Below are 57,671 nucleotides of genomic sequence, written 5' to 3'. Positions count from 1 at the left end.
AGCTGAAAATGGATATCAAGTAACTTATCAATTAGTTTATCAACCTTGTCCAATTTGGAGCATAAACGATGAGTGGATAATAAATTTGAATCCAGAATCACCTTATTATAAAGAAGGAAATTTTCAGAAGTTACTAGACTATCACAACAATGAAGTAGTAGGAAGAACTTTGGATGAAGATAAAGAATGTATTTTAATATTAAGTAAGGAGACATTCGAACATGGGGTAGAAGAAGTAAGGAAAGTTAAAAAAGATATAGAAAACACAGGTTTTAAAGTTAAGCTTCTATATTTTTAATGGAGGTGAAAAGATGCCTAACGGTGAGATTTATTTAGAAGATAACATAACCAAGATCCCTGCAGTAGAGATTTTAAATAAACTTGGATATATCAGTATTGCATCTAATGAAGCTTTAACAATGAGAGGCAATAAAATTGATGTTATATTAAAGGATATCTTAAAAGAACAAATAAAATCAATAAATTCTTATGAGTATAAGGGTAAAAAATTTCAATTTAGTGATAGGAATATAGAACAAGCGATTAAAGATATTAATGAGAGTCTTACAGACGGACTAATAACAACAAACGAGAAGATCTATGATAAGCTAATGCTTGGAAATAGCTATGAAGAAGTATTGTTAGAGGATGATGGACATACAACAAGAAGATCTTTCGATATAAGTTATATTAACTGGACTGAGTGGGACAAAAACGTATTTCATATTGTTGAAGAGTTTGAAGTAGAAAGAGCTAATGGGAAATTAGCAAGACCAGATTTAGTGTTATTTGTTAATGGTATTCCTTTCGCAATTATTGAATGTAAAAGTCCAACAGTTACAGTCGATGAAGCAGTAAGTCAAATGATTAGAAATCAAGGAAAAGAATGGATTCCAGATCTATTTAAGTTTGCTCAGATAGTTATTGCTACTAATAAAAATGAAGTAAAGTATGCTTCTTGTGGAACACCTTCAAAGTTTTGGAGTGTTTGGAAAGAAGAAGATGAAGAATGGCTTCAAAGAAACTTAAATAAAGCAGTAAACAATAGAATGCCTACTGAACAAGATAAGATATTGATTTCACTACTTGAACCAAAAAGATTACTAGATTTAACTAAGAATTTTATAGTATTTGATAAAAATATCAAGAAGATAGCTAGATACCAACAATTCTTTGCAGTAAAAGAGATAATTAAGAAAATAAAGACTTATAATGAGGAAGGTAACAGAAAAGGTGGAGTTATCTGGCATACACAAGGTTCTGGTAAATCAATTACTATGGTTATGTTATCAAAACATATTTTTTCAGACCAAGATATTATAGATCCAAAAGTTATAGTAATTACTGATAGAAAAAGCCTCGATAAACAGATTACCAATACATTTGAACATACCAAATTAAAGCCTAACCGAGCCAAAACAGGTAATGAACTTGTATCATTAGTAAAAAATAATAGTGCAGATGTAATAACTTCTTTAATTCATAAGTTCAAAACTGCTACTAAAAAAGATATTCAAGTTATGTCAAAAAATATCTTTATTTTAGTAGATGAATCTCATAGAAGTAATTATGGATTGCTTCATAATGAGATGAAAGACGTTTTCCCTAATGCTTGTTATTTAGGCTTTACAGGAACTCCACTTATGAAAAAGGATAAAGTTACAACAGTTCAGAAGTTTGGAGATTATATTCATAAATACACTATTGTAGATGGTGTAGAAGATGGAGCGATTGTTCCACTGTTATACGAAGGAAGAATGGTAGAACAAAGTGTTAATCAAAAGGCAATTGATAATAAACTTGAAATGATCACAAGAGATCTAACAGATAAGCAAAAAGAAGAAGTTAAAAAGAAATGGAGTAGATTTGAAAAAATAGCAAGTAGTAATCAAAGAATAGACTTAGTTGCTTTTGACATTAATGACCATTATACGAAGCACTATAAAGGAACTTCTTTTAAGGGAATGTTAGCTACTAACAGTAGAGCTGAAGCTATTAAATATCATAAAGCATTTAAGGAGTTAGGAGATTTAAAAACAGCAGTTGTAATATCTCCTCCTGATATGAGAGAAGATCATGAAGTTTTAGACCAAGAATCTAAAAATATTATCAAGAAATTCTGGAATGAAATGATGGAGATTTATAAGAACGAAGATAAATATGAAGAAGATATAAAAGACAGTTTTATAGATGGTGATTTAGATATTATCATTGTCGCAAGCAAATTATTAACTGGATTTGATGCACCAAGAGCTACTGTGTTGTATGTAGATAAAGAAATGAAGGATCATACATTACTTCAAGCAATTGCAAGAGTTAATAGGCTATATGAGGGTAAGGATTATGGTATTATTATTGACTATAGAGGATTACTCAAAAGACTAGACGAAGCAATGGACATTTATAGTGGAGCTGGACTAGATGATTTTGACCCTAATGACATAAAAGGGGCAGTCCACGATGTCATTAGCACCATTGGCTTTTTACGTCATCACTACACTCAGTTAGTTAATATTTTCTTACCTATAAGGAACAAAGAAGAAGTAGAACAATATGAAATATTATTAGCAGATGAAGAATTAAGAGAAGATTTCTACTATGAATTAGGACAGTATGGAAAGTTCCTAAATATAGCAATTGAATCAGAAAATATATATAAAGCTTTAGGTAAAGAAGAAATAGAGAAGTATAAGAAAGAATTAAAGTTCTACCAGAAACTTAGAAAAAGTGTAAAGCTAAGATATAGTGATGATGTTGATAATAAAGAATATGAAGCTAAAATGCAGAAGCTCATGGACAACTATATTTCAGCAGAAGAAGTTATACAAATAACTAAACCCGTTGACATACTAGACGATGAGGGAATGGAAGAAGAACTAAATTGGCTTGAAACTCCTAGAGCTAAGGCAGATGCAATAAGAAGTAGATTAACGAAGTCTATAAGTGAAAAATTTGATGAAAATCCAGCTTTTTATAAAAAGTTCTCAGAAAGAGTTAACGAAACAATACAAGCATATAAAGATAAGAGAATTAGTGAAGCTGAATATTTACAAAGAATGTGGGATATCAGACAAGACTATAAGAAAGGTTATTCAGGAGATGAATATCCAAAGAACATTCAGAAAAATAGGAGTGCTCAGGCTTTTTATGGAATTAGTAAAGATATAATTGGAAGAACAAATGATTTAGCTGATAAAGATGGACTGATGGGAGACTTAGCCTTAAAAATTGATGAAATTATTAAGGAATATAGAAAAGTAGATTGGCATGACAATATTGAAGTTCATAAGCAAATAGAGCAAGAAGTAGATGATTTGCTGTTTGATTTTGCTTATCAAGTAGGTCTTGAGTTATCAATTGAGCAGATAGACGAAATAATAGAGACAGTCAAAACCATAGCTCTTAGAAGGTATTAATCATGGGAAAATACCAAGTAATGTATGGAGATATAGTTATAGAATTTATTTTAGAAAGAAAAAGAGTGAAAAATGTAAATCTTAATATAAAGCCTAATATGGAGATATGGGTTAGTGCTAATAAAGATGTTCCAATTGATTTCATCAAAGACTTTGTTAAGAGAAAAGCCCAGTGGATTTTAAAGAATATCAATTATTTTAAAAATGTTCAACCAGATTATATATTAGAAAAAAAATATATCAGTGGAGAATCTATCAAATATTTAGGTAAGCAATATAGGCTCAAAGTAAAGGAATCTGAAGAGAAAGAGGAAGTTAAATATTATCAAGGTTATATTTATCTATATGTAAAAGATAAAACAAACCGTAAGATCAAGAAGGAGCTTATTAATAGATGGTTAAGAGAAAAAGCAGAGAAAAAGTTTAAAGAATCATTAGATAGGATGTATCCTCAATTAGGAAAGTATGGTTTAGACAAACCCAAGATAGAAATACGGGTTATGAAAGCTAGATGGGGGTCCTGCCTAGAAGATAAAAAAGTTATACTTTTGAACTTCGATTTAATAAAAGCACCTAAATTGTGTATAGATTATGTAGTTCTTCATGAGTTAATTCACTTTAAGTTTAGAAATCACGATCAAAAGTTTTATGATTTTATGACAGCTCTGATGCCAGATTGGCAAGAAAGAAAGAAAATATTAGATGAAGAGATAGTTAGAGATTTATAACAATATATGGTATAATGAACGTATGTTCTAACTATATATAGGAAACTCTCTATAATCATTATTAAGTTAGCACTTTAAGTAGTGTTAATATAAAGTGGGGATAAAGAAAATAGCCCTTAAAGAACGGCAATTCTTTAAGGACTATAAATCAAGTATCTTTTTAAATACGACTATTATTATTTTACCAAACTGATAAAAATATGCAAGAACAAGTTCTTGATAGCTTTATCTTCACCCAACTAAAGCAGAAAGGGTGATAGATTATGAGTGATAGCACGTAGAGTGGAAATTCTTCATAAAAACTAAGAGACTAATAAAAGTTGAAAGGAGAATTTGCATGAATAAAAAACAAACAAGTAGCAAAGTAGCATCATTAGCATCTCAGACTTTGAGAAATCCTAATACTTCTCAAACAGCTAAAAAACTGGCCGGATCAGCACTCTCACAACACGATACAAGCAAGCAAACAGGAGCATCAATGGAAGATTTTGCTTCTAAGGTATTACAAAGTCCAAAGTATAATGCTGATACAAAGTCTTTAGCTGGTGCAGTTCTATCACAATCTAATAAAAAAAGATAGTTTACACATAGGGGATTTGGGATAAAACCTCAAATCTCCTAATTATATTGTTTGAAATTATAAAATGTGAGGTGGATAGATGCAAGATAACACTAAATTTAATTATATAATGAAAGAAGTAAAGCCTATTATTGATTTTATTCTACCATTCGTTAGAAGGTCACTGATTAACAGGATTATTTTAACCCTTATTGGATCAGGAATTACCTTTATAGGGGCTTCGCTTTTCCCAGAATGGTATTTACCTATAGTCATAGCTTTTCTTAATAATAAACTAAATTTAAATATTGATAGTTCAATCTATGCATTAAATGTTATTGGTTTATCAATAGGTATAATTCTAACTTGTATAGGTTTAATACTCTTAATAGTAAAAATTTGTGATGATAAATCCGTAAGAAATGCAAGTAGAGAAAAGACTAAAAATTTATTAAAGATAAAACACTCATCTATAGAGGCTGTTGTAGATTTTAATAGTATGGATAGTGATCTAAAAAATTATAATGTTAGTGAGCTAGAGTTAAATCAAGCTAATGATATGATACATAAAAATATAGAAAGTGCTTTAATAAAGCAATTAGAACTAACGAGAGATATCAAATCTTTTGTAAATAGTAGCAATTTCGAGGTAGTATATATGGGATTAGCACATATACCATTAGTATTTCTTCTTGGTTATCAATTGTCAGACAAGTTTATTTCTAAATTTTATGAGTGGGATCAGAATCAAAAAATATGGATAGGTTTAAATAATAATTCCAATTATCCTAAGTTAAAGTTATCTCCTAATGAGGAAATAGGCAGTAGTAGAGAAGTGGGAGATATAATAATTAAAATAGGAGTTACTTATCCTATCGATGACATTGATCTGGAAGGATTAAATATTAATTCAATCAAATCCTTCTACTTAAAATTAGATAAACCTACAAGAAATATAGTAAATAGTTCAGAACAGTTAAAAGAATATAAACAAGTTTTTAGAAACCTTTTAGATAAGATTAACCAAAACTATCCAAATGCTAAAACAATACACATATTCTATTCTGGGCAACCCTCTTTGACATTCACTCTCGGAGCTACTATTAGTGAAAGGATGGATTGTGACATTATAGTATATAATCATACAAGAAATTCTGAAATTAAATATTCATGGGGTTTAAGGATGATAAAGAACTCTACTAACAAAGAAGAGATATATGTTAATACAGAGGGGGTAATTGAACATGTATAACTTAGGTGATGAATTCTTAGAGTTTCATAATGAAAAAGTAAAGCTCTCACACTCTGAAAAACAAAAGCTAAGAAATTTTAAGAAGCTAAACTTAGATAGATTAGAAGCAGGACTTAACGAAATAAATGAAGAAAAAAATAAGTCTTATAAGATAGTCAAGTCATATGAGCAGGGTAGTGTAGCTATGAATACTGTAACTCAAAACGATAACAACGAGTATGACATAGATATAGCTGTAATCTTTGAAAAAGATAATATTCCTAGTATCCCATTAGATGCACGAAAGCTTGTAGCTGATGCACTAAAAAGAAAATGCACTAATTTTGCAGAAGAACCAACAGCTAGAACAAATGCAGTTACTGTCTGGTATAAAGATGGCTATCACGTTGATTTTGCTGTTTATAGACAGTATGAAGATTATTGGGAAAATACAATTAGGGAGCACGGAGGAGTTAGCTGGATTGAAAGAGATCCAACAGCTATTACTGAATGGTTTAACAATGCTGTGAAAGATAAAAGCCCTAAAGTTGAGTTCGGAGCTACTGTAGAAGCTGGACAAATGAAAAGGATAGTAAGACTTTTAAAGATGTTTTGTAAATCGAGATTATCATGGTCTTTGCCAGGTGGGCTTATAATATCTGTATTAGTAGAAGAGTGCTATAAATCAGATTACCATAGGGATGATGTAGCCTTTTATGACACTATTAAAGCTATTTATAATAGACTTCAGTGGAGTTTAGATGTATATAATCCAATACATACAAATCTACTACTTAATGATAAAGATGAACATACCAATAAAATTAAGAGATTAAAAGAAAAGCTTGAAGATAAGTTAGAGTGTCTAGATGTGCTATTTGAATATGATTGCACGGAAAAGAAAGCTAAGAAAGCATGGAAGAAATTCTTTAAACATGATTATTGGACTTATGAAGAAGCTATAGAAAAAAGTAGCAATAATGCTAGAAGAGACTTCGCATATGGAACATATTATCTAGATGTTGATGTAGCTGTATATTTTCAAAAAAATGGGCGAGTTCCTATTTGGGGATTAGATTATAAACGTAATTATATAATGAAGAAAAAATGGGTAAGATTTGTTGCTGAACATAACATACCCTATCCTTATTCAATTAAATGGGAAGTCTATAATACAGGCGATGAAGCAGAAGAAAAGAATGATATGTATCATGTTACGGAGGGGACTAATTTAACACAGTGGGAATCAACAGCATATAGAGGCAGTCATGAGTTAATATGTTCAGTCTTAAAGGATGGAATAGTTGTAGCACGTAAAGTATGTGAAATAAGTATAGCTTAGATATTATGAACTAAAGGCACTCATTTTATTTTGAGTGTCTTTAATCTCAGAATTAAAACTACTTAATTTTAGTAATAGGCAAAATAATTATTGTTTATTACTTAAAATTTAAGATTATTATCGAGGAGGTCATATGAGCATTAATGATATCTTAAATCCATCTACAATAATTGGAGCTTTATTAATAAGTGTAATAGGTGGTTTCATAGTTTATTTCTTTACTAAAACTGATAGTAAGTCAAAGAAGAATAGCATAAAAACAAAAGATAATTATGGATATATCTTTCAGGACTCTAAAATAGAGGGGGATTTTAATGGCAAGCTCAAAGATAAAAACTAGAGATAACTATGGTTTGGTAGTTCAGAATTCTAATTTAACTGTAAACAATTATACTTATGATCTACTAAATTCAGTCTCGCAAAAGCTTGCAACAGGCAAAGTAGATGAAGCCATAGCACTATTAAATGATATGAAAAAGTCGGTAGCAGGTCATCATCCCTTATACCCTTATTACTCTACTGAAATTGAAAATAAAAACGGAAGTCTAGTGTTCGTAAGTAAACCTAATTCAAAAGAGGCTATTGAAAAATTTCCTCCAACATATAAAGGCAAAATGACCATTCCAGCTAAGTATAAGGAGTTTGCTTCGATGAATGAGCTTCTTGACTACTCATATAGAAATCAAGAAGATATAGAGATTAATGTAAAAGAAATTAGAAAAGTCTTAGGGCACTTTGATGACCCATATCAGGATGAAATATTTAGTCCTGATAGTCTTAAAAATTTAAGGTTTAAAATTAAACATCAAGAATTCCCACCTGCTATGCCATTTAAAATAGTCTTCTCAAATAGTGATTACTCATTAGATTATATATTACTTAGATTTAATAGAATTACCGATGATGAGAAATTTATATTAAACAATTCTGAACAAGATACAAATCTATTCATTGAGATTATAATTGATTCTCAAAATAGAAAATGTGATTTTAACATTAAAATAAAAGATAAATTTATTAAAGGTGTGAAAGCAAATCTAGCATTTATTGATTTTATGATTAATTGTAAAGAAAGAAATGAGATAAAAGTTATATCATTAGAAGATAGGGAAGAGCTTATAAGTGGATTTTTAGATAATATGAATTTTGTATCTAACTTTGAAGACACAGCTAAAGAAAAAGAATTTCTTGAAGAATTAAGGATAGTTGAAGATTATTATGGAAAGGAAATTAATCTACCTGATGAAATTTATGAGGAAGATATTGAGAATGTAGAAATATTAGCTAAAGGAATTAAAGATAAAAAAGTTATAGGTAGATTTACTGGTTTTAATATGGAATTTGAATTAACTGACCAATTAAAAGAGAGTATTATAAAAAATAAAGACAAAATATTTCCTATAATATACGAAATGAAAGATGTCAGGATAAAAATATTTGGACAACCATTCAAAATAGGTAGGGTAGTGAGAAGGTTTGAAAATATTAAGATAGCAGATAGCGATAAGTTGTTAAAGAAAATAGAAGTGCTAGACTTAGGAGATAAAATTAAGATTAAGCATATACCCGCTGATAAACAGGAGGATGAATTCATTGATGAGTTCTATTTTGAGTATGTAAATAAACAAGATGAAAGGTGAGAATATGGAAAGATGGTTTGTATTATTAGGAATTGTAGGTATTTCTGCAATTGGATTTATAAAGCTAGTATTTGATTATAAGAAAATAATTAATAAGATTAATTTTACCAATGAATTTATAAATAAATATAGGGAATTTGGTAATGGATTATTCCAGAAAAGAATGGATGAAGAAGTATACCAATGGCTTAGGCTTAAATCTTCTAAGATGCAAAGTTTTATGGGTTCTTTTGGAATTGCAAGTGCATATAAACCTCCATTTTCTAATCTACTTTATAAGAATTATCAAATTTTAGTTAATGGTTTGTCTGAGATTAGAAGAGAATATACAATGGCTCAGTCTATGCTAAGCTTTGATTTAGCATATAGTAATTTATATGAACAAGTAAGATTAATAGATGATTGTATAATATCTTATCTGGGAGCACTTGAAGATGCTGAACAAGATAAGATTGCTAATCTAAAAAACCCTACAATATGGTTAAGAGAAGGCATAAGATTTATTGTAGTTTTCCCTTTGTCTTTTAGCTATTGGTCAGGGCTTATTAAATATCATACATATAATAGACTATCTAATAACTTCTTTGTCAAGATAGTTACTACTTTAGTTGCTTTTATTGGGTTTATTGGTTCTATAGTAACAATAATTTTAGGATATGAACCTTTAGTCGAAGCTTTTAATAAAATAACAGGAATGTAACAGTTCCGAAAGGAGGAAGAAATGAAAGATAAAGAACTTCTTGAAGTTATTGATTGGATGGATCAAAAAAGATGGGAGTCATCAGTCAATTATAATATTATTGAAAATGAAATATTTAGTGAATTAACTGATGACCAAAGAATATTAGTTCACTGGATTAGCTATATAACAGATAGACAAATGCCATTTGAAAAAATATGGATTCATGGAGGATATGTCTTTTCAGGAATTGCTAATGAATATATTAATAATGATCTTCCTTATGTAGATTTAAAAAACTACATTAATATATGGAAAGAAGAAGGCAAGCATAAAGTAAAATTCGTATATAAAGATAGAGAGTTTGCTTCCAGATTTATATCTACTGATTTAAAATCCATTCTGCTTACATTTAGGATTTTATTAGACCATAGTAACAACATTGTAAAGTATGTTAATGATCTTTTTAGTAAGTATTATTATTTAGCTGATAAATATGAGAAGCAAGAAGCTAACAATCTAAATCTTGTAGCATTTATACTGCATCTATTAAGTTATGAATTTGTGAAACTTGGAAGCAAGACAAATATTGAAGATTATTTTAGTGAAGTGGAGAGCTATTATAACAAGTATAAAGATATTATCACTAATGAAGCCAAATTTGAAAGGTATTATAAAACTTTTATCAAAAGAAGACTTGAAGGTAAGAAGAGGGTTTGGTGCTGTGTAAGGGATTATACTAAAAGCAAAGAATTTAATAATTATTTTGCTAATAGTTTGAAAGAAATACATAATAATCAACCACTATTAGATATTTTCCAAGATGAAAAACAATATTACTATTTAGAATTACCAGGAGATGTTTGGAATTTAAGAGCTGAGTTTGTAGAGAATTTAATTAAGAACAATCTTAATATAAATAGTAAGAACATACCTAAAGAACTTAGAAAAAATCTTAAATATCCATATTATCCTGAGCTTTTCGATCTTACTTTTGACTTTGTTCCTAGGATGTGTTCAAGTGCTACAAATGCGATAAATAGAACTATGTGTAATATCTGTTTCTTTGGAGATAATGGAATGCTAGATTATTGCCATTCTAATACAGAGCTAAATTGCCCTATATTAATGATAAGTTGTGGTTATTCTGTTAAATGTAATCCTATTAATTGTCCTGTAAAAGAAAAAGTAGGGATTGGATTATGTAAGGGGATATAATATTCCCGTGGAAATAGTTAAATTTCTACATATTAATATCATAAAGTCTTAAAATGCGATATTAGTCGAATTTTGTTGGAGAATTTTTACAAAAGGATAGAAGTAAGTAGACACCTGTGTTAGGTGTCTTTTTCGCTTTTATAATAACTTGTTTTTTAATATAAAGTATAATAATATTTAGATTATAAAATGGCAGAAAATTAAATAAAAAGGAGAATTTTAGTGGGTATTGTTAATAGTATTATTGATTATTTTATGAGCTTTAGAAGAAATAAGGAACAAAGAAAACTAACACTTCTTAATGAATATAAGCAATTAATTTCCTTTTGTGAAGAGGCATTAGTTGATTATAATAATTTATTTAATAGAAATATATACATAGATTATCATTTAAAAGATAAGTGGAAAACAGACTACATGAATTTATATAAAGAAACTGATAGAGTTGGTAGGTATAAGAAGGTTAAGATATCTGAAGAAGAAAAACAGAAAATACCTAGTTTTAGAGACTTATATTCAAATTTTGAACAGAAGTGTAGAGATTATAATAATAAGTTTGTTGCTAATGAAAAGATAATTTTTAAAGATTTATTTGATACTGTGGAGGGTAGGGCTTTAGACGATCAGCAAAGAGATTGTGCTATTAAAGATGAGGTAAATAATCTTGTAATTGCAGGAGCAGGGTCAGGTAAGACAACAACAATTGTTGGTAAGGTAAAATATCTACTTAAAAGATATAAATATAATCCAGAAGAGTTATTAGTTTTATCATTTACTAATGCTTCTGCCAGTGAAATGAGAGAAAGAATATTAAAGGAAACAGGCAAAGACATAGATGTAATGACATTTCATAAATTGGGTTTAGAAATAATTTCAGCAGTTGAAGGTAAGAAACCATCATTAACCGACATTGAGATGGAAGATTTTATAAAAGAAAAGTTTAATACTTTAACTAAAGATTCTAGATATAACAATTTACTTAACAAATATTTTCTATCTTACATGAAGCCTTATAAAAACAAATTTGAATTTAAAACAGAAGGAGACTATATTGACTATCTTCGAGATGCTAACATTAGGACATTTAAAAATGAAATTGTAAAGAGTTTTGAAGAGATGGAAATCGCTAATTTTTTCTTCATAAATAATATTGATTATAAATATGAAGAAAAATATAAGTATAAGACTGCCAACAGAAAGCATAGTCAATACAAACCTGATTTCTATTTACCAGACTATGATATTTATATAGAGCATTTTGGAATAGATAGAAAGGGTAATGTTCCTAAATTCTTTCAAGGTAAGGATGGGAAATCAGCTAAACAAATTTATAATGAAGGTATTGAGTGGAAGCGAGAGCTACATGAAGAGAACAACACTATATTAATAGAGACATATTCTTGGGAAAAGGAAGAAGGTTTTTTAACAGATAATTTATCTAAGAAACTTGAAAAAGTAGGTGTAAAACTTAATCCAATGAGTAGAAATGAATTATGGAAGCTTATTGAAAATGATCAAGCTTATGAATTAACAAGTTTCGTAAAGTTAATGACTACGTTTATAAATCTATTAAAGACAAATAACTATTCAATTGAAAGTATTAAGCAAAAAAACAATAATTACTATACTGGCTATAAAAGAATGAGAAATGAAGCTTTTGTAAATCTAATTGCTCCATTATATGAAGATTATCAAAAAATGTTAGAAGTCAATCAGGAGATTGATTTTAGTGATATGATCAATAAAGCATGTGCTTATGTAAAAGAAGGAAGATTTAATAAAAAATATAGTTATATAATTGTAGACGAATATCAAGATATTTCACTACCTCGATTTAATCTTATAAAAGCTATAAAGGATCAAAACAAGAGTAAGTTATTTTGTGTAGGAGATGATTTTCAATCAATATATAGGTTCGCTGGTTCAAATATAAGTTTATTTACAAAGTTTGAAAAGTATTTTGGATATACTGAAAAGAGTTTTATAGAGACTACTTATAGATTTAACAAGAATCTAATAGACTTGAGTAGTAATTTTATATTAAAGAATAAAGCACAAGTAAAGAAGCAACTAAGACCTTATAATGATAATAATGAAAAATCTTTTGAATTAGTTTATGTAGATGATCGTTCGGAGTTACCTAGGACATTGAAAGAAAAGTTAAGGCAATTACCAAATGATACGAGTGTAGCCTTACTTGGACGGTATAAAAATGATCTTAAAATATATCTTGATAATGACTTGACATTTAAATATGATAGGCACAGAAAAAAGGGGATTGTAGCATTTGGAGAACGAAAAGATATAGATATTGAATTTCTTACTGTTCATAAAAGTAAAGGATTGCAAGCTGATTATGTATTTATATTAAATAACTCAAACAGTAAGCATGGATTTCCTTCACAGCTTGAAGATGATCCTGTATTAGAACTCTTAGTAACAGATAATGAAATTTTTGAATTCGCTGAAGAAAGAAGACTCTTTTATGTAGCCTTAACAAGGGCGAAAAAATATCTGTATTTAATGGTTAATAAAAAAACCAAGTCATGTTTTATAAGAGAGATTGAAACAGACTATAAAATTAAAGAAGATGATGATGAAGAAATTATTCCATGTCCTATATGTAGGAAAGGAAAATTATTATATAAACAAGGGATAGTGTATAAGGGAAAGAAGCTTCCAGATTTCTACGGATGTTCTAATTATCCTTATTGTGGCCATAAGCAAAATATATATAAATAATTTATATTGGGAGGAAAACTATGAAAATGAAGTTTGAAAAATTTAAAACTGAAGAGTTATTGTTGAAATTAGGACTATATGAAGAAATAGATATCAATACAGATTATATTCTTGTTGATTATGATTACGACGATCAATTTTATAATGGCATTTCAAGAACTGGAATAACTTATTCAGCGGATTTTAGAAGGTTAATCAATTTTATCAGCGAAAAAGATGTTATATATGGATACTGTCCATATTGTAAAAAAAATCTATCTTTTAATGTTATATCAAATAACATAAGTCAAGAATTAAAAAAACTATCTTTTTATGAATATGAAAATACGTGTAATGACCCTGAAACAATGGAATTTATTTTTTCGGGTGCTGATAATAAGTTTCATGATAGACTTGAGCTGTTGAAAAAAGAATGTTCTTATTTTTTTAAGCAAGCTGTCTGTTCTTATGAACCATCTCATCAATTAGTTTTTGTTTATCATCTTAATATCTTAAAAAATATTGAAGGAAAATATACATTGAAATTATCAAAAATAGGACAGAATCCATCAATTATAGAAATTGAAGAAATTAATTTAAATAAATACAAGAAGCTTTTAGAGAAAATGGATTCATATATAGATTATAAGATTGGTTGTGGGCTAATTTCTCACGGGTTAGGAGTTGGACCTTATGCATATATGAGAAGAGTTTTTGAAAAGTTAATTTTATATAAATTCAATAAGCATAAAGATGAGATAGAATTGGATAATTCAGATTTTAAAGAGCTACATATGGAAGATAAGCTAAAAGTATTAAAGAAATATCTTCCAGAATTCCTATTTGATACAAAAAACATATATAAAATATTAAGTGCAGGTATACATATTTTAAGTGAAAAAGATTGTAAAGAGATGCTCCCAGTTGTAAAAAATACAATAGAAATAATACTTGATGAAGAAATTGAAACTATAGAAAAAGAAAAAATAAAGAAAAAGACAAAAGAAACAATTGCATCTTATACAAACAAGGTAAAGAATTTGACCGATAAAATGGCTTAATTGAAGGTGATCTAATGATAATTTTAGAATATAAGATAAGAGAATTGTTTGATATATTACATAAAACAGCTAATTCATTGTTGAAGAACTTAAAAGAAGAGGAAATTGATTATGAGGAAGTTGAATATAAAATAGAAATTATTAAAAGAGATTTTGCTCAGCTAGAAAAACTGCTAGGTCACATTAAAACAGATAGGTTTGAAGCATTTCATAGACATCTAGGGTTTATTATAAAAGATCCGTATAAATTTGGAGAACATAATGCATTGGACATTATTAATAATGATCTACCTGAAATACAAAAGATGTTTTATGAGGGATTAAGAAACTCTCCATATCTAGATAAAGCTTTACGAGAAGAATGTGAAAATTTAATATTAAATTGTGAGTTTGATTCTGCTGTAAGAAAAGCCTTTATTATTTTTAAAGAAAGAGCAATTAGTAAATTTAATTTATCAAGTAATCTAGATGGTGAAGACCTAATTAACAAACTATTTTCTCCTGATAAGGGGTTAATACAAGTTTCTACGGAAATAGATAAGAGAAAAGCCTTTCGGAATTATTGCTCAGGACTTTATGGCTATTTTAGAAACAGCTATGCTCATAACTTAGTAGATAATCCCGAATATACTGTAGATACAGTTATTTCAACGATTAATATGCTACTTAAACTTATTGATTCATATTAAATTTTTGAGGTGATTTATTTGAATGAAATCATTATAAAAAAAGAAAATAATCAAATTAGCAAAATGAGAAAAAGTAAAAATGAAGTAGCACAATATCTAACAGATAATTATAAAGAAAATAAAACTTATGTAATAAATCAGCTTAAGAAAATACCTTCTATTATAAATACTTTAACAGAGCTGAATGACGAGGAACTTTATAAAATATCCATTCCACAAGAATATATGAAACAATTAAAAAATGGATCTAGCCATTTAAAACAATCAAAAAATGGCAACTTTTATCCAACAATAACAGATACAGTGACAGGAAAATTTAAAAAGCATGTAGAGTTAGAAAAACTAGATAAGAACTTTATTGGTTCAACTGAAAAGCTAATTACACAGCAGTATCTTGCAGATATTATTATGGAGTTAGAAACTATTAATGAGAAATTAAGTAGAGTATTGATAGGGCAACAGAATGACAGAATAGGTCTAGCTCTGAGTGCTAAACAGCAATTTATTGAAGTAATGAATATAATTGATGACGAACAACTTAAGAGAATAGGTTTAATGAATACCATAAAAACAGCAAATGATGCAAGAGGACAACTTATAGAAAACTTCAAAGAAGATTTAAATTTTATAAGAGAGATACCAAATTCTGATGAAAATCTAAAATTATTAACTAAACATATAGGAACTAAAGATTATAAAGGTGAAATAAAGAGTAGAATATTAGGTCTACATAAAGCATTTGAATCAATAAATATGATTTCTGGAATTATTGCCTTTGCTTATCAAGAATTAAATCAATCTCAAAATATTGAGATTAGCTTTACCCCATATAAAGAATTACTCTCTAATATAACAAGAGAAAAGGAGCTACTGGAAAAGCTTTATGATTATGACAGTAGATCAGAAGTTGCTAATGTGTGGATTGAAAAGCCAAAACAAGTATTAAACAATATTACTACTAGCCATACAGCGATTAAAACAATTAGTGATACTGATATTTCTATAGAATTCTATAAAAAAGATTTAATTGAAGAGGTGCTAGAGAATGGGGAATAGTAGAGTATGCAAAAAGTGTGGAAGAGATCTGAGAAAAAGTAAAGGTAATTATTGTGGAAGTTGTAAATCTGAAATGTTTGAAAATGTTAAGAAAAAAGGAAAAATAATTATAGGTCCTTTAGTTAGCCTAGTGGCTGTTATAGCAACAAGAGGAAAAAGAAAGAAGCTTTAACAATGTTTAAAATACAAAGCTGAGGTGAATTATTATGTCAGAAACCAGAGCAGAATATAAAACTTCCAATGAAAACTTGAGTAAAGAAGTATTATGGCTATCGAAACGATTGAAAGATCTAGCTATTGATTTCAATAAATTATCGGAAGAAGAACAATCAGCAGTTATAGCAAGAGCTTCAGAATTAGATCCAGTAAGTGTTGTAAGTTTTTGTAATATCTTTAGTTCTGAGCTTAATATTGATTAATTAATTGAAGTAAGAGAGTGGTGAAATTATTCCACTCTTACTTATTTATAGGGGGACAAATCATTGGGAAGATATATAGAGATTTTGATTAAATTTAATGAAATTCTAGTTGATCAGATAAATATAAGTATTCCATTATTTCTAAAATACTATATTGTATTAAAGCTTGAAATTATTTTTATTCTTTTTTTAATAGATTTGTTATTGGTAGGATTAAATAAACTTAATTATAACAGATATTATAAAGTGAAATTTAAATTAATTAAAAAACCATCAAGATTAATCAAAAGATATAGAGTTTATATTTGGATTAGAAATGTCATTAATTCCGCAAGACCTTGGTATATTAGGAGATATGATTATAAAGAAGGTAAGGAATTAATTGATTATATTTATCAAGATGGATTTCTAAAATATATTAAGAGACTAATTATTAGTTTTTTTAATCCTAAATATATATCTAGCTTAATCGCATTTTTAGCAACCATATTGTTTTATTATGACATTCAGTTTAGCACCTTAATTATAAGATATTTTCAGTTAGTAAGTAAGGAGAATTTGATTACACTTTTAACACTTTTACCAGCAATTATTATTATACTTATTATAACTATTGGATGGAGATATACAAGCTTGAGAGGAAGATATATTAGGGGAACAAATAGACTTAACCAGAGAATTATTGAAGAAACATTAGATATACACAGAAGAATTTCTAAACCATTATTAGAAGTAATTGATAAAGCATCAAAGAATATTGAATATGCATTGAATTGCAAAAACTTACTAATTAGAAGTAGGCTAAGAAAGATATCTCCATATATAGATCGTATCGAAGATGACACTGTTGTATGGTCTAAGTATCCATTTTATAATAATGAATTTAGAACAGAAGATTATATGTTTGATAACATTGAAGAAGTGGATGAGCTGGTTGGTGTTATTAATGAAGCAAAGAAAAAATATATTTATGAAGAAGTATTTTGGATTAGATATTTTGATAAAGACATGTTTGGTCTAATAAATCTTAAAAGAAGTTCAGAAAAACTAGAAGAAATACTTCGTTTTAATTTTTTTACTCCATATACTTTACAAAAGATTCTAAAAGAAGATAAAAAAGAAGTAATATACAAAGAAATTCAAGAACAGATTCCAGATGAGCAAAAGAAAGGTTATTATGAGAGACAGATATTAAAAGACATAGAGGAATTTAAAAAAAGAATTGATGATATTTTAATAGGTTCTATAGAAAAGTTAGTTGATTTGAGTCTTTATCATAAATCAATATATAGCTTACTTCATTTTAATTCAAATAGATTAGGAAGAACTTTAAGTTACTGGACTGACAGAGAGTGAAAATTAATACATATCACAATTTTCAGTTGATGCAAATATGAATAAAATGGTAAAATGATGTTGTTATCTAAAAAAATTAATAAAGGGGTGCTGAAATGAAAAGAATAATTTCTTTTGTTTTAGTTATATCAATGGTTTTAGCAATGGGAATAGCTGTGTTTGCAGAAGAGGTAGCTAAATTTGAAATTAAAATTAATGGACAAGAATTAGCAATACCAGTTGAGATGGGAGTAGCACATATAGATGAAGCTGGCAGAACTCAAGTTCCAGCAAGGGCTATTATAGAAGGTCTTGGTTATGTTGTAGATTGGAAGGGCGAAACACAAACCGTTATAATACTAGACCAAAATAAAAAGGAAGTAGCAACGATACAAATTGGAAGCAAGATAGTAAAATTAGCTGACAGTAAAACAATAGAAATGGATACTAAAGCAATGGTAGGTAAGGATGGAAGAACTTATATTCCATTAAGATTTGTTAGCCAAGCACTAGGTTTTGATATACCTAAAGAGGGTGGATATAACTTTGAAAATGGCATTCATAAGATAAATATAGTAGAGTTAAAAGAAACAGTAACAGAAGATGGTGTTATTGTAATTGATATTAGTGATGTCGAAGTTCCCACTTATACAAGCGAAAGTGGTAAGGTTACTATCATGGAGGTAGGTTCAAACCAAAACTCTATGTTGGGAACTAGAGAAGAAGGTAGCACTTATGCTCAAGACCTTGAAAAGTTTAACAAAGCTTTAAAAGGCACTACTTGGAAGTTATCTAGCGGTGGTTCTCTTCAATGGGAAAACCAACCAGGAAATGATCCTAATGCTCCACTAAAAATTGATAGAACAGAGAAAGATGAGCCAAGAGTTAAAATTAGAATATGGGATGCAAATATGATAGCGGTAGAACAATACCTAATTGGGCCCGTAGGAATGACAATGAATGTTAGTATGGAGGCTCTAAAATATTACAGTGCTGGTTCTCCTAGTGAAGGAGAGGCTATTTGGTGGTATATAAACCAACATATAGAACAATCAAAAGAATTTGAATACGGTAAAGTGTATAAGTTTGGGTCAACTGAAGTTGTCTTTTACGACCCTGGAGTAGCAGGGTTCGATATTATTTTCACTAATAGCGAAATAAGAAATATTGAAACATTAAATGAAAATCAATTAGTGGAAAATGGAGACGTTACAGTAGTTGACATTAGCAATGTAGAAGTTCCTACTTATACTAATGCTAGTGGTAGGGTTTCTGAATTAGAGGTAGGCTCAAATGAAGGCTCTATTTTAGAAGCTAGAGAAGAAGGTAGCACTCATGCTGATGACATTTCAAAGATCAATGAAGCTTTAAAGGGCACATCATGGAAACTATCAGATGCAGGAAACCTACAATTTTCAAATCAACCAGGAAATGATCCTAATGCACAATTAATTGTTGACAGAAAAGATGGTAATCCTCGTGTTAAAATTAGGAATTGGATAGTAAATCCTGGGGATGAACAGCTAACTCGTGTTCTAATGGTAGTTAATACATTTGTCGAATCTGCAAAATATTATGCAAAAAAACCTTCTGATGGAGAGGCTATATTTTGGTATGTTAATAAAGCAGTAGAAGAAGGCAAAGATGTTCCAGTAGGTAAGGTAATGCAGTTCGGAGACACCAAAATAATTTTTGAAGACCCGAATATATTTGGGATAAATGTAATTTTCTTAAACTAAATAATAAAAAAAAGAAGCTAGTTTAACTGAGTAAAACAATAATTACATAATATATTGAGATATGAAAGCCCCTTATTGCTTGACAATAAGGGGCGATTTGATAACAATAGATAAAACATATCAACAATAATAAATAACTTCCTACTCCATATAGAAAAATAGGGATTACTCTTTAGAAATGAAATCATTGAAATTTCTATCGTATCTAACCTATTAGGTATTAGAGTTTGATCAAACGAGGTCAGACTCTTTCTTGTTTCATAAAATTCAATTCTGGACCATGCTTCATAAGATGGAATTATATTGATAAGACTGGTGCGATACTTTATCTTATATGGATGATAAAATAAGAGTTTATAAATAAATCAAGTTAATTAGATTGTGTATTTGACTATGCATATTGAAAAGTAATAGAAATAGTGTCATAATAGAAGCAAATCTAACGAGGAGCTGATAATATGATTACCAAAATAAGTAAGATTAAAAATAAAGTTAATAGTGATATACAGAAAATATTGACACTATTAGAGCCTTATGAGGTAACAGAAGATACTCTGTCAAATATGAAAAATCATTATGAACGTCTTTACATAGATGAGGAATTGGGATATATATTGAGGAGTTATGTTATCTATAAGGGCAACGGTATTGTTGAGTTTGATGATGATATTAAAGAACATGTTACTGAAGAAGTCCAACTTATAGAACAGATGATGAAATTTGATTTTATTAAGCTTTTGGAATTGGTGGAGGGTGAAGAAATTTGGGAGCTTGATATATCTAATAATTGTCATTTTACATATTTTGAAGTTGATGATTTTAATGGGTATAGTGAATGGTTTATTTATGGGAAAGTTGATGGACATAATATTTTATGTAGGCTAGACAATGAATCAAGGGAAGAAGAGATATATAATCAACTAGAAGAGCTATATAATCAGCCTATGGACTAAAAACTATAACTAATAGAAAAAGAAAAATGAAATAGTATTTAGTAATAATTAGAGTTTGATCAACCGTGGTCAGACTTTTTTTATTGATTAAATTCCAATTCTATATCATACTGATACTACTCTATACAATTTAGCAGATAATCCTGAATATACTGTAGACACTGTTATTTCTACGATTAATATGTTACTTAAACTTCTTTATGAAACAAAACATTTATAAAATTAATACGATATTATTAGAAGAAAAAATAGAAGAGACTTTCAAAAAAGTCTCTTCTATTTATATCTTAAATAACATCCACTTGCAAGTATCAATCTCATATTTCAGAATAAAGTGTTTCATTTGATTATTAATAATACTTTGACAAGTAAAAACTATCATTTTATTACCAGCTAGTTTTTCTAAGTCCTGTTTTATAATTTTATCAATTTTTATTACAGTATTAGAACCTTCTTCATTGATCAATCTAAAACGAAGGGGATGGGGGATGCCTTGTTTATCAAACCAACAAAGAAGATCGATATCCTTTCTTACCACTTTCATAAAACCACCTATAAAATACTACTCATTAAAGGATAATCATCTTCGCCAACCCCACCCATAAGTGGCTTAATGCCACTATTTAAAAAACAACTTCTAATAATTGATCTACTGTCATACTTCATTCTTATTTTATCTACTACTGTATCAATAGCTCTTTGTTTTTCATTATTGCTATCAAATATACTTAGCTGAACCATATCATTATCACAAAACTCTGAAACTCGAACTCCTAGATGTCTTATCTTTTCACCTTTCCAAGACTCATTAAATAAATCTTTAGCATGTTCATAAATTTGCTGAGTGCAATCAGTAGGAGTGTCAAATTTATGCTGATGTGAATAATAACCAAAATCACTTGTCTTAATTCCTACCGAAACTAATCTAGAACAATAACCAGAATCTCTTAATCTCATTCCCACAGTCTCACAAAGACTTAGTAAAATCATATGAGCTTCCTTATAATTATCAATATCAAATGGAGCAGTTGTTGAATTACCAATCCCTTTTATTTCTATTCTATTACTTTTCCTAACTTCAGAATTATCAACTCCATTAGCATAATTCCAAATTAACACTCCGTGAGATTTTAACTTATATTTTAATAAATTTAAATCAAAATTAGCTAAATCACCTATTGTTTCTATTCCTAGTTTATGTAATTTAGGGGCAGTAGCTCGACCTACCATAAATAAATCTTCTACTGGAAGACACCACATTTTAGAAGGCATCTCTTCAGGAAAAATAGTAGTAACAGCATCAGGCTTCTTTAAATCACTTCCCATTTTAGCTAAAAGTTTATTACTTGACACTCCAATGCTTACAGTGAAACCCAGTTCATTCTTAATTCTTTCCTTTATAATATGTGCTGTTTCTATCGGATCTCCAAATAAACCTTCCATATTTGTATAGTCTAAAAAACATTCATCAACACTATATCTTTGGATTTTAGGAGAATAATCTTGTAAAACTTCAACCATAGCATTACTACATTTTATATATAAGTCATAAGAAGGAGGCACTACATAAAGATTAGGACATTTCTTAAATGCTTCGAATAAAGTTTCTCCTGTTTTGATTCCATACTTTTTAGCTGGAATTGATTTAGTTAATATTATACCGTTTCTCTTTTTAGGATCACCACCGACAGCAGATGGAATAGTTCTTAAATCTAATTCATCACCTTGTTGTAACCTATAAACAGCTTCCCAAGATAAATAAGCACTATTCACATCTATATGGAAAATTACTTTTGACATACTAAATTCCTCCAATAAAATAATGTATTATTATTATATCGAACACACGTTCCTATGTAAATATAATATGTTAAAATATCTGTTATAATGCATGTTAAAAACTATATTTAATTAATTCAATATGGTTCTCAACAGAACATTATTAGATATACCAATAAAAAAAGAAGAGAATAAAATCTCTTCTTAATTACCAATGCTTAATGGGAATTTCTCAACTTGTTTTCGAAGGTGATTAACAGTGGTATGTGTATATATTTTTGTAGAATTTAAATCTTCATGCCCCAATAGTTCCTTTATAGAAATTATATCAACCCCTTGCTGATGAAGTAGAGAAGCATAGCTATGTCTTACTTTATGAATTGTGTAGCCTTTTTTGCCTAATCCTGACTTATCAAGATACCTTCTAAATAAAGTTTGAAAATTACTTACACTCATTCTACTACCTAAGTCACTTACTAGAATAGCTTTATTACTTAGTGGCAATCTCTCTTGTAGATACTCCCATAAATCACTAGCTAATGGTTCGATCAAAGGAACTACTCTTTGCTTATTTCCTTTTCCTTTTTTTATAGTAATGGTTTTTTTACCAAAATCAATATCATCAAAATCCATACTTAAAACTTCTGATCTTCTAGCACCAGTAAAAACTAATAGTTCAATCATTACCTTATCTCTTAATCTATGTTCAGGAAAACGAGCATACTTTTCAGGAGTTTCTAATAGTCTTTTAAGCTCGTGTTCTTTAAGGTAAATAGGTAGATGTTTCTCTTCTTTAGGAGCATGAATAGGTAACATAGGATTTTTCTCTATGTATTCGGTCTCAAGTAGATATTTAAAGAAAGAAGAAATGGAATGTATTTTTCGTCTAACAGTATTGGTTTTATAACCTTTATGGAGTTTTAAGTAAGATACATACCTTCTTAATACTTGTGTAGTCATTGCACAGAGCCTAGGTTCAATACCACCTATAGATAAAAAATTAGTAAAAACATTGAAATCAGTTTCATAACTACCTAAAGTTAATTTTGATGCATTTTTTTCTGATGCCATATAATCTAAAAATTCTCTAAAACAATAATGAATATCCATATAAAATCCCTCCTGAGTATATAGCCATCCATTAACCCTTAATGTTCAGATGTTGACATTTTAGATCTTATAAAAATTAAACTTATTGGTGTTCTCATAAGAACATTTAAGAAAAAGATCCTATAGAGTTCTCAGGAGAACAGTATTAAAGATAATAAGAGTAAAATATAAAATGAAATTGAAGCAGTCTATTTTAAGTTCTACTTCGGTTATGTGCATACTGTTTTGACTTATTGTCGGGTATGAAAAAACCTAAAAGTGATAACCTAAAATAGAGGGTTTCAAGATGGCTAGTTTTCAATGGTTTCAAGACTCGAAGGGATACAGAACTCAGTATATACAGAACTCGGCTTATAGATTTAGTCGCATATATTATTAAAATAATTTGAAACACTAGTCTTTATGATTGGTGTTTTTGTTTTTTTGGTGGGTGTTTTATACAATGCTAGACTTGGAAAAATAACGTGATACACTTTGTATACAATGTACGGAATAATCAGAAAATTATTTGAATTTACTAGTTAGGGTATGCTAATATATATATGTACAATTATAAGATAGTAATGACTGAGGACTATGTTAATCATTAACTCGTTTAAGGGTATAATATTACAAGTACATATGAAAGGAAGGTATATGGAATGACAGAGATATTAAAAGGAAGCCTAGTAGCGAAATCAATCAAAGAAAAAATAAAGGAAGAAGTAGCATATTTAAAACAGAAGGAGCTCGTACCAACATTGGCAATTATACGAATGGGAAATAGACCTGATGATATTGCTTATGAAAACAGTATTATTAAAAATTGCAGTTCTGTTGGTATTGAAAGTAGAGTTTTTGAGGTAGAGGTAGATACACCTATGGAGCAATTCGTTGAATTGATTAAAAATGTAAATAATGATAACAGTATCCATGGTATGCTTATATTTCGCCCATTACCCAATCATATAGATAATGAAGTTATTAAAAACTTAATAGATCCGCGCAAAGATGTGGATTGTATGAATCCAATCAATCTTGAAAAGGTCTTTGAAGGAAATATGGATGGCTTTGTACCCTGTACACCTAAAGCAGTAATAGAGATATTAAAATACTATAAAGTTACTCTTGAAGGAGCAAATGTTGCTGTCGTAAACAGAAGTATGGTAGTAGGAAGACCTTTAAGTATGATGTTATTAGGTACTAAATCAACTGTCACAGTTTGTCATTCAAGAACAAGAGACTTGCCTGGTGTTACATCAAAGGCTGATATTGTCGTAGCGGCTGTAGGTAGAGCGAGAATGTTTGGAAAAGAATATTTTAGTAATGATAGCATTGTTATAGACGTGGGTATCAATGATTCTGGTGATGGGGGTATATGCGGAGATGTTGATTACGATAATGTGGCTGAAAAAGTAAAAGCTATTACGCCTGTACCAGGTGGAGTAGGCAGTGTTACTACTTCAATACTTTTAAATCATGTAATTATAGCATGTAAAAAAATAAATAGTATTTAAAAAGAGAGCCTAGTTTTGAACTGACCATAAAAATTAGGCAAAATATATTAAGCAAGTTCTCTGGAGTGCACTCCAAATGTTAGATATTAATCTGATATTTTAGGTGCACTTCATTTTTTTAGAGGTTTCTTTGAATTTTTACAGAAAACAGAAAAAACTACTTACCTACAAGAAAACAATTTTTGTACAATTTTGTAGTTTTTTGTTGTAAAAAAATTGCCATGGGAAAAAAAGTATAAGAAGGAATTTTTATAAAAATGTTGAATAAGTATGAATATATATGTTACAAAAAATTAACAAAGGAGGGTAGAAATAAATTAAATAGGAAAGGAGAATAGTATTTAATGAATAAAAAGAGAGTGTTAAGCATTTTCTTAATTGTTGTGCTTATATCAGTATTATCTATTACTGTATTTGTGCAGTCTCCAGAAGGAGAGAGAACCAATTATGGCGTATTATCATTATTACCTCCTATTCTCGCAATTTTATTGGCATTTTTAACGAAACAGGTATTGTTATCATTGTTTTTAGGAATATTTGTAGGGGCATTAATATTATACGGCGGAAATCCTTTTCATGCATTTTTAAGAACACTAGACAGATTTATGCTAGGGTCAATTGCTGACTCATGGAATGGGGCTATACTGATGTTTACACTAACTATAGGAGGTATGGTTGGTGTTGTAGGGAAAATGGGTGGCACTAAGGCAATAGCTGAAGCCTTAGCAAAGAAGGCAAAGACACCAGTGGGAGCACAAGTAGCTACTTGGGTATTAGGAGTATTAGTATTTTTTGATGATTATGCAAACACTTTGATAGTTGGTCCAACTATGAGACCTTTAACAGACAAATTGAAAGTATCTCGAGAAAAATTAGCGTATATAGTAGACTCCACTGCAGCGCCAGTAGTTGGTATGGCATTAGTATCAACTTGGGTAGGATATGAAATTGGACTTATTAAAACTGCATATGAAAGCATTGGACTAAATGAGAATATCTACGGTGTATTCTTAAGATCCATACCGTATACTTTTTATAATATTTTTGCATTAGTATTAGTTCTAATGCTAACTCTGAAGATGAAGGATTTTGGTCCTATGTACCATGCAGAAAAACGTGCTAGGCTTACAGGAAAGGTAATAGGTGATGATGCAAAGCCTATGGCTAGCGATGAAATATCGAAGATGGAACTTAGAGAAGGAATTAAACTGAAATCATCAAATGCAATAGTTCCAATATTAACACTGGTTATAGTATCTTTTGCAGGCCTCTGGTACAATGGTTACCTTGCAGCAATAGCAGACGGATTAGATATAAAATTTTACACATGGGAAGGCATAAGAGAAAGCTTTGGATATGCTGATGCCAGCGTTGTTTTAATATGGGGGGCAGTTACTGCTAGTATAGTTGCGATTATTATGGCAATATCTCAAAAAATATTAACTCTTGGTGAAGCATTTGATTCATGGATAGAAGGTGCAAAATCTCTAGTGATTACCTGTATAATACTAGTGCTAGCATGGTCTTTAGGCAGTATAACAGAAGCAGTTGGCACAGCTGATTTTTTAGTAGGTGTAGTGTCAGATAGCATCCCAGGCGGGGTACTGCCGATAATTGTTTTTCTAATATCTTGTCTTGTAGCATTTGCAACTGGGACTTCATGGGGAACAATGGCAATAGTAGTTCCTTTAGCTGTTCCTCTTGCTAATAGTTTTGTCGTAAATAGTGGAGCAGATGCATCACTAATTATTGCGACACTAAGTTCAGTTTTATCTGGTTCAATTTTTGGAGATCATTGTTCTCCGATATCAGATACAACTATTATGTCGTCAATGGCTTCTGCTTCAGACCATATTGATCATGTTAAAACTCAAGCTCCTTATGCACTTACTGGTGCAGGATTAGCAATATTAGGCTACTTTATAGTTGGAATACTAGAACTAAGCCCATTGATTGCATTACTAGTAGGAGTTGTATTGATTTACTTTATAGTTCATTTCTTTGGTAAGAGTGTTAAGGAAAGTGATTTGTTAGCAGAACAAGAATCTACAAATCAATAAAATCATAGTAAGAAGGCCATCGACTAGATGGCCTTTTTTTAGACATATTAAATTACACTAATATACAAAACAAGACATTTTTCATTGAAGGGAAATATTATATGCTTGGAGAATTATAAGAAGAAGAGTTATGGTAAACTAGGGGGGATAATATTGCAAATCAATTTTGATTCAATAAACCAAAATCTTATAGTATATTTCAAAGGTGAATTAGACCATCATACTGCAGAAGAAATAAGAAAGGAGATTGATAAAATTTATTTTGAAAAGAGATATAAGAACATTATTCTAAATTTAAACAATCTTAATTTTATGGATAGTTCAGGAATTGGATTGTTGATGGGAAGATTCAAATTAGTATCACAAAATAATGGTAAACTATGTATTACGAATGTAAGTCCAAGAGTAGAGAAAATCCTTAAGATGTCTGGTATATTAAAGATTGTTGACATATATAGCGATGTTAAAAGTGCATCGGATAATATTTGAGGAGAGTGATGAGTATAATGATGGAAAATAGTATGAAACTGGAAATTCCTAGCAAGTCACAGAATGAAGCATTTGCGAGAGTTGTAGTTGCTGCTTTTGCTTCACAACTTGACCCAACAATAGAAGAACTGGCAGATATTAAAACAGCTGTATCTGAGGCTGTAACGAACGCTATAATCCACGGTTATGAGAATAAACCAGGCATAGTTATTATTGAGTGTAAAATAGAGGGAAGTAAAATTGAGATAAATATTTCTGATAGAGGGAATGGAATATCTGATATATCTAAAGCTATGGAACCTTTTTATACATCTAGACCTGAGCTTGAAAGATCAGGTATGGGTTTTACAGTTATGGAGACTTTCATGGATGAGCTTGATGTGAATTCAGAGGTTGGTAAAGGTACGAGGGTGAGAATGGTAAAAGATTTTAAAAGCGTACATATTGAGGAGTAGATGATATGAATACAAGCTCAGCCAATAAGCCATCCTATGAATTATTAAGCCATTCTGAAACAATGGAATTGATAAGAAAAGCTCAAGAAGGAGATGAGAATGCGCAATCAATACTTGTTAGTCATAATTTAGGACTAGTTAAGAGTGTTCTAAAGCGATTTGCTAATCGAGGATATGAGACTGAAGATCTGTTCCAGCTAGGATGTATTGGATTGCTAAAAGCAATTCAAAAATTCGATTCATCATATGATGTCAAATTTTCAACTTACGCAGTTCCTATGATAATTGGTGAAATTAAGAGGTTTTTAAGAGACGACGGTATTATCAAGGTTAGCAGATCACTTAAACAGACTGCAATTAAAGCAAATATGGCTAAAGAAAGATTGTCTAAAAATTTAGGCAGAGAACCTAGTATCCAAGAAATATCAGACGAGATAAAAGTTGATAAAGAGGACATTGTAATGGCATTAGATTCGAATCAGCAGCCTGACTATTTATATGATGTAATACATCAAAACGATGGGTCACCTATACATTTAATTGACAGAGTTATGTCTAGTGAGAGTGAAGATACTGAAGTATTGGATAAAATAACTTTAAAGCAAATTCTAAGTCAGTTAAAACCTAGAGACAAGCAGATTATAGTTATGAGATACTTTAAAGATAAAACCCAAACCGAAATAGCTAATATGCTTGGGATTTCTCAGGTACAAGTTTCTAGGATAGAAAAAAGAGTATTGCAAAGCATGAAAAAAATGCTAACAAAGGTGTGAAAATTCATACCTTTATTTTTTTGAATTAAAAATCATTAATGACACATAATAAAACTATGAAAGCAAATGGAGTTGATTATATTATGAGAAAATATTTCAAAGTATCTTTGATTACATTTATAATTGTTGCTATATCCATAGTTTTATATTTTTTTTATTCAAACAACAATTCTACAAAAGGAGAGCCAAAAAGAGCAAGATTTGTTGATGCTGACTATAATCAAAGTATTGAGGTGATTTATTATAGAAAAGGTTAAACTGTTTCTGCAAATAGAACCTAAAATTACAGCTACTCCAGGGCAAGTATTAAAAATAGAAGATGTTGGGACTGTATTTTGTATAGATGAGAACGTACAGAATAGTGTACTTAAATTAGAGGTGAAAAAAGTAAGGTTTGATCAAAAAAATGAGGTCATACCTGTTTTGATGATTATAAGTATAATACAAAACTCTATGACAAATGTAGATGTGGTAATCATGGGTAATCCTGAAATACTTGTAGACATAAAACATGAATCGAATTCAAATCAAATATATAAATATCTCAAGGTTGCAATTGTCTGTTTAATACTATTTTTAGGCGCAGGATTAGCAATCATTAATTTTCATGCAGATGTAAACATGGATGAGTCTTTAAAGATAATTTATTACATGGTAACTGGCAAAGAAAACGATAAGCCATTAATCTTGCAAATTCCTTATTCAATAGGCATTGGACTTGGAATGGCAGTTTTTTTCAATCATGTATTAAAAAAGAAGTGGAAGAAAGAACCTAGTCCTTTAGAGGTTGAAATGTACATGTATGATAAAAGTATAGATGAGTATACATTAGATAATACGAAACATAACTAATATAATAAATTGGTGGTGGTGAGTTGATTTTAAACTTTGTATTAGCTACAGTAGCTCTTTCAGGTGGAGTAATAGTAGGTTCAGCAGCAGCAGCCTTTGTTACGCTATTAGACATTGTACCTAGGCTTGCTCAGCTTACAGATTCGGCAAAGCAAATAACACTATATGAAAAAGTTATAGTTATTTCGATGTCATTTGCATCATTTATGACTCTTTTACATAAAACCATTAAAATAAATCATTTAATTTTAGTTCCTATAGGTTTAATACTAGGAGTATTTATAGGAATGCTGGCTTCAGCTCTAGCAGAAGTACTGAATGTTATGCCTGTGCTAGTAAGAAGGTTTAATATGTATGGATATATATATCCGGTTTTACTATCAATTGCTTTAGGAAAAGTGGTTGGTTCACTAATTAGCTGGAGCATTATTGCAAAGCATTAATTACGAAAGGTGAATGACATATATGAATAGATCAGTAATATTTAAGAAATTGATAGACATATATAAAGCACAAAATAATGAAATAAAAAACAGATTAAAGGATAATTATTTTCATTTTGATGATGATATAACAAATGTTGAGAAAAATCAAAAACTTGGGAATCATAGATGAGGATGGTGAAATAAATGAATAACATTAATCAAAAAGACTATTATGAATATGTCAAAAAAAAGATGCCTAAGCCAAGCTACTTAAAAAACTGCATATGGGCTTTCATAGTTGGCGGGTTAATCTGTGATGTTGGCCAATTAATAACTAATTTTTTTATCAAGAATGGGCTAGATAAGAAAGGAGTTGCCTCTGCTACAGCAATAACACTTGTATTTTTAGGAGCTTTTTTAACTGGATTAGGAGTATATGATAAATTAGGTAAAAAAGCAGGTGCGGGTTCAATAGTACCAATTACAGGTTTTGCGAACTCAATAGTTTCACCTGCAATGGAATTTAAAAGGGAAGGCTTTGTATTAGGTGTTGCAGCTAAAATGTTTATAATTGCTGGACCTGTGTTAGTTTATGGATTTGGAAGCTCAATAATAGTAGGAATAATATACCTGCTATTAGGGAAGTAAGGAGGTATTAACTTGGCACAAAAGAGATTAGGAAAACAAACTATAAAATTAGAAAATCCTCCAACTATTATAGCAACAGCTACTGTAGTGGGTCCAAAGGAGGGGCAAGGTCCGTTAAAGGATTATTTTGATGTTGTTTTAGAAGATGACTTATGGGGTGAAGAAAGCTGGGAAAAGTCTGAATCTAAGTTTCAACAGGAAGCAGTGAAGCTTGCACTTTCTAATGCAAAATTAGTAGAAAGTCAAGTAGACTATTTATTTGCTGGAGATTTACTTAACCAAATTATATCTTCATCATATGCAGCGAGACAGCTACAAATACCTTTTTTTGGTTTGTATGGTGCTTGTTCTACAATGACAGAATCCTTAAGTTTAGGAGCAATGTCAGTAGATGGAGGATTTGCTGACAATGTTGTATGTGTGACATCAAGTCATTTTAGTACTGCTGAAAGACAGTACAGGTTTCCATTAGAGCATGGGAATCAAAGACCACCAACTGCACAATGGACTGTAACTGGTTCTGGTGCAGCTGTATTATCTTCACTTGGCGCTGGGCCGTTTATTACTCATATTACTACTGGAAAAGTAGTTGATCCTGGTATTAAAAATGCAAATAATATGGGACCAGCAATGGCTCCAGCAGCAGCTGATACAATTGTTCAGCATTTTAAAGATACAGGCTTCAAGCCAGAAGATTATGATTTAATAATTACTGGTGACTTAGCAACTGTAGGAAAAGACATAGCAGAAGAGATGATAGGAAAAGAAGGATATGATGTCACAAATGTTTATTCAGATTGTGGAATTGAAATATTTGATGCTGAAGAACAGGACACTCATGCTGGTGGAAGTGGGTGTGGATGCTCAGCTGTAGTATTTGGAGGATATATATACAAACAGCTAAAGACTGGAAAATTTAATAGGGTTTTATTAATTTCTACTGGAGCCCTATTGTCACCAACAAGCATTCAGCAAGGAGAATCTATACCAGGAATAGCTCATGCTGTAACTATAAGTAATATCAGGTAAAAGGAGGATTTAAATGGAATATATAAGAGCATTCATAGTGGGAGGTATTATTTGTGTCATAGGTCAGCTTCTCATGGATGGAACTAAATTAACTCCAGCTCACATATTAGTCTTATTTGTGACATCAGGAGTTATACTCACAGCATTAGGGGTGTACGAACCAATTGTTCAATTTGGCGGAGCAGGAGCTACAGTTCCATTGCCAGGGTTTGGGTATTCGCTGGCTAAAGGTGCTATAGAGGCTGCAAAAAAGGATGGAATAATAGGAGCATTTACAGGCGGAGTTCAGGCTACAGCTGGAGGCGTTGCGGCAGCAGCTTTCTTTGGATATATAATGGCAATATTATTTGATCCAAAAACTAAGCAATAAGGAGTAGTTGTATGAAAAGAAAAATAATATTAGTTACTGACGGAGACGACGTAGCACAGAAGGCTGTTGAAAAAGCTGCAAAAAATATAGGCGGTAGATGTATATCAAGATCTGCAGGTAATCCTACACCTATTACTGGTGAAGAAATCATAAATCTTATAAAAAGTGCAAAGTATGATCCAGTAGTAATAATGGTTGATGATATTGGTAACCCGGGATTCGGAAAAGGAGAAAAGGCTCTTAATGATATACTTATTCATCCAGATATGGAAGTATTAGGAGTTGTAGCAGTAGCATCAAATACTCAAGATGTAACAGGTGTAAAAGTGGACTTTTCTGTAGATTATATGGGTCATATGGTCTCAAATGCTGTAGATAAAGATGGTGTAGAAACAAGTTCCAAAACACTTTATGGAGATACAGTGGATATAATTAACAAGTTTTCAATACCGATAGTAGTTGGAATAGGAGATATTGGGAAAATGAGGGGTAAAGATAATCATGCTATAGGTGCTCCAATAATAACTAAAGCATTGAAAGAAATATTGAATAAAAGTGGGTCAAAAGATAATGAAAGAGAAATTTGACTATAAAGAAGTAGTTGATAAATTATCTAATAAGCTTGGTGTTGGTAAAAGTTTTGATGTAGTAAATCGAGAGATAGAGGTAGCAGGTAAGAAAGCATCAATTTTTTTTATAGATGGTTTTATTAAAGATGACATTATGCTTTGGATAATGAAAATTTTGCAGCAAAGTAAAAGAGAAGATATTTTACCTAATACTCTTTCAAAGCTGATAAGTGCAAAAATTCCTTATGTTGAATGCAATTCAAGTGATGATATTGAAGAAATAGAGTACTCAATTCTTTCTGGAGCTGCAGCATTATTTGTTGAAGGAGTAAATGAGGGAATAGTTATTGATGCTAGAACTTATCCAGCTAGAGGACCGGAGGAACCTGATTTAGAAAAGGTTACAAGAGGCTCAAGAGATGGGTTTGTTGAGACTGTAGTATTTAATACTGCACTAATAAGAAGAAGGATAAGAGATGCAAGCTTGAGATTTGAGCTAATTAAAGTCGGAAAAAGGTCACAAAGTGATGTGGTAATTGGCTATATAGAAGATATAGCTAATAATGATTTAATAGAAGATTTACGAAAAAAACTAATAGATGTTGAAACTGATGCTCTTACTATGGGGGTAAAGACTCTTGAAGAGTTTATATTGGGTAGAAACTGGAATCCGTTTCCTCAAGCTAGATTTACAGAGAGACCTGACGTAGCTGCCGCACATATGCTAGAAGGACACATTGTCATATTAGTAGATACAACTCCTAGTGTAATGATTCTTCCTGTTACCTTATTTCATTTTACTCAACATGCAGAAGACTATTATCAAAACCCTGCCATTGGGACATATATAAGATGGATAAGACACTTAGCTATGTTTCTTTCATATATTATAGCACCCTTATGGTTGTTATTGGTACATTACAGAGAATTTTTACCTCAGTGGCTAAGTTTTATAGGACCAGAGAAAACAGGAGAGATTAGTTTGCTTATTCAATTCATTATATTAGAGATAGGACTTGATGTATTGCGTATAGCTTCAATACATACTCCTAACGCATTAACAACTTCCTTGGGAATTATTGGAGCGTTATTATTAGGAGAGTTTGCAGTAAAAGTTGGATGGTTTATACCAGAGTCAGTGTTATATATGGCTATTGCAGGAATAGGTATGTTTGCAACGCCAAGCATAGAATTTGCAATGGCACTAAGGCTGTTCAGACTAATATTGCTGATATTGACAGGATTGTTTAATATATATGGATTTGTTGCAGGTATATTAATTCTATTGATAGTTCTTTTAAGAACAAGATCCTTTGGTGGAGTACACTATTTATGGCCTCTAATTCCATTTAACTGGCAAGCACTAAACTCTATAATAATGAGAAACCCAATACCAGAAGTAAGAAAGAGACCAGAATTTTTAAAAGTTAAAGAAAAATACAATGCACCTCCTGATGATGAGGTGGAGGAATAAGCTATGAATATTAAAAAGAGACCTTATAGAAGGTCTCTTTTTAATGGATCAGTTTTCATTGTTAATATTATCCTCGTTATCAGTACTATCATTAAAATCTCCATCATTAGGGCTATCTGTCTGGTCGTTGTTGTTATTTCCATTATTAAACCAATTATCTAACCAATCTTCAATTACATTGCCCTGAGTATGAGTATCACATTCTTCAGTAGGAACCGTGAATACATAATCTTTAGGGACGATACCTCCATGTTCGTTAGGATTATATGGAGGATTACGTTTAATAAATACTTTCTCTTCTATTAATTCTGGTGGACAGTATTCTGTAGCCAGTTTTCCAGTAGTCTTATCAATAGACACCTTTACGTGAACATCACATGGCTCAGTTGGTTCAGTTCCCTTTACGAATATCTCTGTTCTAACAGTACTGCCTCTTGGATCTAAAGAGCATAGATCCGTTGCTAATTTACCTGACTCTGTACATATCTGTCTAGTTACTATGCCGTCCTTAGGAACATCAAAGTTCTTTGCTTCATAGTTCGCATGAGCTTCTTTCATGATATATGACCAAAATTCTGCAGCCCTTGAACTACCCTTAGAGAGCTTAACTTGGGGAGTATCGTTCCCTATCCATACTCCAGCTGAATAATAAGGAGTATATCCAAGGAACCATATATCTCCTTTTTCTTGAGTAGTACCCGTTTTACCGGCTACTGGAATTTTAGTATTGCCACTAAAAAGTTTTGCTCTATTACCAAGACCTGATGTTACAGTACTTCTCAGGATATCTGTCATAACATACGATACTTCTGGAGAAACTACTCTTGTCTTATTAGGTCTATTTTCAAGTATTATATTACCATTTCTATCTAACACTTTTGTATATGAAATAGGTTCTACATAAACACCACTATTGGCTATAGCACCATAAGCAGCTGTTATCTCTAAAGGTGTTAATCCGTGACTCATACCTCCGAGACCAAGTGCAGATGAGTTGTCATCGTTTGTAACTTGATTTTCAGCTCTTGTAACAAAACTGTCTTTTCCATCTTCTTTAATTATTCCAAGCTTTGCGAGATATTCCTTAGAAGTCTCTATACCTATTTTTTCTACCATTTTAACAGAACTAACGTTTATAGATTGTTCAACCGATTCTCTTAATGTGTTTATACCAGAATAATAATTATACCAGTTTCTTGGCCACAGCTTTCCCTTGCCATTATAATGAGGGACATCATCTATTATATCAGCAGCAGTAAAACCATTATCTAATGCTGGTAGATAGACTGCGATTGGCTTAATTGCAGAACCAGGTTGCCTTTGACTAATTGCTCTATTAAATAATTTATTACCTTTTAAATCTCTACCCCCAACCAGAGCTTTGATTTCTCCAGTCCTATAATCAATGATAACCGCCGCTGATTGAGGTTGAACTACACCACTTCTATCATTATTCAAGAAATATTTTGAGTTAATTAATAGATTATTATTTGAGTCTATAGAGTAAAAATCTTTGTTTTCTGAAAGATATCTACTATTAATTACAATCTGTTTTTTATCTTTGATTTCATAGTTTTCTTTAGCTAAAGCCAATGAACCAACAGTATGTTTTACAAGATTTTTTCTCTCATCAATAGTATAATAATCTTCAATATCAATAGTTTTCGGATAAATATTGAACTTAGAATTTGTTATAACTAGATTCCCTTCATCTGTAAGATTAAATGTACCATTTTCAATAATTAGATTGCCATTATCATCAAATAAGTTAGATTTTTTGTACAGTACAATTTTTCTATTGTCACCTAACAAATTTCCGTATTTATCCAAGGTCCAATCAACTAGAATAGGAGCTTTTACTTTTCCCAAGTCTCCTAGCAGAATTTGTCCGAAGTTGTTATAAGCTTCTTCTATTTTATGTTGCATTTCTATATCCATAGTGGAATATATCTTAAGACCGCCTGTAAAAAGCTCTTTTTCAGCTTCTTCTTTTGTATATCCAGCCTTTTCCACTAGGTCGTTTATTACTTGAGTTTTAACATAATCATCAAAATATGATGAAATACCAACTAGTTTTTTCTGACCAGGTTTAATTGCAGCTTTCATATCTTCATTTATGGCTTCGTTGTACTCTTCTTCAGATATCTTGCCTAATTCTTTCATTTTTGCCAATATTACTCTTTGACGTTTTAGCGAATTTTCGTTAAAAACTACAGCGTACCTTGTAACATCAATGTCAATTTCACCTAATATATTATCTTTATTCTCAATAGTTTCAATGTCTTCCAAAGGAACTGTATTAAAAGGTGAATACTTTGAAGGTCCTTTAACTATACCAGCTATCATAGCACTTTCGGCTATTGTTAGCTCACTCACATCTTTAGAAAAATAGGTTTGCGCAGCTTCTTGAACTCCATAAGATCTTTGATTTAAATCAACTCTGTTAAGATATGCTTCTAATATTTGATCTTTAGTTAAAGCTTTATCTATCTGGATTGCTAAATAAGCTTCTTTTATTTTTCTGTCAAGCTTTCTTTCCTTAGTCAGATACAAGTTTCTAGCTAATTGTTGAGTTATTGTACTTGCACCTCTTAGGTTATCTCCTTCTCTGATATATTCAGCTAAAGCTCCAAATATTCCTCTGATATCAATACCAACATGATCCATAAATCTTTCATCTTCAATAGCAATAAATGCATCTTCAAGGTGATCAGGTATTTTGTCTAAAGTAACATAAGTTCTATACCCTTCTGATTGCACTTTTTCAATGAGATTTCCATTCTGATCTAATATTACAGAGTTAACATCTAATAGAGATGTAATATTTGTTGGGTCAATTTCTGGAGCATTCTTTATTGTAGCAAGTACCAGTCCTCCAACTGCTCCTGCTCCAATAAAGCAAACCACAAGAATGATAACTATGGCTAACCTAAAAAAGCTGATTTTTTTCTTTTTTGTTTTCTTTGTTTTTTTATTTTTATTTGTTCTACTATTATTGTCTTGGGTCATAATAAACCTCCTTATTATAAGTGAAGGGAAAGCTCTAACAACTAATTATCAAAACAATTATACCATATATATATTCGTTTGTTAATTAATTTAAACGAGGAATACGAATGTACGTTCTTTTAATAGTTGTATCTATTTTAATTATTACAACATTATACATAATAATACACATAAAATTGAACTTAATTTTAATATAGCTTTCATATCGTTGCAGAAGATAAACAATGTACTTTAAGATGTTAACTTTCTAGATTTTATTGCATATACTGTAAGAGGGGTGTTTTTGTGAAGAGAAAAAATAGAAAGAGAAAAGGTTTTATAGCAATAGTGATTACTATTGTTCTATTCATATATGGATTTATTATTTTAGATAAGAGTATTAAGCCAACAGTATTAGCTATTTCAGAAGTGCAGGCTCGTAAATTTGCAACACAAGCTATAAATGAAGCAGTAAAGGACAGGATTAAGGATGATATAAAATACAAGGACTTGATTTTTGTTAAGTATGATAATGAAGGAAAGGTTACAATGATGCAGGCAAATACTGTTCTTATGAATAGTATAGCATCAGATGTAGCTCTTGAAGTTCAGGAGAACATTCGTCAGATAGGTTCAGGTGCAATAAAAATACCTTTGGGCAATGCGTTAAATAGTCAGATTTTATCTCAACACGGCCCCAAAATTGAACTTAACATAGTTCCCCAAGGCAGCGTGTCAGTAGATTTTACAACAGAATTTATAGAATCAGGAATTAATCAAACGGTACATAAAGTTTATTTAATTATAGTAGCAGATGTACGAATTATTGTTCCACTTGCTTCAGATACTATAAAAATAGTAACCAATATTCCAATTGCAGAAACAATAATTGTTGGTGATGTACCTGAAAGCTATATTTTTGTTCCAAAGGATGAAGTACTTAACGTTGTTAATTGAGGAATGAATTAATATAAATAAAGTCTACATTTACTTTTGAGTGAAATGTATTGTATATTTAATATAAAGGATAAATAATATGTTCATAAGACAAGTATCCCAATAATAATAGAGGTGAAACATATGTATGATATAAAAAGCGAGAATAAGAAAGAAAGAGTGCTAATAGTAGGAGTTGAAATAGATAAAAGAGCAGAAATAGATATTGAGAGTTCTATGAAAGAATTGTGTGAATTAGTTGAAGCTGCCGATGGCATAGTAGAGGGAAGTGTTACTCAAAATAGAGAAAGAATAGACTCAGCTTTTTACATAGGTAAAGGAAAAGCTCAAGAAGTTGCAAATTACTGTGACGAACTTAATATAGACACTGTTGTATTTAACAATGAATTAACAGGAGCTCAAACTAGAAATCTTGAAGATATTATAAACAGAAAAATAGTTGATAGGACTAATCTCATACTAGATATATTCGCAAAAAGAGCAACTAGTAAAGAAGGAAAGCTTCAAGTTGAGCTAGCGCAGCTAAGGTATAGGCTTCCAAGATTAATTGGGTTAGGAAATCAACTATCAAGGACTGGCGGAGGTATAGGAACAAGAGGTCCTGGAGAGAAAAAGCTTGAAACTGACAGAAGACACATATTAGAAAGGATACATGATATTGAAAAGCAGATGAAAGAGCTTGAAAATGTAAGGATGGTTAAGCGAAAGAAAAGACAAGGCTCTGATACGCCGATTGTAGCTTTAGTAGGATATACAAATGCAGGAAAATCGACATTGCTGAATAGATTAATAAAGTTTGATGAAGGCTATAGTGAAGATAAAGAAGTATTTGTGTATGATATGCTTTTTGCAACACTTGAAACTACACTAAGAAAAAGCGTTTTACCTAATGGACAAGATTTTCTTATTACAGATACTGTTGGTTTTGTTAGTAAATTGCCAACAAAGCTGGTAGAAGCGTTTAAAGGTACTCTTGAGGAAGTGGAATATGCTGACTTGCTGTTACATGTCGTAGATGTAACTAATAAAGATTTAGACTTACAGATTAAAACAACTCTCAGTGTTCTAAAAGATTTAGATGTATTAGATAAACCTATTATAACTGTATTTAATAAGATTGATGAATCTAACGAAGAAATTATATACGATATAGCAGAGCCAAAAGTATTTGTTTCAGCAAAAAATGGCGATAATATAGATCTTCTTTTAGAGACAATACAGAATAATTTGCCGCAAAAGTATTATAAAGTAAAAATGCTTATTCCATATAGTGAAGGTAATTTAGCTTCAAATATTTTTAGTAAAACAAAGGTTGAAAATTGCGAATATAACGAAGAAGGAACTCTTTTAACTACGGTACTAGATTCTATTGAATATGAAAGATATAAGAAATACTTAATAGATTAAAGGTGATTTATATGAGTGCTAAACTAATTATGGATAAAAAGGTTGAACAACTGGAAGATCATTTTCTAACTTATCTATTATATAAAGAAGGCAAGAGCATTGAGTTGATATCAAAAATAAGAAGAATGACTTTAAAGCAAGTTGAAAATGATATAATAAAGTGTAAACTTGAAATTAACAAGCCAACACAGACCCAAGATAATCTGGTAAATATTATAAGTATGAAGAAACAGGATAGAATTAGATATATAGAAAGATTAGACAATGATGACAAGGAAAATTTGTCTATGGAAATCTATAAAAGATATACGAAGTTTAAGAATGCAGAAGATCGCATGATATTGATATGGATGATAGGGGAATTGAAAAATAAAGAGCTTTTACCTTTATTAAGAATGGAACTTAAAAGTAATAATGTCAACTATAGGAGACTTGCATGTTCTGCACTAGGTAAGATTAAAGAAAGAGAAACTAAAAGATGGCTTGAGGACATGATTTATGATGACAATTCTCAAGTTAGGCAATATGCCATAAAAGCTTTGGCACATGTAGGTGATTTAGAATCTGTGCCAAAGCTTAAAAAAATATTAATGCAAGATAATGAAAAAGATTATGTCAAAAAGAACATTATATCCACTCTTAACCAGATAAAATTAATTACCTAATCATTTTTTTAGTACTTTTGACGATTTGAACTATATCCATATAAGCTTTTACAGCGCCTATAGCTACTATTGGTCTGCCAAAGGAAACAAAATTTAACCTTCTTGATGTAAAACCTCCGATTTTCATTAGTGTATTTACAGCTGGCATTGTATTTACTAAGATCAGCTGATCTCTATGACCTCCACCTAGTTCAAATGCGTCTTTTATTGCAGGAATCACTAGTTGAGGAGAAAACTGCCTACTTAATGTAAATACTTTATTTTTTTTGTCATCTATTCCTCTAAAAATGATTTTGCCTTGATCTTGTTTATCTAGTGTATCAAAAAAAGGTACATTTAGTATGTCTTCTTTTTTGGGAGTGTTATCTATAGGTAGAATTCCTAAGTGGATTGCAGAAGCAACAGCTGAAGAATGAGTCCCGCCAACACAATGATAAATTATATACATAGCACCACCTCTAAACAATTACTGAGTTTAATTTGCCCAAAATCAATTGAAAATATTTATATTTATTTTTAAAATCATGCATATTTGTTTTTATAATTAGGTAAAATTAAAATAAATACAAAATTGAATTTTCAGAAAAGTATTGAAATTTATTGTATCTTATTGTATGATAAGTATAAGAACTAGAAGGGAGGCGTTTGCCAATGATAGTTAGAAATTGTGCAGGCGGTGTAATCTTTCAAGGGGATAGAGTATTTATTCTGCAAAACGAAAAGAATGAGTGGGTATTGCCAAAAGGTAAAATTCGTAACGGTTTCCTTGCTTCCGAAACAGCTCTTCAGCGTGTGAATGAAGAGACGGGGCTTGATGTGGAGATTATTTCTACAGCTGGAGAAACTAATTACGAATTTTATTCTTTTTCAAGGCAAAAACCAGTGTGTAATGAAATAACATGGTTCATAATGGAAGCTAAAGATTCAAGATTTAAGATTAACAAGGAATACGGTTTCATAGACGGAGGATTTTATGATTTAGACGATGCTATTAAAAAAATAACATACAGTCAAGATAAATCCTTAGTCAGTCTTTCGTACGGTAAGTATTTAAAATTAACAGAAAAAGAGGCAATTTTAGCTTGAAGGGGTAGATTACTACCCTTTATTTTTTTTTCAGTAAAATGGTATAATATAATAAACGCAAGATGAAGGGGGCTAATAATGAATAAAAATTATAAATCGGTTCATGAATTTGGATATGATGAAGTGATAATCAATAAATCAAGGTTTATTGGCTACGCTAAACCAATAACTAGTGAAGATGAAGCTATAGGCTTTATACAGGAAATGAAGACTAAACACAAGGACGCTACTCATAATGTTTATGCGTATGTATTTGGGGAAAATAGCAATATCCAAAGATACAATGATGATGGAGAGCCAAGTGGGACTGCGGGGGTACCAGTTCTAGAAGTAATAAAAAAGGAAGACTTGAGAAATGTCGTGGTAGTTGTCACTAGATATTATGGAGGAATTAAGCTAGGTGCAGGAGGACTAGTTAGGGCTTATACAAAGGGAGCAAAAATAGGACTGGAAGCCGGGAAGATAGTTGATAAAATTCTTTTTAATAAAATTAAGGTTAGGATTGACTATACTTTATATGGAAAGTTAGAAAATGAATTAATGAGGTTGGGATACTTAATAGATGAAGTTATATATGATGATGCTGTAAATATTATGATACTTTGTCAAACGGATAAAGTCGAACAACTTATTGGTTTATTGATAGAATTAACAAGCTCTAGGATGGAATACGAAGTACTAGATGAAACATTTTTTTCTGTTAAAGATGGCACTTTATTGAAATAATTAGCTGTATCTTAATGATGCAGTTTTTTTTATGTGTGAGTATTCTTAATTTTTTACAAAATTAAGGGTTTTTTAGATTACGGTGAATTAAGTTAGAATAAAACATGCTCTTAAACAAATATAAATATATTGAGAGATTGTAATTATTAATACTGACGATACTTGAGAAATAAATATGTTGTGGTTTTATTTATTTTTATGGGGGTGATACATTGGAATACTATAAAGTTCTTGTTTCCTGCGGACATTTAGGTAATACTAAAGAAATTACTGTTACAAGATATTTTATAGCCAGAAATATTATTGAAGCATTTGAAAGTGGTAATAGAATGCCTAGAGCAAAAAAAAAGAAAAATCATGCAGCTGTATTACTAGTTATACCCATAACAAAAAATGAGTATGTTTTAGGAAAAAATGTAGAAAGAAATAATAAATATCTTTATAGTTAGTTATAATACTATAAAACTAGGGTATATATTAAAAAAACAAATGGAGGGAATAAAATGGATAAAATAGATCAAAATAAAAATATAATGCTAGGACAAAAAGTGTGGGCAGTTATAGGCGTAACTCCAAATCAACAGAAGTTTGGATATAAAATTTGGAAGAAGCTCAGACAAGAAAATTATGAAGTATATCCTGTCAATCCAAAATATACAGATGTTGAAGGAGAAAAGTGTTATCGAGCCTTAAAAGAGCTTCCTCAAAGGCCAGATGTTGTTAATTTTGTTGTACCACCTCAGGTTAGTTTAAAAGCTTTAGATGAAGCAAAAGAGCTAGGGATTAAATACTTGTGGTTTCAGCCTGGAACTGCTGGTGAAGAAGTAATTAATTCAGCAGAGGATATGGGGTTTGAAATCGTATTTCATGATTGCGTGTTAGTAGCTTTAGAATAAAGCTTCCAACAAAGCTGGAAGCTCATTTTTTTGCTTTTTTAAGTATTTCATATATTCCCATTGAAAACAAAAACAATGCAAAAAGTAATTTTAAAGTATCTGATGGAATATTTATTGCCATCATTGAACCTACAAGTGCTCCTAGAACGCCTGCTGCAATCAATGGTAAAACAACTTTAAAGTTTATGTTTTTATTAAGATAATGAGTGATAAGTGCAACAATAGAGATAGGAATGAAAACTACTAAATTAATTCCTTGTGCTTGTTGCTGATTTAAAGATGTAAATAGAATTATACTAGGGATTAGTATTGTTCCTCCACCAATTCCCATACCACTTATAATCCCAGAAAACAAACCGATTATTATTAATGTCATTTAAACACCATCCTTATTGCTGCAATTATCATGAAAACACCAAAAATTTTTCTAAGAATATTACAAGGTATTTTATTCAAAAGCTTAGCGCCTATGAAACTTCCTAGAACACCTCCTATTGTTACTAATAAAGCAGGTCTTAAATCTAATATTCCATGTCTAAAATATATATAAGTGCTTATAATAGTTAGTGGGAGAATAATGCTTATAGCTGTAGCATGAGCTTTATGATCTTCTACACCAAGTAAAAATATCATAGCAGGAACTACTATAGTACCTCCACCCGAACCAAATAAGCCATTTACAATACCTGTGACAAATCCAATAAATAAGATTTTAGGATCAAACTTAATTTTATGCATTGCATCACCTAATATATTTTTTATTCTACTGATAATATTAGTAGTAACATTACTTTTTCCTAAAAAAAAGTACTTATTCACTTGACAATATATGATATAAAAAATATAATATCAACAAAACATATTGGAATACTAGGAATTGAAAGGAGAATGAGTTTATGAAAGTTGCAAATAGTATAGTTGAACTTGTAGGAAGCACACCAATGGTAAAATTGAATAGAATTATAGATAAAGACAGTGCAGATGTGTTTGTGAAGCTAGAGTATTTTAATCCGGGAAGTAGTGTAAAAGATAGAATAGCATTAAATATGATTGAAAAAGCTGAAGAAGAAGGCAAATTGGCTGAAGACTCAGTTATTATAGAACCAACTAGCGGTAACACAGGTATAGGATTAGCTATGATAGGTGCTGCTAAAGGATATAAAGTAATATTAGTTATGCCTGATACTATGAGTATAGAGAGAAGAAGTCTGCTTAAAGCTTATGGAGCAGAGCTTATATTGACTCCTGGAGACAAAGGTATGAAGGGAGCCATAGATAAAGCTGCACAGTTATTAAATGAAAATGCAAATTACTTTATGCCACAGCAATTTGAAAATCAATATAACCCTGAGAAGCATATGAAAACAACTGCAATTGAAATTTTGGAGCAGATGGATGGTAATTTTGATGTCTTTGTGGCAGGTGTTGGAACTGGAGGGACAATTACCGGTGTAGCCAATGTTCTAAAAAAGAAAATGGATTCAGTGGAGATTATTGCCATAGAGCCTTCAGATTCACCTGTACTTTCTGGTGGAAGCCCTGGACCACATAAGATTCAAGGAATAGGGGCTGGATTTATACCTAAGGTATTAGATAAAAACCTGATAGATAAAATTGAACAAGTGACTTCAGAAGATGCAATAGAAACAATGATAAAACTTGCAAAGCATGAAGGGATTTTAGTTGGTATTTCATCAGGTGCTGCAGTATATACAGCAATAAAGAGAGCTGAAGAATTAGGTAAGGGTAAAAAAGTTGTTGTTATAGCTCCTGATAGTGGAGAAAGATATTTGAGTACTGGAATATTTGAATAACTATTTGCCTACCTTCCCAAAATATGCTATATTATACTTGATAATTAAGTGGAGGTAAAACTATGGAAAATATACAGAAAACCTGTGACAGTATTACTCAATGGCTGAAAGATAAAGTTATTGAAGCTGGATGTAAGGGAGTAGTTTTTGGGTTAAGTGGAGGAATAGATTCTGCAGTGGTTGCTGCTTTATCTAAACGCGCATTTCCAAATGATTCGTTAGGGATTATTATGCCTTGTCATAGCATATCAGAAGATGAGGAACACGCAAGACTTGTATCAGATGCACTTAACTTGAGGACTGAAAAAGTTGACTTAAGTCAAGTTTTTGACGTATATATCAATAAGTTAAATGATACTGGTTCTAATGTACTTGCATTATCGAATATTAAACCAAGACTCAGAATGACTACTTTGTATTATTTCGCTCAGATAAATAAATATCTAGTAGCTGGTACAAGTAACAAGAGTGAAATGACCGTAGGTTATTTTACTAAGCACGGTGATAGTGGAGTGGATATATTGCCTATTGCTGATTTTGTAAAAGAAGAAGTAAGGGATTTAGCTAGATACTTAAATATACCTGATATAGTGATCAGCAAACCGCCTTCAGCAGGACTCTGGGAAGAACAGACAGATGAGAAGGAGATGGGTTTTAGTTATAAGCAATTAGACAGTTATATAAGAACAGGTGTAGCGGAGCAAGATGTTAAAAAGAAAATAGATAACATGAATAAGCTAAGTGAACATAAAAGAAGACTACCAGAAATGTTTAAGTTAGATAAGTAGGGCTATAAGCCCTACTTTTTTTTGTCTAAAATAAAATTCAGAAAATACAGAAAATTCGAAGGCAGTCAAAGAATTTTTGTGAATTATCTAGAAACATTAATTGTATAAAATTTAAATAGAAGAAGCTTATTCGTTCTATACAAAATATTTGAATATATATTTTTTATTTTTTTAAAAATTATTTATTATATAATTCGCAATTTATGCATATCTATTTATATACAAGCTATTAAAGGATGGGGGTGAAATAAAAATAAATACAGTAGAAAGCGTAAAAAAATAAAAAGGGGGATTGTGAATGTTTAGAAAATTTATAGTATTTTTATTGGTAGTAGTTATGGTTATGAGCATGTCAGCGTGTGGAGAACAGAATACAACTAGTAAAAATGGCAATTGGAAAATTGGTATAATGACTAATACTGTAACACAAAATGAAGAAGAATACAGAGCAGGTCAGGCTGTTGTAGAGAAATATGGAGAAGATCATATCATACATATGACTTATCCTGATAAATTTATGGATGAGCAAGAAACAACTATAGCAAATGTTGCAAGTATGGCATCTGATCCTGATCTAAAAGTCTTAATATTGGTTCAAGCAGTTCCAGGCTCTAGTGCTGCTATTGATAAGGCTAGAGAAATAAATTCTGATTTATTAGTAATAGCTGGAGTACCAGGGGAAGATCCAAAGATGATAGCATCTAAGGCTGACTTAGTATTTCAGCCAGATGAGCTAGCTATGGGTACAACTATACCTGATCAAGCAAAAAAACAGGGGGCTAAAGTATTTGTACATTATTCATTCCCAAGACATATGTCTTATCCACTTCTTTCAGCAAGAAGAGATTTGATGAAGAAACGCTGTGAAGAAATAGGATTAGAATTTATAGATGCAACAGCTCCAGATCCAACTGGAGATGCTGGTACACCAGGAGCACAGCAGTTTATATTAGAAGATGTACCAAGAAAAGTTCAGGAATACGGCAAGGATACTGCGTTTTTTAGCACAAACTGTGCTATGCAGGTACCTTTAATTAGTGCTGTTTTAGAGCAAAAAGCTATATATCCACAACCATGTTGTCCATCTCCATATCATGGATTTCCTTCAGCTCTAGGATTGGAAATTGATGAAGAGCAAAAAGGCGATATTAAGTACGTTATAGATCAAATTACAAAAGGTGTTGCTGAAAAGGGATGTACAGGAAGACTTTCTACTTGGTCAGTACCTGTTGCTATGATGTTTATCGAAGCCGGCGCTGAATATGCTGTAGACTATATCAATGGAAAAACTGATGGTAAAGTTGACATTGAAAAAGTTAAAGAGAAGTTTAAAGATTATGCAGGAGTTGATGTTAAATTAACTCCATTAGAGGAAAATGAAACAAAATACGACAATTATCAATTAGTTTTACTTGATTTTCTTGATTTTTAATGGATACGCATAATTAGTAAAGAAATTGATTACATCCATGTAAGGTTGCCATAAATAGGCAGCCTTACGTTTTTAAGAAATCTAAAGGATGGTGAAGCTAGATGCAGGAAAAATATACACTGCAAATGAAAAATATTGAAAAAGAGTATTTTGGAAATAAAGTATTAAAAAGTGTTAATCTGTCTGTAAAACCTGGAGAAATACATGCTTTATTAGGCGAAAATGGAGCTGGAAAATCTACACTAATGAATATATTGTTTGGAATGCCAGTAATACATTCAACAGGTGGTTTTTCTGGAGAGGTCTTTTTTGATGGTGAAAAAGTAGATATTAAATCTCCTAAAGAAGCAATGAATCGTGGTATTGGTATGGTACATCAGGAATTTATGCTTGTGCCTGGATTTACATTGGCAGAAAATATTAAGCTTAATAGAGAAATAACGAAGCAAAATCTTTTTAGCAGACTGTTTGGAAAGACTGGTCAGAATTTAAAGTCTTTAGATTATAAAATGATGAACAGAGATTCAAGAAAAGCACTTGATACTCTTGGAATAAATATAGAAGAATGGGTGAAAATTGCAGGGCTGCCTGTTGGATATATGCAGTTTGTTGAAATTGCTAGAGAAATAGATAAGAGGAACATAAAGTTTTTAGTGTTTGATGAGCCTACTGCTGTATTAACTGAAAGTGAAGCGGATAATCTGATATCTGCAATGAAAAGGTTAGCAGATTCTGGTATAGCTATACTTTTTATAACACATAGATTAGATGAGGTAATGCAGGCGGCGGACAATATAACAATTTTAAGAGATGGTGAAGTTGTTGCAACACGAAAAAAAGAAGAGACTGATGTAATGGAACTTGCGGAATTAATGGTGGGTAGAAAAATTAAGCTTGTTAATAAATCAGAAGATGAATTAAACATAGAAGACAGAAAAACTATACTATCTGCTAGAAATCTAATAGTAAATATGCCAGGGGAAAAGGTAAAAGGTATTGACTTAGAGGTTAAAGAAGGCGAAATATTAGGGATTGGTGGATTAGCTGGGCAAGGAAAGATAGGGATTGCTAATGGAATAATGGGACTTTATGAATCAAAAGGAGAGGTGTTCATAAAAGGAGAGAAACTTGAGCTTAATAATACACCTAAAGCTCTTAAAAGTGGATTAGCTTTTCTTTCAGAGGATAGAAGAGGTGTGGGACTGCTCCTTGAATCATCAATCGAAACTAACATAGCTATAACAAGTATGCAGATTAAAGGAAATTACCTAAAAAAGTTTGGACCAATTACTCAAATTGATAGAAAGCTAGTTAGAAGACATGCTATTAAAATGATAAAAGACTTGGACATTAGATGCACAGGACCACAGCAAACTACAGGTAGATTGAGTGGAGGTAATCAGCAAAAAGTTTGTATAGCCAGAGCACTAACGCTAGAACCAGACATTTTATTTGTATCAGAGCCAACAAGAGGTATTGATATAGGAGCGAAAAAACTTGTTTTGGATTTATTAGTAAAGCTTAATAAAGAGCTTGGTATGACTATTATAATGACTTCCAGTGAACTTGCAGAACTTAGAGCTATATGTAATAGGATAGCGATCATATCTGAAGGCAAGATTGAGGGCATTCTCAAGCCGACTGATAGTGATGCTGACTTTGGCTTAATGATGGCTGGTCAGTATCGTAAAATACGTAGTAAGGAGGCATTATAAAATGACTGAAACTATGAAAAGATTTACTAATAAAGTTGGTCTTCCAAGAATAATAATAAGCTTGTTTTTTATATTATTATGCATAGTGGCAGCTGCAATAGGGTTAAGATTTAGCACACTAATGTCTGATAGCATACGAAGATTTGGAATGTATGGGGTATTAGTTCTAGCGATGGTACCTGCAATTCAATCAGGTACTGGACCAAACTTTGCATTGCCTCTTGGAATAATTTGTGGATTAATAGGTAGTCTTATTAGTATAGAACTAGGATTTCTTGGCAAAACAGGATTCTGGGGTTCTATTATAATTTCATTACCTTTTGCGGTTGCTGTAGGATGGGTTTACGGGATGCTTTTAAATAGAATAAAGGGTTCAGAAATGCTAGTTGCAACATACACTGGTTTTTCAATTGTTTCATTTATGAGTATATTGTGGATACTATTACCTTTTAAACATCCAGAAATGGTATGGCCAATTGGGCGGGGCTTAAGAGTAACGATTTCCCTAGAGTCTATATTTGGACAAATACTAAATGATTTTTGGGCATTCGAAATTAGTGGTATAAAAATACCTACTGGATTACTATTATTCTTTTTAGTATGTTGTCTGCTAGTGTTCATATTTTCAAGGAGCAAGATAGGAATTGCTATGAAGGCGGCTGGAGACAATCCAAAATTTGCTTCTTCCTCGGGGATAAATGTAGATAAGACTAGAATATTAGGAACTATTTTATCAACTGTTCTTGGTGCTATAGGGATAATAGTCTACTCTCAAAGCTATGGATTTATCCAATTATATGATGGGCCATTGATGATGGCATTTCCAGCAGTTGCAGCTATCTTGATTGGTGGTGCCTCAGCTCAAAAGGCAAAAATATATCATGTCATACTAGGTACTTTTCTTTTTCAGGGACTTTTGACGATAGCGCTTCCTGTTGCTAATCAGATAGTAAGCGAAGGCAATCTATCAGAGGTACTTAGAATGATTGTTCAAAATGGAATAATTCTATATGCATTAACTAAAGTAGGAGGTGAAGAATAACATGAGTGAAGTAAACAACACAGAAGTTATAAGAAAAGACAAGAAAAAAGAAAGTCTGTCTTCTAAGTTGAAAATGATTTTAATAAATAATAGCGTTACAATACTTTTTGTAGTCATATGTTTCATAGGGATAAAACTATCTAAGTTACCGTTATTTTTTATAGCTAATGAGTTGGTAACAAGACTTACAAGAAACTCCTTTTTAGTACTTGCGCTTATTATTCCTGTACTTGCAGGTATGGGTTTAAACTTTAGCATAACTGTAGGAGCTATGGCTGCACAAATTGCAATTATTGCTGTAACACACTGGGGTATTCCTGGAATATACGGATTTTTATTAGCCGCAGTGCTATCAGTACCCATGTCTATTTTATTTGGAAAACTAATAGGTAAACTACTTAATAAAACAAGAGGTCAAGAAATGATTGCAAGTATGATTGTTGGTTTTTTTGCAAATGGTTTGTATCAATTTTTATTTCTTTTCCTTGTAGGAAAAATAATACCTATGAAAAACCCAGTTTTGATTTTAAACAATGGTGTTGGAGTTAGAAATTCTGTAGACTTGTCTAGAAATAATGGAATAAAGTATTCTTTGGATAAGATATTCGAGCTTCCCTTGTTTTACGTATTATTAGGAGTAAGTATTATAGCCTTTGTTTATTTCTTATTTAAACTAATAAAGATAAGCAAATCAAAAGCAGAAGATGCTGATAAATTTAAGGCAATAGCAAATTTAATACTTTGCTTGGTTGTAGTAACAATAAGTTTTACAATTTTATTTATAAATTCTATACCTCAACAATATAAAGCTTTGAAAAATATACAACTGCCAATAATCACATCATTAGTCGTAGGTGTATCATGCTTATTTAACGTTTTGATAGTAAAGACCAAAATTGGCCAAGACTTCAGGACAGTTGGGCAAGACCAGCATATTGCAGAGGTTTCAGGGATTAATGTTGATAAAACAAGGGTATTGGCTATAACTATCTCTACAGTACTTGCAGCGTGGGGACACTTAATTTTCTTGCAGAATATAGGCACATTAAATACTTATGGAAGTCATGTTCAAATTGCTACATTTTCTATAGCTGCGTTGCTTATTGGTGGAGCGTCTGTTTCTAAAGCTACTATAGGGCAAGCATTGCTTGGAGTAATACTGTTCCATACGCTATTTATCGTTTCTCCTAAAGCAGGTAAAAATCTATTTGGTGAAGCCCAAATAGGAGAATTTTTTAGGGCATTTGTAGCTTATGGTGTAATAGGTGTATCGTTAGGACTACACGCATGGAAAAAAAGAGTCGAAATGAAAAATAAGCTGAAACCTTGATAGAGAGACGAATGTTATTACATTCGTCTTTTGTTTTATTGAACAATATGTTAAAATAAAATGGTATTTTATATAAATAAGATAGAAGTTTATAGGCATCATCTCTATGAATTATGCATTGATGTAGGTATTAAAATATGCTAAAATATTCACAGAATTATATTAAGGGAGGATTAAACATGTCAGGACATTCTAAATGGTCGACGATAAAGCATAAAAAAGGAAAAGCCGATGCAAAAAAGGGTAAGGTATTTACGAAGCTTGCTAGATATATAACGGTTGCAGTTCGAGAAGGAGGGTCTGATCCAGAATATAATACTAATTTAAAAAACGCAATTGAAAAAGCGAAATCAGAAAACATGCCTAATGACAACATAGAAAGAGCGATAAAAAAAGGTTCTGGCGAACTTGATGGGGCTAACTTTGAAGAAATTACTTACGAAGGTTATGGTCCAGCAGGAGTAGCTGTTTTTGTTGAATGCTTAACTGACAATAGAAATCGTACAGCTTCAGATGTAAGACACGCATTTGATAAGTTTGGTGGGAACTTAGGAGCTACAGGCTGTGTTGCATGGATGTTTGATAGAAAAGGAATTTTGATTGTAGAAAAAGACGAGAACATAGATGAAGAAGAACTAATGTTACAAGCAATAGAAGCAGGTGCTGAGGACTTTAGTGCAGAAGAAGAATGTTATGAGATAATTACTGCTACAGATAGCTATGAGGCAGTAAAAGAAGCGTTAAAAGAATCAGGTTATAATTTCTCAACTGCAGAAATAACTTATCTTCCTCAAAATGAAACAACTCTCACTGAAGAAAAAGACATTAAAAACATGGTGAAAATGATAGATGCACTTGAAGACAGTGATGATGTGCAAGAGGTGTATCACAACTGGGATGTGCCAGAAGATTTAGATATGTAGGCGTTTCTTAACTGTTGAGTGCCAGATGAACTCTGATATACATCAATTATGATTTTTGTTGATGATGTACATCAGAGTTTCTTTGAGTGAGTTATGAATGTGCAAAAAGTACACCTTCTTATATGTATGTATATACGGATAGGAGGGTATATTTTTTATGGGAAACAGATTATTGTTAGAAGATGTGTTAAAAGAATTTATTTTTGATAGAGAGATTAGAAATTTATCAAAACGAACTATTAAAAGCTATAGAAACAATAATTTAAGGCTTATTACATACCTTAAAGAAGAATTTGCGATTGAACTATTACAAGAAGTAACACATCAGCACATAAAGCTATACTTTCAGTCAAATTACGGTGTATATGAAGATGCACCAGAATAGACCATTTATATAATATGAAGCGGTCAACAATAGTGTATAACGAGCTCATAGACTATGGAATAAATGCAGTTACTGATGTATCATGGTATAACATAAAGGACTTAAACATATGGATTGAAGCTATTGATAAATCAAGAATAAAAACAATAGCATTTTCATTTCAAACAGTAGGAGTACAGCTTAAAGCATAAAGTGTTTGGAAGACTAGACAGTTTTCAAACTAGACATCATGAAGGCTAGGAGAACATTCAGAAAGATAATTCTCTTAAAATATGTAAAAACTGTCTACACAAGAATGAAGACTTTGAAAACGGCGGTATTTTCTGCCCAGTGTATATGGACCATATGAAGAATACTGATGGTTCAGGTTGTAGCTCATATGCTCTTCCAATGCCTGAAAGTATCCATAAATATACCGGTGGAGAATATATAGATATTTCAATGGAATATGATATAGATGGGTTAATGGAGATGTTTAAAAAGTAGTGACATTTTGGAGTGCACTTAAAAATTTTTTACGATTTTATTATAGTATATAATTTTTAAGTGCATTTTTTATATGGAAAGTTAATGCATTTTATATAGTAAAAATATGTGAAAAATATAGAGAAACAAAATTGTGATTTTCACAAAAAAAGTATTCACAAGAAGAAGGAAATCATTTACTTTTATAGAAAATATATTATGTAAAGGAGGTGAGAGAAATGACATAATTGTATATGTCATGAGTCCATATTTGTAAACAAAAATATACAAGGAGATAATTTAATATGCAATACATAAAGAAAAGTTTAATTTTAGGTTTAGTATTTATGCTTATATTATCAAATATAACATATGCTATATCATCATTTAGAATAGACGGAGAATTATCTATGCAGGTTATATCAAAGTATACACAGGCGCAAAAAGGGTTTGTTGATATTCTTGGAGTAGAAAATAAAGATAAGAGTAATTTAATTGGAACAAAGTTAAAATATGAAATGAATATTAAATATACTAGTGGGAATAGCAATTTTGTAGAACTTATAGGTAAGTTTAAAATAAATAATAAGAACGCTGATTTTAATGTTAAGGGAATTGTTGATAGAGTAACAGTAGCCAACAAGTATACTTTAACCAGTGGTCCTTTAGATGGAGAAATAAAAATAGATGGTAGAATATATAAAACAATTGTTGGCTTTGAAAAGTTAAGCAATAGTGATGATATATTTTTAACTATGACCATTTCATATGAAAATAACTTAGGATACTCATTATTAACTTTTGGCAAACCTGTTTTAACAAAGGCAATGTATGAAGAAATAAAAGCTAATAAAGAAAAAAATCATTTAGCAGAAAAGAAGGAAGATATCAGTGATAATCAAAAAAATGCAGCAATAACAGCGAGGACAATTCCAGATTATGGAGATGATTTTGAACGTGTTAGCTTTGAAACAGCTAGACTTGAAGAGCATAAATCTATTACTGGTGTAATGGTTGGACTTTTAAAAAGCGATCCTCGTAAAGATACTACATTACAATTAAAAGTGTTTTCTTATCTAGATGATTTGGAAAGAGAATTAAGTACTCCATATAATCTTAGCATGGAAGTAAGCCAAATAATAGCGGGTATAGACGTCGGAGATTATGGACATTGTGACGGAACACGTCCTAGTGATAAAGATGAAACATGGACTGAACACCTGCTTTTCAATATTCTAGAAGATGTTTTAGGATACTATGGAGTACCTACATCTGTTATTTCAGAAATATGTAATGGAGCTTCAGGAAGAGTATTGGTAGCCTATGATATGAAAGCACCAGCTATACGAGTAAAAACTGCAATTGGAGATAGTTTAAATATTGACTATGAAGGTTTTCCATTATTCTTCGGATTTAGTACAGGTTCCTCAAAAAGAGTGAACGGAAATTACTATGCAACGGTAAGATACAGAATAGTTGATTCCTATCCACAAGTAGGAACAGTCACTTATTATTTAGATTCAGAAGATGCAATAGAGGATTTTGATGTTACTTTTTAAAGTAAGAGAGGTAGTATTATCTCTCTTTTGAAGGAGAGTTAGTTGATGAAGATAAAAAATAAACCCTTAATAGTAGCACTTGCTTTAGCAAATATTTTTTTTCTACTAATAATTATAATATTATTTAAAGATAATTATGAAGTAAAAAAAGAACTGGGATCACATTATTATCATTCTATGGGAGATTTGATGTATAGCATGCCAGAGAATATTATACATTCCCTAGAAGATGAGAATACTGATGTAGATTCAATAATAGTTGATACTAATAAATATTATAATTCTCAAAAAAATGTTAAGCGCTTATACTTGTATTTACCTAAGTTAGAAGATTTCTCATGGGAAGTGTATCAAGATTTACTAAGGTTAATTAAGATGGAAACAGACAATGGTTCTTTAATAGAAAGAGATCAATTAGAAAATAAGATAATTAAAGATCTTAGGAAAAGCATGAATGTTTTTAAAGATTTGAATGAAATAATAGGTAGCAATAATAATAAAAATAATTGGTATGAAGAACTGAACAAACCAAGTAAAGATATTTTAATGTTATTTGAGAAAGATTTATAGAAGTTGATTCAAATTTAATAAAAACCATATAGACTATATTAGATTTGTTGGACATGTTGAAAGGATTCTTTAATAAACCTAGCAAGGATGCGTTTCAACTATAGATAATAGAAAAAATCTACTAAGAATACAAGAAAGAAATAGTTAAGCTTGTTATAGAGTTAGGCAAAAAACAACAGATGTAGCTAAAGATATTGGAGTTGCTTCTGCAAGTATTAGAAGATGAGTAAAGCAATATAGTCTTCATGGAGAAGATACCTTTCTTGGCGAAGGTAATCTTAGAGCAAAGGATGCAGAGCAAAAAGACTAAAAAAAGAAAACAAGAAGCTTAAGGAAGAGATAGCTATTCAAAAAGAGGTTATGAGCATCATGTGTCACGAAGAAATAATATAAATTGTTTTGTGATGCATAGAAGATAAGGGTTTGGTCACTCAAAATTGCTATATAGGTAGTGGTTTCAAATCGCCTTAAGGCGCTATTGTTAGAAGAAATGGTATTGAGCGTTAAGGAAAAGCAAAACAGAAGATTTTGTAAGATACATGCGAAAGAGAACCATTGGAAACACTTCAAAAAGCTTAGTTGCTATCAAAACTAAGGCGGACGGCTGTTTTGGGATAATACAGGTATAGGACGTGAAATTAAACGCCTTAGAATGGATTCTAAGGCGTCGTTTTCTTGTATAAAGAAAATCACCAGCTAAGCTGGTGAGTTCTGAAGAGCTTAAGCGATGAGGAGAAAATAAAAACCTCCATTTGGTATAATAGAATAGGTTTCGCCGACCGAATCTATTAATCAAAGGAGGTTATCCTAAATGGATAGTAATAGTTTATCACATACTAAATGGAATTGTAAGTATCATATAGTTTTTGCACCTAAGTTTAGGAGAAAAGAAATATATGGAAAGAAAAAAGCAGAGATAGGAAAGATATTAAGGCAGTTGTGTGAGTGGAAGGAAGTTCAAATAATAGAAGCAAACGCATGTCCAGATCATATACATATGTTAGTATCAATTTCACCAAAGATGAGCGTGTCAAGCTTTGTAGGATATTTAAAAGGTAAAAGCAGTTTAATGATATTTGAAAAATTTGCAGATTTAAAGTATAGGTATGGAAATAGACATTTCTGGTGCAGAGGCTATTATGTAGATACAGTAGGAAGGAATAAAAAAGCAATAGAAGAGTATATAAAAAGCCAGATGAATGAGGATATGGCATCAGATCAAATAAGTATAAAAGAATATATGGACCCTTTTAAGGGTAGCAAGTAAAGAATTTTATGCGGTTGGCGAAACAAAAAAGCGCCTTAAGGCGCAATGCTGGCAACATGCCCTTATAGGGCGATAGAAATACCACCAGCTAAGCTGGTGGATATTTATTTATACAATAAAAGAGCTCTCCAATAAGATTAAGGAGAGCTCTTTTGCAGCTAATAATTATAAAAATATATTTTTTATAAAAACTATCTGCTAACACTGTTTATTAATTATAATGGTTTATTAACTAAGAAACCTGTTACTCATTGCTGCATAGAATAATATAATGTTATACTTATTTCAATTGTAGCAGAAAATAAGATGTTCTAATAAACTGAGTAGCTTAAAGAAAGACTTATAGGTCTAGAATTCACCTTAATTCCACCTTCTATTATTAGATACGTTTCAAGTACCCCATCTCCATAGACATTAATTTTTCTCCCATCATTCATTATGTTGTGACCCGTGTTATTTTCAACCCAATCTAAACCTAATGATGTACCCGAAAGGTAAGTGGATTCAGAGCATCCTACAATTTGTCTAAAGGAACCACTATTATACACATCTATATATGCTTTAAGGTATACTTTACTAAATGTTCCTGCTGTAGCAGAGGTAGTTTTAGTAACAGTAGCAGTATAGCCGCTGTTAATAGTTGGATTTTCAGATATACTAACAGTTGTTTCTATAGACTTTTCATCTAATGTGATATTGTCAATTGATTTTAGACAATCCTCGAGTTCCTTTGGGCTATCAATTACTATTGGAACAACGCCTTCTGGTAGCTTATCTACATCCTTCAAATTATACTTGTCATATATTTTTTCATTTCCTATTTCAGCATACACCATTGTATTAGTCAAAACTAAGACAGTCAAAAGAGCAAAAATAAATATCCTTTTTTTCATTTAATAAAACCTCCTTTTTTTATCAAACTAAGATACTAAGTAAATTATCCTCCTCTCTAAATAAGATACCTTTAAATGTTTAAAGGTTAAATTTTAGAGTATACAATCATTCTCATTATACTCTTATTGGAAGTATACAACATGTGCATGGAAATAAATGACGAAATATGGAATATTAAGTAAGCTTAATACGTTTTACAATATAGCAATACATTGTTAAAAAAATTTTAAAAAGATTAGAATTAGAGACATAGCATTTTAGGAAAGTTCTAAATATATGTTAATTCATTACACATTAAGCTAGAGATAAGTTATATACCATAACAAATATTATCTAAAATGATAATAAGTTTACCCGTTGTGCTAGTTAAAATTTACAAATAGAAAAACCCCAGAACATTATGTTAACCTATCATTAATAACGACAAAGAAATTAAGATAGGAGGAT

61 protein-coding genes (1 of these 61 running past the window's edge) are annotated in these 57,671 nt (G+C 30.9%); 53 read left to right on the top strand and 8 right to left on the bottom strand.

Going from position 1 to position 57,671, the window contains the following annotated elements; all coding sequences use genetic code 11:
• The 19 genes from HNR33_RS11325 to HNR33_RS11235 form a co-directional block, all read left to right on the top strand.
• Positions 1 to 298, top strand: the 3' portion of a protein-coding gene (locus HNR33_RS11325) for a hypothetical protein (protein ID WP_429083362.1). The gene continues 29 nt to the left of window position 1, outside the view; the window shows 298 of its 327 coding nt (coding positions 30-327); its start codon lies beyond the left edge, outside the window; it ends in the stop codon at positions 296 to 298.
• 13 nt (positions 299 to 311) lie between these two features.
• Positions 312 to 3,416 (top strand): type I restriction endonuclease subunit R, encoded by a 3,105-nt coding sequence (locus HNR33_RS11320; protein ID WP_429083360.1) that lies wholly within the window; start codon positions 312 to 314, stop codon positions 3,414 to 3,416.
• Positions 3,417 to 3,418: 2 nt separating this feature from the next.
• Positions 3,419 to 4,144: a M48 family metallopeptidase gene (locus HNR33_RS11315; protein ID WP_429083358.1), complete on the top strand. Its 726-nt coding sequence runs from the start codon at positions 3,419 to 3,421 to the stop codon at positions 4,142 to 4,144.
• A 337-nt stretch (positions 4,145 to 4,481) separates the two neighbouring features.
• Positions 4,482 to 4,724, top strand: a complete 243-nt coding sequence (locus tag HNR33_RS11310) for a hypothetical protein (protein WP_429083356.1) — start codon at positions 4,482 to 4,484, stop codon at positions 4,722 to 4,724.
• 79 nt (positions 4,725 to 4,803) lie between these two features.
• On the top strand, positions 4,804 to 5,955 hold the full coding sequence (locus HNR33_RS11305; protein ID WP_429083354.1) for an SAVED domain-containing protein: 1,152 nt from the start codon (positions 4,804 to 4,806) through the stop codon (positions 5,953 to 5,955).
• On the top strand, positions 5,948 to 7,276 hold the full coding sequence (locus HNR33_RS11300) for a nucleotide-binding domain-containing protein (RefSeq protein ID WP_429083352.1): 1,329 nt from the start codon (positions 5,948 to 5,950) through the stop codon (positions 7,274 to 7,276). The genes HNR33_RS11305 and HNR33_RS11300 overlap by 8 nt, the downstream gene beginning before the upstream one ends.
• 133 nt (positions 7,277 to 7,409) lie before the next feature.
• Entirely contained in the window at positions 7,410 to 7,616 is a 207-nt protein-coding gene (locus tag HNR33_RS11295; RefSeq protein WP_429083350.1) for a hypothetical protein, read from the top strand.
• Positions 7,591 to 8,916: an abortive infection system toxin AbiGii family protein gene (locus HNR33_RS11290; RefSeq protein WP_429083348.1), complete on the top strand. Its 1,326-nt coding sequence runs from the start codon at positions 7,591 to 7,593 to the stop codon at positions 8,914 to 8,916. The genes HNR33_RS11295 and HNR33_RS11290 overlap by 26 nt, the downstream gene beginning before the upstream one ends.
• A gap of 4 nt (positions 8,917 to 8,920) precedes the next feature.
• Positions 8,921 to 9,616, top strand: coding sequence for a hypothetical protein (locus tag HNR33_RS11285; RefSeq protein ID WP_429083346.1), 696 nt, complete (start codon positions 8,921 to 8,923; stop codon positions 9,614 to 9,616).
• Positions 9,617 to 9,637: 21 nt separating this feature from the next.
• A complete protein-coding gene (locus HNR33_RS11280; protein ID WP_429083345.1) occupies positions 9,638 to 10,813 on the top strand; it encodes a hypothetical protein in 1,176 nt (391 codons plus the stop codon).
• Positions 10,814 to 11,035: 222 nt separating this feature from the next.
• Positions 11,036 to 13,555 carry a UvrD-helicase domain-containing protein gene (locus tag HNR33_RS11275; RefSeq protein ID WP_429083344.1) on the top strand — a complete coding sequence of 840 codons (2,520 nt, stop codon included), beginning with the start codon at positions 11,036 to 11,038 and terminating at the stop codon, positions 13,553 to 13,555.
• 20 nt (positions 13,556 to 13,575) lie between these two features.
• On the top strand, positions 13,576 to 14,595 hold the full coding sequence (locus HNR33_RS11270; RefSeq protein ID WP_429083342.1) for a hypothetical protein: 1,020 nt from the start codon (positions 13,576 to 13,578) through the stop codon (positions 14,593 to 14,595).
• 14 nt (positions 14,596 to 14,609) lie between these two features.
• Complete coding sequence (locus HNR33_RS11265) at positions 14,610 to 15,284, top strand: TIGR02391 family protein (protein ID WP_429083340.1); 675 nt, start codon at positions 14,610 to 14,612, stop codon at positions 15,282 to 15,284.
• A gap of 63 nt (positions 15,285 to 15,347) precedes the next feature.
• Entirely contained in the window at positions 15,348 to 16,340 is a 993-nt protein-coding gene (locus tag HNR33_RS11260; RefSeq protein ID WP_429083339.1) for a cullin family protein, read from the top strand.
• On the top strand, positions 16,330 to 16,512 hold the full coding sequence (locus tag HNR33_RS11255) for a hypothetical protein (protein ID WP_429083337.1): 183 nt from the start codon (positions 16,330 to 16,332) through the stop codon (positions 16,510 to 16,512). The genes HNR33_RS11260 and HNR33_RS11255 overlap by 11 nt, the downstream gene beginning before the upstream one ends.
• 34 nt (positions 16,513 to 16,546) lie before the next feature.
• Positions 16,547 to 16,759, top strand: a complete 213-nt coding sequence (locus HNR33_RS11250; RefSeq protein ID WP_429083336.1) for a hypothetical protein — start codon at positions 16,547 to 16,549, stop codon at positions 16,757 to 16,759.
• A gap of 63 nt (positions 16,760 to 16,822) precedes the next feature.
• A complete protein-coding gene (locus HNR33_RS11245) occupies positions 16,823 to 18,115 on the top strand; it encodes a hypothetical protein (RefSeq protein ID WP_429083334.1) in 1,293 nt (430 codons plus the stop codon).
• Positions 18,116 to 18,210: 95 nt separating this feature from the next.
• Positions 18,211 to 19,833 (top strand): copper amine oxidase N-terminal domain-containing protein, encoded by a 1,623-nt coding sequence (locus HNR33_RS11240; RefSeq protein WP_429083332.1) that lies wholly within the window; start codon positions 18,211 to 18,213, stop codon positions 19,831 to 19,833.
• 458 nt (positions 19,834 to 20,291) lie between these two features.
• Positions 20,292 to 20,786, top strand: coding sequence for a hypothetical protein (locus tag HNR33_RS11235; RefSeq protein WP_429083330.1), 495 nt, complete (start codon positions 20,292 to 20,294; stop codon positions 20,784 to 20,786).
• 280 nt (positions 20,787 to 21,066) lie between these two features.
• Here HNR33_RS11235 and HNR33_RS11230 read toward each other — a convergent pair whose 3' ends face one another.
• The 3 genes from HNR33_RS11230 to HNR33_RS11220 form a co-directional block, all read right to left on the bottom strand.
• Positions 21,067 to 21,330: a hypothetical protein gene (locus tag HNR33_RS11230; protein ID WP_429083328.1), complete on the bottom strand. Its 264-nt coding sequence runs from the start codon at positions 21,328 to 21,330 to the stop codon at positions 21,067 to 21,069.
• An 8-nt stretch (positions 21,331 to 21,338) separates the two neighbouring features.
• Positions 21,339 to 22,586, bottom strand: a complete 1,248-nt coding sequence (locus HNR33_RS11225) for a DNA polymerase Y family protein (RefSeq protein ID WP_429083327.1) — start codon at positions 22,584 to 22,586, stop codon at positions 21,339 to 21,341.
• Between the two features lie 183 nt (positions 22,587 to 22,769).
• Complete coding sequence (locus HNR33_RS11220; RefSeq protein ID WP_429083325.1) at positions 22,770 to 23,675, bottom strand: tyrosine-type recombinase/integrase; 906 nt, start codon at positions 23,673 to 23,675, stop codon at positions 22,770 to 22,772.
• A gap of 641 nt (positions 23,676 to 24,316) precedes the next feature.
• On the opposite strand from HNR33_RS11220, the gene HNR33_RS11215 reads away from it, so the two are divergent.
• From HNR33_RS11215 to HNR33_RS11150, 14 genes are all read left to right on the top strand, one after another.
• Complete coding sequence (locus HNR33_RS11215; protein WP_429083323.1) at positions 24,317 to 25,171, top strand: bifunctional 5,10-methylenetetrahydrofolate dehydrogenase/5,10-methenyltetrahydrofolate cyclohydrolase; 855 nt, start codon at positions 24,317 to 24,319, stop codon at positions 25,169 to 25,171.
• 344 nt (positions 25,172 to 25,515) lie between these two features.
• A complete protein-coding gene (locus HNR33_RS11210) occupies positions 25,516 to 27,231 on the top strand; it encodes a Na+/H+ antiporter NhaC family protein (RefSeq protein ID WP_429083321.1) in 1,716 nt (571 codons plus the stop codon).
• A gap of 153 nt (positions 27,232 to 27,384) precedes the next feature.
• The gene (gene spoIIAA, locus HNR33_RS11205) at positions 27,385 to 27,720 is read left to right on the top strand and encodes an anti-sigma F factor antagonist (protein ID WP_429083319.1); all 336 of its coding nucleotides are present in this window, start codon (positions 27,385 to 27,387) and stop codon (positions 27,718 to 27,720) included.
• Positions 27,721 to 27,737: 17 nt separating this feature from the next.
• Entirely contained in the window at positions 27,738 to 28,175 is a 438-nt protein-coding gene (gene spoIIAB, locus HNR33_RS11200) for an anti-sigma F factor (RefSeq protein WP_429083521.1), read from the top strand.
• A gap of 5 nt (positions 28,176 to 28,180) precedes the next feature.
• On the top strand, positions 28,181 to 28,948 hold the full coding sequence (sigF, locus tag HNR33_RS11195; protein ID WP_429083317.1) for an RNA polymerase sporulation sigma factor SigF: 768 nt from the start codon (positions 28,181 to 28,183) through the stop codon (positions 28,946 to 28,948).
• Positions 28,949 to 28,986: 38 nt separating this feature from the next.
• A complete protein-coding gene (locus HNR33_RS11190) occupies positions 28,987 to 29,205 on the top strand; it encodes a hypothetical protein (RefSeq protein WP_429083315.1) in 219 nt (72 codons plus the stop codon).
• Positions 29,189 to 29,800: a stage V sporulation protein AA gene (locus HNR33_RS11185; protein ID WP_429083519.1), complete on the top strand. Its 612-nt coding sequence runs from the start codon at positions 29,189 to 29,191 to the stop codon at positions 29,798 to 29,800. The genes HNR33_RS11190 and HNR33_RS11185 overlap by 17 nt, the downstream gene beginning before the upstream one ends.
• 23 nt (positions 29,801 to 29,823) lie before the next feature.
• Positions 29,824 to 30,243 carry a stage V sporulation protein AB gene (locus HNR33_RS11180; RefSeq protein WP_429083314.1) on the top strand — a complete coding sequence of 140 codons (420 nt, stop codon included), beginning with the start codon at positions 29,824 to 29,826 and terminating at the stop codon, positions 30,241 to 30,243.
• 22 nt (positions 30,244 to 30,265) lie between these two features.
• A complete protein-coding gene (locus HNR33_RS11175) occupies positions 30,266 to 30,415 on the top strand; it encodes a hypothetical protein (protein ID WP_429083312.1) in 150 nt (49 codons plus the stop codon).
• A 14-nt stretch (positions 30,416 to 30,429) separates the two neighbouring features.
• Positions 30,430 to 30,873, top strand: a complete 444-nt coding sequence (gene spoVAC / locus HNR33_RS11170; protein WP_429083310.1) for a stage V sporulation protein AC — start codon at positions 30,430 to 30,432, stop codon at positions 30,871 to 30,873.
• Positions 30,874 to 30,885: 12 nt separating this feature from the next.
• Entirely contained in the window at positions 30,886 to 31,902 is a 1,017-nt protein-coding gene (gene spoVAD, locus HNR33_RS11165; protein WP_429083309.1) for a stage V sporulation protein AD, read from the top strand.
• Between the two features lie 13 nt (positions 31,903 to 31,915).
• Positions 31,916 to 32,272 (top strand): stage V sporulation protein AE, encoded by a 357-nt coding sequence (gene spoVAE / locus HNR33_RS11160; protein ID WP_429083308.1) that lies wholly within the window; start codon positions 31,916 to 31,918, stop codon positions 32,270 to 32,272.
• Between the two features lie 11 nt (positions 32,273 to 32,283).
• Positions 32,284 to 32,859, top strand: a complete 576-nt coding sequence (gene spoVAEA / locus HNR33_RS11155; protein ID WP_429083307.1) for a stage V sporulation protein SpoVABEA — start codon at positions 32,284 to 32,286, stop codon at positions 32,857 to 32,859.
• Complete coding sequence (locus tag HNR33_RS11150) at positions 32,843 to 34,315, top strand: spore germination protein (RefSeq protein WP_429083305.1); 1,473 nt, start codon at positions 32,843 to 32,845, stop codon at positions 34,313 to 34,315. Before spoVAEA ends, HNR33_RS11150 begins: the two co-directional genes overlap by 17 nt.
• A 48-nt stretch (positions 34,316 to 34,363) precedes the next feature.
• Here HNR33_RS11150 and HNR33_RS11145 read toward each other — a convergent pair whose 3' ends face one another.
• On the bottom strand, positions 34,364 to 37,324 hold the full coding sequence (locus HNR33_RS11145; protein ID WP_429083303.1) for a penicillin-binding protein 1A: 2,961 nt from the start codon (positions 37,322 to 37,324) through the stop codon (positions 34,364 to 34,366).
• Positions 37,325 to 37,609: 285 nt separating this feature from the next.
• On the opposite strand from HNR33_RS11145, the gene yunB reads away from it, so the two are divergent.
• The 3 genes from yunB (at position 37,610) to HNR33_RS11130 (ending at position 40,332) form a co-directional block, all read left to right on the top strand.
• On the top strand, positions 37,610 to 38,260 hold the full coding sequence (gene yunB, locus HNR33_RS11140; protein WP_429083301.1) for a sporulation protein YunB: 651 nt from the start codon (positions 37,610 to 37,612) through the stop codon (positions 38,258 to 38,260).
• Positions 38,261 to 38,383: 123 nt separating this feature from the next.
• Entirely contained in the window at positions 38,384 to 39,667 is a 1,284-nt protein-coding gene (gene hflX, locus HNR33_RS11135) for a GTPase HflX (RefSeq protein ID WP_429083299.1), read from the top strand.
• An 11-nt stretch (positions 39,668 to 39,678) separates the two neighbouring features.
• Positions 39,679 to 40,332: a HEAT repeat domain-containing protein gene (locus tag HNR33_RS11130; RefSeq protein WP_429083298.1), complete on the top strand. Its 654-nt coding sequence runs from the start codon at positions 39,679 to 39,681 to the stop codon at positions 40,330 to 40,332.
• Here the strand turns inward: HNR33_RS11130 and HNR33_RS11125 are convergent.
• The gene (locus HNR33_RS11125; protein WP_429083296.1) at positions 40,325 to 40,780 is read right to left on the bottom strand and encodes a DUF3189 family protein; all 456 of its coding nucleotides are present in this window, start codon (positions 40,778 to 40,780) and stop codon (positions 40,325 to 40,327) included. The genes HNR33_RS11130 and HNR33_RS11125 overlap by 8 nt on opposite strands.
• 203 nt (positions 40,781 to 40,983) lie before the next feature.
• On the opposite strand from HNR33_RS11125, the gene HNR33_RS11120 reads away from it, so the two are divergent.
• The 4 genes from HNR33_RS11120 (at position 40,984) to HNR33_RS11105 (ending at position 43,040) form a co-directional block, all read left to right on the top strand.
• Entirely contained in the window at positions 40,984 to 41,418 is a 435-nt protein-coding gene (locus HNR33_RS11120; RefSeq protein ID WP_429083295.1) for an NUDIX hydrolase, read from the top strand.
• Positions 41,419 to 41,496: 78 nt separating this feature from the next.
• On the top strand, positions 41,497 to 42,144 hold the full coding sequence (locus HNR33_RS11115) for a YigZ family protein (protein WP_429083293.1): 648 nt from the start codon (positions 41,497 to 41,499) through the stop codon (positions 42,142 to 42,144).
• Between the two features lie 212 nt (positions 42,145 to 42,356).
• Positions 42,357 to 42,593 carry a hypothetical protein gene (locus HNR33_RS11110; protein WP_429083292.1) on the top strand — a complete coding sequence of 79 codons (237 nt, stop codon included), beginning with the start codon at positions 42,357 to 42,359 and terminating at the stop codon, positions 42,591 to 42,593.
• Positions 42,594 to 42,647: 54 nt separating this feature from the next.
• Positions 42,648 to 43,040 (top strand): CoA-binding protein, encoded by a 393-nt coding sequence (locus tag HNR33_RS11105; RefSeq protein ID WP_429083291.1) that lies wholly within the window; start codon positions 42,648 to 42,650, stop codon positions 43,038 to 43,040.
• A gap of 22 nt (positions 43,041 to 43,062) precedes the next feature.
• Here the strand turns inward: HNR33_RS11105 and HNR33_RS11100 are convergent, their stop codons facing one another.
• Together HNR33_RS11100 and HNR33_RS11095 are read right to left on the bottom strand one after the other, a co-directional pair.
• On the bottom strand, positions 43,063 to 43,416 hold the full coding sequence (locus HNR33_RS11100; RefSeq protein ID WP_429083289.1) for a TSUP family transporter: 354 nt from the start codon (positions 43,414 to 43,416) through the stop codon (positions 43,063 to 43,065).
• Complete coding sequence (locus HNR33_RS11095) at positions 43,413 to 43,859, bottom strand: sulfite exporter TauE/SafE family protein (protein WP_429083287.1); 447 nt, start codon at positions 43,857 to 43,859, stop codon at positions 43,413 to 43,415. The genes HNR33_RS11100 and HNR33_RS11095 overlap by 4 nt, the downstream gene beginning before the upstream one ends.
• Before the next feature lie 77 nt (positions 43,860 to 43,936).
• Here HNR33_RS11095 and cysK point away from each other — a divergent pair, with 77 nt between their 5' ends.
• The 13 genes from cysK (at position 43,937) to tnpA (ending at position 56,330) form a co-directional block, all read left to right on the top strand.
• Positions 43,937 to 44,854 carry a cysteine synthase A gene (gene cysK, locus HNR33_RS11090; protein ID WP_429083286.1) on the top strand — a complete coding sequence of 306 codons (918 nt, stop codon included), beginning with the start codon at positions 43,937 to 43,939 and terminating at the stop codon, positions 44,852 to 44,854.
• Between the two features lie 62 nt (positions 44,855 to 44,916).
• Positions 44,917 to 45,642: an NAD(+) synthase gene (gene nadE / locus HNR33_RS11085; protein WP_429083285.1), complete on the top strand. Its 726-nt coding sequence runs from the start codon at positions 44,917 to 44,919 to the stop codon at positions 45,640 to 45,642.
• Between the two features lie 298 nt (positions 45,643 to 45,940).
• Positions 45,941 to 47,074 (top strand): DUF3798 domain-containing protein, encoded by a 1,134-nt coding sequence (locus tag HNR33_RS11080; protein WP_429083284.1) that lies wholly within the window; start codon positions 45,941 to 45,943, stop codon positions 47,072 to 47,074.
• Between the two features lie 101 nt (positions 47,075 to 47,175).
• Positions 47,176 to 48,789 (top strand): sugar ABC transporter ATP-binding protein, encoded by a 1,614-nt coding sequence (locus HNR33_RS11075; protein ID WP_429083282.1) that lies wholly within the window; start codon positions 47,176 to 47,178, stop codon positions 48,787 to 48,789.
• A 1-nt stretch (position 48,790) separates the two neighbouring features.
• A complete protein-coding gene (locus tag HNR33_RS11070; protein ID WP_429083281.1) occupies positions 48,791 to 49,831 on the top strand; it encodes an ABC transporter permease subunit in 1,041 nt (346 codons plus the stop codon).
• 1 nt (position 49,832) lies between these two features.
• Positions 49,833 to 51,161, top strand: a complete 1,329-nt coding sequence (locus tag HNR33_RS11065; protein WP_429083279.1) for an ABC transporter permease subunit — start codon at positions 49,833 to 49,835, stop codon at positions 51,159 to 51,161.
• Positions 51,162 to 51,340: 179 nt separating this feature from the next.
• Positions 51,341 to 52,084 (top strand): YebC/PmpR family DNA-binding transcriptional regulator, encoded by a 744-nt coding sequence (locus tag HNR33_RS11060; protein WP_429083277.1) that lies wholly within the window; start codon positions 51,341 to 51,343, stop codon positions 52,082 to 52,084.
• A gap of 157 nt (positions 52,085 to 52,241) precedes the next feature.
• A complete protein-coding gene (locus HNR33_RS11055) occupies positions 52,242 to 52,469 on the top strand; it encodes a hypothetical protein (RefSeq protein WP_429083275.1) in 228 nt (75 codons plus the stop codon).
• Positions 52,470 to 52,483: 14 nt separating this feature from the next.
• Entirely contained in the window at positions 52,484 to 52,660 is a 177-nt protein-coding gene (locus HNR33_RS11050) for a hypothetical protein (protein ID WP_429083273.1), read from the top strand.
• A gap of 145 nt (positions 52,661 to 52,805) precedes the next feature.
• Entirely contained in the window at positions 52,806 to 52,955 is a 150-nt protein-coding gene (locus HNR33_RS11045; RefSeq protein WP_429083272.1) for a hypothetical protein, read from the top strand.
• A gap of 284 nt (positions 52,956 to 53,239) precedes the next feature.
• Positions 53,240 to 54,493: a hypothetical protein gene (locus HNR33_RS11040; protein ID WP_429083270.1), complete on the top strand. Its 1,254-nt coding sequence runs from the start codon at positions 53,240 to 53,242 to the stop codon at positions 54,491 to 54,493.
• A gap of 45 nt (positions 54,494 to 54,538) precedes the next feature.
• Entirely contained in the window at positions 54,539 to 55,063 is a 525-nt protein-coding gene (locus tag HNR33_RS11035) for a hypothetical protein (protein ID WP_429083268.1), read from the top strand.
• Positions 55,064 to 55,874: 811 nt separating this feature from the next.
• Positions 55,875 to 56,330: an IS200/IS605 family transposase gene (gene tnpA, locus HNR33_RS11030; RefSeq protein WP_429083266.1), complete on the top strand. Its 456-nt coding sequence runs from the start codon at positions 55,875 to 55,877 to the stop codon at positions 56,328 to 56,330.
• 311 nt (positions 56,331 to 56,641) lie between these two features.
• Here tnpA and HNR33_RS11025 read toward each other — a convergent pair whose 3' ends face one another.
• Positions 56,642 to 57,223, bottom strand: coding sequence for a hypothetical protein (locus tag HNR33_RS11025; protein ID WP_429083264.1), 582 nt, complete (start codon positions 57,221 to 57,223; stop codon positions 56,642 to 56,644).
• Between the last annotated feature and the right edge of the window lie 448 nt (positions 57,224 to 57,671).

Source organism: Brassicibacter mesophilus, from assembly GCF_050433385.1.
Classification (GTDB): domain Bacteria; phylum Bacillota; class Clostridia; order Tissierellales; family Proteiniboraceae; genus Brassicibacter; species Brassicibacter mesophilus.
This window is presented reverse-complemented; position numbering and strand designations above follow the sequence as displayed.

Bases quoted from the DNA above. Each gene is read 5' to 3' on its own strand.
- HNR33_RS11075 (WP_429083282.1), top strand. From the start codon at position 47,176: ATGCAGGAAAAATATACACTGCAAATGAAAAATATTGAAAAAGAGTAT.
- spoVAC (WP_429083310.1), top strand. From the start codon at position 30,430: ATGAATAACATTAATCAAAAAGACTATTATGAATATGTCAAAAAAAAG.
- HNR33_RS11190 (WP_429083315.1), top strand. From the start codon at position 28,987: ATGACACATAATAAAACTATGAAAGCAAATGGAGTTGATTATATTATG.
- HNR33_RS11055 (WP_429083275.1), top strand. From the start codon at position 52,242: ATGGGAAACAGATTATTGTTAGAAGATGTGTTAAAAGAATTTATTTTT.
- HNR33_RS11060 (WP_429083277.1), top strand. From the start codon at position 51,341: ATGTCAGGACATTCTAAATGGTCGACGATAAAGCATAAAAAAGGAAAA.
- HNR33_RS11115 (WP_429083293.1), top strand. From the start codon at position 41,497: ATGAATAAAAATTATAAATCGGTTCATGAATTTGGATATGATGAAGTG.
- HNR33_RS11040 (WP_429083270.1), top strand. From the start codon at position 53,240: ATGCAATACATAAAGAAAAGTTTAATTTTAGGTTTAGTATTTATGCTT.
- HNR33_RS11260 (WP_429083339.1), top strand. From the start codon at position 15,348: ATGAGAAAAAGTAAAAATGAAGTAGCACAATATCTAACAGATAATTAT.
- HNR33_RS11270 (WP_429083342.1), top strand. From the start codon at position 13,576: ATGAAAATGAAGTTTGAAAAATTTAAAACTGAAGAGTTATTGTTGAAA.
- HNR33_RS11225 (WP_429083327.1), bottom strand. From the start codon at position 22,586: ATGTCAAAAGTAATTTTCCATATAGATGTGAATAGTGCTTATTTATCT.
- nadE (WP_429083285.1), top strand. From the start codon at position 44,917: ATGGAAAATATACAGAAAACCTGTGACAGTATTACTCAATGGCTGAAA.
- HNR33_RS11150 (WP_429083305.1), top strand. From the start codon at position 32,843: ATGAAAGAGAAATTTGACTATAAAGAAGTAGTTGATAAATTATCTAAT.
- HNR33_RS11105 (WP_429083291.1), top strand. From the start codon at position 42,648: ATGGATAAAATAGATCAAAATAAAAATATAATGCTAGGACAAAAAGTG.
- HNR33_RS11290 (WP_429083348.1), top strand. From the start codon at position 7,591: ATGGCAAGCTCAAAGATAAAAACTAGAGATAACTATGGTTTGGTAGTT.
- cysK (WP_429083286.1), top strand. From the start codon at position 43,937: ATGAAAGTTGCAAATAGTATAGTTGAACTTGTAGGAAGCACACCAATG.
- HNR33_RS11315 (WP_429083358.1), top strand. From the start codon at position 3,419: ATGGGAAAATACCAAGTAATGTATGGAGATATAGTTATAGAATTTATT.
- HNR33_RS11045 (WP_429083272.1), top strand. From the start codon at position 52,806: ATGGACCATATGAAGAATACTGATGGTTCAGGTTGTAGCTCATATGCT.
- hflX (WP_429083299.1), top strand. From the start codon at position 38,384: ATGTATGATATAAAAAGCGAGAATAAGAAAGAAAGAGTGCTAATAGTA.
- HNR33_RS11145 (WP_429083303.1), bottom strand. From the start codon at position 37,324: ATGACCCAAGACAATAATAGTAGAACAAATAAAAATAAAAAAACAAAG.
- HNR33_RS11295 (WP_429083350.1), top strand. From the start codon at position 7,410: ATGAGCATTAATGATATCTTAAATCCATCTACAATAATTGGAGCTTTA.
- HNR33_RS11285 (WP_429083346.1), top strand. From the start codon at position 8,921: ATGGAAAGATGGTTTGTATTATTAGGAATTGTAGGTATTTCTGCAATT.
- HNR33_RS11065 (WP_429083279.1), top strand. From the start codon at position 49,833: ATGAGTGAAGTAAACAACACAGAAGTTATAAGAAAAGACAAGAAAAAA.
- HNR33_RS11210 (WP_429083321.1), top strand. From the start codon at position 25,516: ATGAATAAAAAGAGAGTGTTAAGCATTTTCTTAATTGTTGTGCTTATA.
- sigF (WP_429083317.1), top strand. From the start codon at position 28,181: ATGAATACAAGCTCAGCCAATAAGCCATCCTATGAATTATTAAGCCAT.
- HNR33_RS11255 (WP_429083337.1), top strand. From the start codon at position 16,330: ATGGGGAATAGTAGAGTATGCAAAAAGTGTGGAAGAGATCTGAGAAAA.
- HNR33_RS11125 (WP_429083296.1), bottom strand. From the start codon at position 40,780: ATGTATATAATTTATCATTGTGTTGGCGGGACTCATTCTTCAGCTGTT.
- HNR33_RS11130 (WP_429083298.1), top strand. From the start codon at position 39,679: ATGAGTGCTAAACTAATTATGGATAAAAAGGTTGAACAACTGGAAGAT.
- HNR33_RS11250 (WP_429083336.1), top strand. From the start codon at position 16,547: ATGTCAGAAACCAGAGCAGAATATAAAACTTCCAATGAAAACTTGAGT.
- HNR33_RS11050 (WP_429083273.1), top strand. From the start codon at position 52,484: ATGAAGCGGTCAACAATAGTGTATAACGAGCTCATAGACTATGGAATA.
- HNR33_RS11320 (WP_429083360.1), top strand. From the start codon at position 312: ATGCCTAACGGTGAGATTTATTTAGAAGATAACATAACCAAGATCCCT.
- HNR33_RS11265 (WP_429083340.1), top strand. From the start codon at position 14,610: ATGATAATTTTAGAATATAAGATAAGAGAATTGTTTGATATATTACAT.
- HNR33_RS11310 (WP_429083356.1), top strand. From the start codon at position 4,482: ATGAATAAAAAACAAACAAGTAGCAAAGTAGCATCATTAGCATCTCAG.
- HNR33_RS11230 (WP_429083328.1), bottom strand. From the start codon at position 21,330: ATGAAAGTGGTAAGAAAGGATATCGATCTTCTTTGTTGGTTTGATAAA.
- HNR33_RS11300 (WP_429083352.1), top strand. From the start codon at position 5,948: ATGTATAACTTAGGTGATGAATTCTTAGAGTTTCATAATGAAAAAGTA.
- HNR33_RS11280 (WP_429083345.1), top strand. From the start codon at position 9,638: ATGAAAGATAAAGAACTTCTTGAAGTTATTGATTGGATGGATCAAAAA.
- HNR33_RS11120 (WP_429083295.1), top strand. From the start codon at position 40,984: ATGATAGTTAGAAATTGTGCAGGCGGTGTAATCTTTCAAGGGGATAGA.
- HNR33_RS11035 (WP_429083268.1), top strand. From the start codon at position 54,539: ATGAAGATAAAAAATAAACCCTTAATAGTAGCACTTGCTTTAGCAAAT.
- HNR33_RS11235 (WP_429083330.1), top strand. From the start codon at position 20,292: ATGATTACCAAAATAAGTAAGATTAAAAATAAAGTTAATAGTGATATA.
- spoVAEA (WP_429083307.1), top strand. From the start codon at position 32,284: ATGAAAAGAAAAATAATATTAGTTACTGACGGAGACGACGTAGCACAG.
- HNR33_RS11220 (WP_429083325.1), bottom strand. From the start codon at position 23,675: ATGGATATTCATTATTGTTTTAGAGAATTTTTAGATTATATGGCATCA.
- tnpA (WP_429083266.1), top strand. From the start codon at position 55,875: ATGGATAGTAATAGTTTATCACATACTAAATGGAATTGTAAGTATCAT.
- HNR33_RS11305 (WP_429083354.1), top strand. From the start codon at position 4,804: ATGCAAGATAACACTAAATTTAATTATATAATGAAAGAAGTAAAGCCT.
- spoVAE (WP_429083308.1), top strand. From the start codon at position 31,916: ATGGAATATATAAGAGCATTCATAGTGGGAGGTATTATTTGTGTCATA.
- spoIIAB (WP_429083521.1), top strand. From the start codon at position 27,738: ATGATGGAAAATAGTATGAAACTGGAAATTCCTAGCAAGTCACAGAAT.
- HNR33_RS11080 (WP_429083284.1), top strand. From the start codon at position 45,941: ATGTTTAGAAAATTTATAGTATTTTTATTGGTAGTAGTTATGGTTATG.
- HNR33_RS11240 (WP_429083332.1), top strand. From the start codon at position 18,211: ATGAAAAGAATAATTTCTTTTGTTTTAGTTATATCAATGGTTTTAGCA.
- HNR33_RS11175 (WP_429083312.1), top strand. From the start codon at position 30,266: ATGAATAGATCAGTAATATTTAAGAAATTGATAGACATATATAAAGCA.
- HNR33_RS11100 (WP_429083289.1), bottom strand. From the start codon at position 43,416: ATGACATTAATAATAATCGGTTTGTTTTCTGGGATTATAAGTGGTATG.
- HNR33_RS11215 (WP_429083323.1), top strand. From the start codon at position 24,317: ATGACAGAGATATTAAAAGGAAGCCTAGTAGCGAAATCAATCAAAGAA.
- HNR33_RS11025 (WP_429083264.1), bottom strand. From the start codon at position 57,223: ATGAAAAAAAGGATATTTATTTTTGCTCTTTTGACTGTCTTAGTTTTG.
- HNR33_RS11070 (WP_429083281.1), top strand. From the start codon at position 48,791: ATGACTGAAACTATGAAAAGATTTACTAATAAAGTTGGTCTTCCAAGA.